This is a genomic window from Microbulbifer sp. CnH-101-G, from assembly GCF_052466775.1.
Genome location: NZ_CP174292.1, coordinates 4,480,001 through 4,537,278, shown reverse-complemented (window position 1 = coordinate 4,537,278; position 57,278 = coordinate 4,480,001). Strand labels below are relative to the sequence as shown.

The 57,278-nt window shown below is 52.9% G+C and carries 61 protein-coding genes, 5 tRNA genes and 2 rRNA genes (2 of these 68 running past the window's edge); 9 read left to right on the top strand and 59 right to left on the bottom strand.

The window, feature by feature from the left end; genetic code table 11:
* Both ACJJID_RS20140 and ACJJID_RS20135 read right to left on the bottom strand, forming a co-directional pair.
* A protein-coding gene (locus ACJJID_RS20140) for an MFS transporter (protein ID WP_444920960.1) crosses the window boundary here: on the bottom strand, positions 1-692 show its 5' portion. It extends 490 nt beyond the left edge of the window; the window shows 692 of its 1,182 coding nt (coding positions 1-692); its start codon is at positions 690-692; the stop codon falls past the left edge of the window.
* Positions 693-782: 90 nt separating this feature from the next.
* The gene (locus ACJJID_RS20135; protein WP_444920959.1) at positions 783-2,189 is read right to left on the bottom strand and encodes a mannose-1-phosphate guanylyltransferase/mannose-6-phosphate isomerase; all 1,407 of its coding nucleotides are present in this window, start codon (positions 2,187-2,189) and stop codon (positions 783-785) included.
* A gap of 160 nt (positions 2,190-2,349) precedes the next feature.
* Between ACJJID_RS20135 and uvrA the strand changes: the two genes are divergently transcribed.
* The 6 genes from uvrA (at position 2,350) to ACJJID_RS20105 (ending at position 10,251) form a co-directional block, all read left to right on the top strand.
* A complete protein-coding gene (gene uvrA / locus ACJJID_RS20130; RefSeq protein ID WP_444920958.1) occupies positions 2,350-5,175 on the top strand; it encodes an excinuclease ABC subunit UvrA in 2,826 nt (941 codons plus the stop codon).
* An 80-nt stretch (positions 5,176-5,255) separates the two neighbouring features.
* Entirely contained in the window at positions 5,256-5,858 is a 603-nt protein-coding gene (locus ACJJID_RS20125; protein WP_444920957.1) for a hypothetical protein, read from the top strand.
* 58 nt (positions 5,859-5,916) lie between these two features.
* Entirely contained in the window at positions 5,917-6,666 is a 750-nt protein-coding gene (gene pxpA, locus ACJJID_RS20120) for a 5-oxoprolinase subunit PxpA (RefSeq protein ID WP_444920956.1), read from the top strand.
* On the top strand, positions 6,663-7,391 hold the full coding sequence (gene pxpB, locus ACJJID_RS20115) for a 5-oxoprolinase subunit PxpB (RefSeq protein WP_444920955.1): 729 nt from the start codon (positions 6,663-6,665) through the stop codon (positions 7,389-7,391). The genes pxpA and pxpB overlap by 4 nt, the downstream gene beginning before the upstream one ends.
* A gap of 14 nt (positions 7,392-7,405) precedes the next feature.
* Positions 7,406-8,383 carry a biotin-dependent carboxyltransferase family protein gene (locus ACJJID_RS20110; protein WP_444920954.1) on the top strand — a complete coding sequence of 326 codons (978 nt, stop codon included), beginning with the start codon at positions 7,406-7,408 and terminating at the stop codon, positions 8,381-8,383.
* Positions 8,384-8,796: 413 nt separating this feature from the next.
* Entirely contained in the window at positions 8,797-10,251 is a 1,455-nt protein-coding gene (locus ACJJID_RS20105; protein ID WP_444920953.1) for a pectin acetylesterase-family hydrolase, read from the top strand.
* A 64-nt stretch (positions 10,252-10,315) separates the two neighbouring features.
* Here the strand turns inward: ACJJID_RS20105 and ACJJID_RS20100 are convergent, their stop codons facing one another.
* From ACJJID_RS20100 to rpsJ, 30 genes are all read right to left on the bottom strand, one after another.
* Positions 10,316-10,951, bottom strand: coding sequence for a hypothetical protein (locus ACJJID_RS20100; protein ID WP_444920952.1), 636 nt, complete (start codon positions 10,949-10,951; stop codon positions 10,316-10,318).
* A gap of 163 nt (positions 10,952-11,114) precedes the next feature.
* Positions 11,115-11,369 (bottom strand): YeaC family protein, encoded by a 255-nt coding sequence (locus tag ACJJID_RS20095; protein ID WP_444920951.1) that lies wholly within the window; start codon positions 11,367-11,369, stop codon positions 11,115-11,117.
* A gap of 72 nt (positions 11,370-11,441) precedes the next feature.
* Complete coding sequence (gene rplQ / locus ACJJID_RS20090) at positions 11,442-11,828, bottom strand: 50S ribosomal protein L17 (protein ID WP_152451171.1); 387 nt, start codon at positions 11,826-11,828, stop codon at positions 11,442-11,444.
* A gap of 123 nt (positions 11,829-11,951) precedes the next feature.
* On the bottom strand, positions 11,952-12,956 hold the full coding sequence (locus tag ACJJID_RS20085) for a DNA-directed RNA polymerase subunit alpha (protein WP_152451169.1): 1,005 nt from the start codon (positions 12,954-12,956) through the stop codon (positions 11,952-11,954).
* A 44-nt stretch (positions 12,957-13,000) separates the two neighbouring features.
* Positions 13,001-13,621 (bottom strand): 30S ribosomal protein S4, encoded by a 621-nt coding sequence (rpsD, locus tag ACJJID_RS20080; RefSeq protein WP_152451167.1) that lies wholly within the window; start codon positions 13,619-13,621, stop codon positions 13,001-13,003.
* A 15-nt stretch (positions 13,622-13,636) separates the two neighbouring features.
* Positions 13,637-14,026, bottom strand: coding sequence for a 30S ribosomal protein S11 (rpsK, locus tag ACJJID_RS20075; RefSeq protein WP_020411406.1), 390 nt, complete (start codon positions 14,024-14,026; stop codon positions 13,637-13,639).
* A gap of 89 nt (positions 14,027-14,115) precedes the next feature.
* Complete coding sequence (gene rpsM / locus ACJJID_RS20070; protein ID WP_152451165.1) at positions 14,116-14,472, bottom strand: 30S ribosomal protein S13; 357 nt, start codon at positions 14,470-14,472, stop codon at positions 14,116-14,118.
* Between the two features lie 348 nt (positions 14,473-14,820).
* Positions 14,821-14,937: a 50S ribosomal protein L36 gene (gene rpmJ, locus ACJJID_RS20065; RefSeq protein WP_010133825.1), complete on the bottom strand. Its 117-nt coding sequence runs from the start codon at positions 14,935-14,937 to the stop codon at positions 14,821-14,823.
* Between the two features lie 41 nt (positions 14,938-14,978).
* Complete coding sequence (gene secY, locus ACJJID_RS20060; RefSeq protein ID WP_020411404.1) at positions 14,979-16,325, bottom strand: preprotein translocase subunit SecY; 1,347 nt, start codon at positions 16,323-16,325, stop codon at positions 14,979-14,981.
* A gap of 11 nt (positions 16,326-16,336) precedes the next feature.
* On the bottom strand, positions 16,337-16,771 hold the full coding sequence (rplO, locus tag ACJJID_RS20055) for a 50S ribosomal protein L15 (protein ID WP_020411403.1): 435 nt from the start codon (positions 16,769-16,771) through the stop codon (positions 16,337-16,339).
* Position 16,772: 1 nt separating this feature from the next.
* Positions 16,773-16,958, bottom strand: a complete 186-nt coding sequence (gene rpmD / locus ACJJID_RS20050) for a 50S ribosomal protein L30 (protein WP_020411402.1) — start codon at positions 16,956-16,958, stop codon at positions 16,773-16,775.
* A gap of 38 nt (positions 16,959-16,996) precedes the next feature.
* Positions 16,997-17,503, bottom strand: coding sequence for a 30S ribosomal protein S5 (gene rpsE, locus ACJJID_RS20045; protein ID WP_152451163.1), 507 nt, complete (start codon positions 17,501-17,503; stop codon positions 16,997-16,999).
* Positions 17,504-17,513: 10 nt separating this feature from the next.
* A complete protein-coding gene (gene rplR, locus ACJJID_RS20040; protein ID WP_152451161.1) occupies positions 17,514-17,864 on the bottom strand; it encodes a 50S ribosomal protein L18 in 351 nt (116 codons plus the stop codon).
* A gap of 13 nt (positions 17,865-17,877) precedes the next feature.
* A complete protein-coding gene (rplF, locus tag ACJJID_RS20035) occupies positions 17,878-18,411 on the bottom strand; it encodes a 50S ribosomal protein L6 (protein WP_152451159.1) in 534 nt (177 codons plus the stop codon).
* Positions 18,412-18,423: 12 nt separating this feature from the next.
* Positions 18,424-18,816 (bottom strand): 30S ribosomal protein S8, encoded by a 393-nt coding sequence (rpsH, locus tag ACJJID_RS20030; RefSeq protein WP_152451157.1) that lies wholly within the window; start codon positions 18,814-18,816, stop codon positions 18,424-18,426.
* Between the two features lie 40 nt (positions 18,817-18,856).
* A complete protein-coding gene (rpsN, locus tag ACJJID_RS20025; protein ID WP_152451155.1) occupies positions 18,857-19,162 on the bottom strand; it encodes a 30S ribosomal protein S14 in 306 nt (101 codons plus the stop codon).
* A 9-nt stretch (positions 19,163-19,171) separates the two neighbouring features.
* Positions 19,172-19,711, bottom strand: a complete 540-nt coding sequence (gene rplE / locus ACJJID_RS20020) for a 50S ribosomal protein L5 (protein ID WP_152451153.1) — start codon at positions 19,709-19,711, stop codon at positions 19,172-19,174.
* 31 nt (positions 19,712-19,742) lie between these two features.
* Positions 19,743-20,054 (bottom strand): 50S ribosomal protein L24, encoded by a 312-nt coding sequence (rplX, locus tag ACJJID_RS20015; protein ID WP_152451151.1) that lies wholly within the window; start codon positions 20,052-20,054, stop codon positions 19,743-19,745.
* 20 nt (positions 20,055-20,074) lie between these two features.
* On the bottom strand, positions 20,075-20,443 hold the full coding sequence (rplN, locus tag ACJJID_RS20010) for a 50S ribosomal protein L14 (protein WP_020411394.1): 369 nt from the start codon (positions 20,441-20,443) through the stop codon (positions 20,075-20,077).
* A 46-nt stretch (positions 20,444-20,489) separates the two neighbouring features.
* On the bottom strand, positions 20,490-20,753 hold the full coding sequence (gene rpsQ / locus ACJJID_RS20005) for a 30S ribosomal protein S17 (protein WP_152451149.1): 264 nt from the start codon (positions 20,751-20,753) through the stop codon (positions 20,490-20,492).
* A gap of 2 nt (positions 20,754-20,755) precedes the next feature.
* Complete coding sequence (rpmC, locus tag ACJJID_RS20000; RefSeq protein WP_020411392.1) at positions 20,756-20,947, bottom strand: 50S ribosomal protein L29; 192 nt, start codon at positions 20,945-20,947, stop codon at positions 20,756-20,758.
* Entirely contained in the window at positions 20,947-21,360 is a 414-nt protein-coding gene (rplP, locus tag ACJJID_RS19995) for a 50S ribosomal protein L16 (RefSeq protein WP_020411391.1), read from the bottom strand. The genes rpmC and rplP overlap by 1 nt, the downstream gene beginning before the upstream one ends.
* Positions 21,361-21,371: 11 nt before the next feature.
* The gene (rpsC, locus tag ACJJID_RS19990) at positions 21,372-22,052 is read right to left on the bottom strand and encodes a 30S ribosomal protein S3 (protein WP_152451147.1); all 681 of its coding nucleotides are present in this window, start codon (positions 22,050-22,052) and stop codon (positions 21,372-21,374) included.
* A 19-nt stretch (positions 22,053-22,071) separates the two neighbouring features.
* Positions 22,072-22,404, bottom strand: coding sequence for a 50S ribosomal protein L22 (gene rplV, locus ACJJID_RS19985; RefSeq protein WP_020411389.1), 333 nt, complete (start codon positions 22,402-22,404; stop codon positions 22,072-22,074).
* A 15-nt stretch (positions 22,405-22,419) separates the two neighbouring features.
* A complete protein-coding gene (gene rpsS / locus ACJJID_RS19980) occupies positions 22,420-22,698 on the bottom strand; it encodes a 30S ribosomal protein S19 (RefSeq protein ID WP_020411388.1) in 279 nt (92 codons plus the stop codon).
* A 37-nt stretch (positions 22,699-22,735) separates the two neighbouring features.
* A complete protein-coding gene (gene rplB / locus ACJJID_RS19975) occupies positions 22,736-23,560 on the bottom strand; it encodes a 50S ribosomal protein L2 (protein ID WP_152451145.1) in 825 nt (274 codons plus the stop codon).
* 14 nt (positions 23,561-23,574) lie between these two features.
* Positions 23,575-23,871 carry a 50S ribosomal protein L23 gene (gene rplW / locus ACJJID_RS19970; RefSeq protein ID WP_152451143.1) on the bottom strand — a complete coding sequence of 99 codons (297 nt, stop codon included), beginning with the start codon at positions 23,869-23,871 and terminating at the stop codon, positions 23,575-23,577.
* A complete protein-coding gene (rplD, locus tag ACJJID_RS19965; protein WP_152451141.1) occupies positions 23,868-24,482 on the bottom strand; it encodes a 50S ribosomal protein L4 in 615 nt (204 codons plus the stop codon). The genes rplW and rplD overlap by 4 nt, the downstream gene beginning before the upstream one ends.
* A gap of 18 nt (positions 24,483-24,500) precedes the next feature.
* Positions 24,501-25,136 carry a 50S ribosomal protein L3 gene (gene rplC, locus ACJJID_RS19960; RefSeq protein ID WP_152451138.1) on the bottom strand — a complete coding sequence of 212 codons (636 nt, stop codon included), beginning with the start codon at positions 25,134-25,136 and terminating at the stop codon, positions 24,501-24,503.
* 111 nt (positions 25,137-25,247) lie between these two features.
* The gene (gene rpsJ, locus ACJJID_RS19955; RefSeq protein ID WP_010133849.1) at positions 25,248-25,559 is read right to left on the bottom strand and encodes a 30S ribosomal protein S10; all 312 of its coding nucleotides are present in this window, start codon (positions 25,557-25,559) and stop codon (positions 25,248-25,250) included.
* 175 nt (positions 25,560-25,734) lie between these two features.
* Between rpsJ and ACJJID_RS19950 the strand changes: the two genes are divergently transcribed.
* Together ACJJID_RS19950 and ACJJID_RS19945 are read left to right on the top strand one after the other, a co-directional pair.
* On the top strand, positions 25,735-26,211 hold the full coding sequence (locus ACJJID_RS19950) for an aminoacyl-tRNA deacylase (RefSeq protein WP_152451136.1): 477 nt from the start codon (positions 25,735-25,737) through the stop codon (positions 26,209-26,211).
* 275 nt (positions 26,212-26,486) lie between these two features.
* The gene (locus ACJJID_RS19945; protein WP_444920950.1) at positions 26,487-26,774 is read left to right on the top strand and encodes a hypothetical protein; all 288 of its coding nucleotides are present in this window, start codon (positions 26,487-26,489) and stop codon (positions 26,772-26,774) included.
* A gap of 14 nt (positions 26,775-26,788) precedes the next feature.
* Here ACJJID_RS19945 and tuf (ACJJID_RS19940) read toward each other — a convergent pair whose 3' ends face one another.
* The 25 genes from tuf (ACJJID_RS19940) to ACJJID_RS19820 form a co-directional block, all read right to left on the bottom strand.
* Positions 26,789-27,982: an elongation factor Tu gene (gene tuf, locus ACJJID_RS19940; protein WP_444920948.1), complete on the bottom strand. Its 1,194-nt coding sequence runs from the start codon at positions 27,980-27,982 to the stop codon at positions 26,789-26,791.
* Positions 27,983-28,064: 82 nt separating this feature from the next.
* The gene (gene fusA / locus ACJJID_RS19935; protein ID WP_444920949.1) at positions 28,065-30,170 is read right to left on the bottom strand and encodes an elongation factor G; all 2,106 of its coding nucleotides are present in this window, start codon (positions 30,168-30,170) and stop codon (positions 28,065-28,067) included.
* A 90-nt stretch (positions 30,171-30,260) separates the two neighbouring features.
* Positions 30,261-30,731, bottom strand: a complete 471-nt coding sequence (gene rpsG / locus ACJJID_RS19930; protein ID WP_152451131.1) for a 30S ribosomal protein S7 — start codon at positions 30,729-30,731, stop codon at positions 30,261-30,263.
* Positions 30,732-30,841: 110 nt separating this feature from the next.
* On the bottom strand, positions 30,842-31,216 hold the full coding sequence (rpsL, locus tag ACJJID_RS19925; RefSeq protein ID WP_067150990.1) for a 30S ribosomal protein S12: 375 nt from the start codon (positions 31,214-31,216) through the stop codon (positions 30,842-30,844).
* A 249-nt stretch (positions 31,217-31,465) separates the two neighbouring features.
* The gene (rpoC, locus tag ACJJID_RS19920) at positions 31,466-35,695 is read right to left on the bottom strand and encodes a DNA-directed RNA polymerase subunit beta' (protein WP_152451129.1); all 4,230 of its coding nucleotides are present in this window, start codon (positions 35,693-35,695) and stop codon (positions 31,466-31,468) included.
* A 130-nt stretch (positions 35,696-35,825) separates the two neighbouring features.
* Positions 35,826-39,899 carry a DNA-directed RNA polymerase subunit beta gene (rpoB, locus tag ACJJID_RS19915; RefSeq protein WP_152451126.1) on the bottom strand — a complete coding sequence of 1,358 codons (4,074 nt, stop codon included), beginning with the start codon at positions 39,897-39,899 and terminating at the stop codon, positions 35,826-35,828.
* 295 nt (positions 39,900-40,194) lie between these two features.
* On the bottom strand, positions 40,195-40,560 hold the full coding sequence (rplL, locus tag ACJJID_RS19910) for a 50S ribosomal protein L7/L12 (protein WP_152451123.1): 366 nt from the start codon (positions 40,558-40,560) through the stop codon (positions 40,195-40,197).
* A gap of 77 nt (positions 40,561-40,637) precedes the next feature.
* The gene (gene rplJ, locus ACJJID_RS19905) at positions 40,638-41,132 is read right to left on the bottom strand and encodes a 50S ribosomal protein L10 (protein ID WP_020411124.1); all 495 of its coding nucleotides are present in this window, start codon (positions 41,130-41,132) and stop codon (positions 40,638-40,640) included.
* A 279-nt stretch (positions 41,133-41,411) separates the two neighbouring features.
* Positions 41,412-42,107, bottom strand: coding sequence for a 50S ribosomal protein L1 (gene rplA, locus ACJJID_RS19900; RefSeq protein WP_152451120.1), 696 nt, complete (start codon positions 42,105-42,107; stop codon positions 41,412-41,414).
* Positions 42,108-42,539, bottom strand: coding sequence for a 50S ribosomal protein L11 (gene rplK, locus ACJJID_RS19895; RefSeq protein WP_152451118.1), 432 nt, complete (start codon positions 42,537-42,539; stop codon positions 42,108-42,110).
* A gap of 154 nt (positions 42,540-42,693) precedes the next feature.
* Positions 42,694-43,227: a transcription termination/antitermination protein NusG gene (gene nusG / locus ACJJID_RS19890; protein ID WP_152451116.1), complete on the bottom strand. Its 534-nt coding sequence runs from the start codon at positions 43,225-43,227 to the stop codon at positions 42,694-42,696.
* Positions 43,228-43,237: 10 nt separating this feature from the next.
* Positions 43,238-43,606, bottom strand: coding sequence for a preprotein translocase subunit SecE (gene secE, locus ACJJID_RS19885; protein ID WP_152451114.1), 369 nt, complete (start codon positions 43,604-43,606; stop codon positions 43,238-43,240).
* A gap of 116 nt (positions 43,607-43,722) precedes the next feature.
* A tRNA-Trp gene (locus ACJJID_RS19880) sits at positions 43,723-43,798 on the bottom strand.
* 101 nt (positions 43,799-43,899) lie between these two features.
* Positions 43,900-45,093, bottom strand: a complete 1,194-nt coding sequence (tuf, locus tag ACJJID_RS19875; protein ID WP_444920948.1) for an elongation factor Tu — start codon at positions 45,091-45,093, stop codon at positions 43,900-43,902.
* 131 nt (positions 45,094-45,224) lie between these two features.
* Positions 45,225-45,299: transfer RNA gene (locus ACJJID_RS19870), tRNA-Thr, on the bottom strand.
* Between the two features lie 69 nt (positions 45,300-45,368).
* Positions 45,369-45,442, bottom strand: a tRNA-Gly gene (locus tag ACJJID_RS19865).
* Positions 45,443-45,502: 60 nt separating this feature from the next.
* Positions 45,503-45,586, bottom strand: a tRNA-Tyr gene (locus tag ACJJID_RS19860).
* Between the two features lie 111 nt (positions 45,587-45,697).
* A tRNA-Thr gene (locus tag ACJJID_RS19855) sits at positions 45,698-45,773 on the bottom strand.
* Positions 45,774-45,967: 194 nt separating this feature from the next.
* Positions 45,968-46,657 (bottom strand): SPOR domain-containing protein, encoded by a 690-nt coding sequence (locus ACJJID_RS19850; RefSeq protein ID WP_444920947.1) that lies wholly within the window; start codon positions 46,655-46,657, stop codon positions 45,968-45,970.
* Between the two features lie 17 nt (positions 46,658-46,674).
* Positions 46,675-47,412, bottom strand: coding sequence for a type III pantothenate kinase (locus ACJJID_RS19845; protein ID WP_444920946.1), 738 nt, complete (start codon positions 47,410-47,412; stop codon positions 46,675-46,677).
* A complete protein-coding gene (gene birA / locus ACJJID_RS19840; RefSeq protein WP_444920944.1) occupies positions 47,409-48,410 on the bottom strand; it encodes a bifunctional biotin--[acetyl-CoA-carboxylase] ligase/biotin operon repressor BirA in 1,002 nt (333 codons plus the stop codon). Before birA ends, ACJJID_RS19845 begins: the two co-directional genes overlap by 4 nt.
* Before the next feature lie 5 nt (positions 48,411-48,415).
* A complete protein-coding gene (gene alr / locus ACJJID_RS19835; RefSeq protein WP_444920943.1) occupies positions 48,416-49,528 on the bottom strand; it encodes an alanine racemase in 1,113 nt (370 codons plus the stop codon).
* Between the two features lie 25 nt (positions 49,529-49,553).
* Positions 49,554-50,747 carry an ABC transporter permease gene (locus ACJJID_RS19830; protein WP_444920942.1) on the bottom strand — a complete coding sequence of 398 codons (1,194 nt, stop codon included), beginning with the start codon at positions 50,745-50,747 and terminating at the stop codon, positions 49,554-49,556.
* Positions 50,744-51,496 (bottom strand): ABC transporter ATP-binding protein, encoded by a 753-nt coding sequence (locus tag ACJJID_RS19825; protein WP_444920941.1) that lies wholly within the window; start codon positions 51,494-51,496, stop codon positions 50,744-50,746. Before ACJJID_RS19825 ends, ACJJID_RS19830 begins: the two co-directional genes overlap by 4 nt.
* Positions 51,493-52,806: an alpha/beta hydrolase gene (locus ACJJID_RS19820; RefSeq protein WP_444920940.1), complete on the bottom strand. Its 1,314-nt coding sequence runs from the start codon at positions 52,804-52,806 to the stop codon at positions 51,493-51,495. Before ACJJID_RS19820 ends, ACJJID_RS19825 begins: the two co-directional genes overlap by 4 nt.
* Before the next feature lie 300 nt (positions 52,807-53,106).
* On the opposite strand from ACJJID_RS19820, the gene ACJJID_RS19815 reads away from it, so the two are divergent.
* Entirely contained in the window at positions 53,107-54,069 is a 963-nt protein-coding gene (locus ACJJID_RS19815) for a hypothetical protein (protein WP_444920939.1), read from the top strand.
* A gap of 798 nt (positions 54,070-54,867) precedes the next feature.
* Here ACJJID_RS19815 and rrf read toward each other — a convergent pair.
* Positions 54,868-54,983: ribosomal RNA gene (rrf, locus tag ACJJID_RS19810) — 5S ribosomal RNA — on the bottom strand.
* Positions 54,984-55,187: 204 nt separating this feature from the next.
* Positions 55,188-57,278, bottom strand: a 23S ribosomal RNA gene (locus ACJJID_RS19805) (it continues 791 nt past the right edge of the window).

Genomic DNA, 57,278 nt, shown 5'->3' with positions numbered 1-57,278 from the left:
AGTACCAGTGGCAAGGCCACAAACAGTGCCGTCAGTAGCAAGTGGGAAAAGAAGGCCCCGCTGACCAGGCGCCAAGTCAAGCCACTACCCAGAACCTTGCGGAAACCGCCCTTAAATACTGCTGGGCGCTTTGCCACTTGAGGTGTCGGCACCACTCTCCATACCAGCAACATGCCTAACACGGCCAGTGCTGCTGTCAGCCAGAAAATAGCCGGTAGTCCGCCAGCACCCGCGAGTGCCGGGCCCAGTATTACCGCCAGCATAAAGGCCACACCGATCGAAGCCCCGATCACAGCCATGGCGATGCCGCGCTTCTCATCCCGGGTCAAATCAGCCACCAATGCCATTACAGCGGCAGCGATCGCTCCACACCCCTGTAACACACGGCCAACAATCAGCCCATATACGGAGTCCGTCTGTGCAGCGACGATACTACCGAGGGCAAATAGCGCCAAACCGGTATAAATCACGGGTTTGCGGCCCCAGCGATCGGATAAGAGCCCCAACGGAATCTGCAATAAAGCCTGGCTCAAGCCATAGGCGCCCATGGCCAACCCCAGTAGCATCGGGGTGCTATCGCGATAGCCCTCACCGTATACCGTGAGTACCGGCAGCACCATAAACAGGCCGAGCATGCGAAAGACATAAAGGGAAGCCAGCCCACCCAGGGCCCGGCGCTCAATGGAATTCATGCAGCTCCCGGAACAGCGTCAAATTGGGCGCGCATTGTACAGCGAGCGAGCGCTGGGCTGTAGTGGAAGCTGTACAACTTTCGCGGAGATCTAACCGCGGCCATAGTCGTCATCGAAGCGGACTATATCGTCCTCGCCCAGGTAACTGCCGGATTGCACCTCGATCAGCTCCAACGGAATAGTGCCGGGATTTTCCAATCGGTGCGTCACCCCCAGGGGGATATAGGTGGACTGATTCTCGGTAACCAGCAACTCTTCATCACCGCGGGTCACCCGCGCGGTGCCACGCACCACAATCCAGTGCTCGGCGCGGTGGTGGTGCATCTGCAGAGAAAGCTGTTGTCCGGGTTTAACCACGATGCGCTTTACCTGAAAACGCGGGCCCGCATCGATAGAGTCGTAGTAGCCCCAAGGTCTATACACCTTGCGGTGCCGCTGGGCCTCGCTGCGACCGGAGCGCTTGAGACTCCCCACCAGTTTCTTCACCTCCTGAACCCGCTGCTTGTCAGCAATTAGCAGGGCGTCGTCGGTATCTACCACCACCAGGTCCTCTACACCGAGCAAACTGACCAGGCGACTCTCCGCACGCACCAGGCAACCGCTGCTGTCTTCCTGCAAGACATCTCCTTGCAGCAGATTGTCGTCGCCATCCCGCTCGGCCAGCTCCCACAACCCCAGCCAGGAGCCCACATCACTCCAGCCAGCATCCATAGGTACTACAGCCGCCGACTCCGTAGGCTCCATGACCGCATAATCCACAGATTCATCGGCGCAAGCGGCGAAAGCCTCTCTATCCACCCGGGTAAAGTCCAGGTCTCGAGCCGCCTGCTCGTAGGCCGTGCGACAGGCAGTGAGAATATCCTCGCGATGCTGGCCCAGCTCCTCCAGATAGCGGGAGGCGCGGAACAGAAACATACCGCTGTTCCAGGAATAACCGCCATCGGCCAGGTAGGACTCGGCGGTATCGGCATCTGGCTTCTCGACAAACTCTGCCACCGACCATGCACCAGTGGAAAGCGCCTCTCCGCGGCGGATATAGCCGTAACCGGTCTCTGCCCGAGTCGGAACAATGCCAAAAGTGACTAAATGTCCCTGCTCTGCCAGTGCCCGAGCCGGCTGTAGCGCCTCCTGAAAAGCCGCCACATCAGCCACCGCATGGTCAGCTGGCAGCACCAGCAGCAAAGGGTCCTCACCGGACTCAAGCGCCGCCAAGGCTGCCAGAGCAATAGCCGGTGCCGTATTGCGCGCGCAGGGCTCCAGTAAAATAGACTGGGCACCATGACCAATCTCGCGCAGCTGCTCCGCAGCGGCGAAGCGATGTTCCTCATTGCACACTAAAATCGGAGCCTGTAGCTGTGCCACGCCCTCCAACCGCCTTGCGGTAGCCTGCAACATAGTTTCTTCACCTGTTAGCGGCAAAAACTGCTTAGGGTAGGTTTCGCGAGAGAGTGGCCACAGGCGCGAACCGGTGCCACCACAGAGAATTACAGGGATCATCAGCGCTATCTGTTCATCGGTTGGTTTTTTGCGGCAGACGATTTTGGCACATTGAGTGGCGAGTTTATACTCGACTGTTTTCCCGGCACCGCAGTTGTGATCGCCCTGCGCGGAGCAAGTCCGTGGCCCGGCCCAGTATTAGCAGCAATATAGGTAGAGCGTGGACACGATTTATGTGAGGGGTGCTCGCACCCACAACCTGAAAAATATTGATCTCGACATCCCCCGCGACAAGCTGATCGTGATCACCGGACTATCGGGTTCCGGCAAATCCTCCCTGGCCTTCGACACCCTGTACGCCGAGGGCCAGCGACGCTATGTGGAGTCTCTCTCCACCTATGCACGGCAATTCCTATCAATGATGGAAAAGCCGGATGTAGATACTGTCGAGGGACTGTCACCGGCGATTTCCATTGAGCAGAAGTCCACCTCCCACAACCCGCGCTCCACCGTGGGTACCATTACCGAGATTTACGACTACCTCAGACTGCTGTTCGCCCGTGTCGGTGAGCCGCGCTGCCCGGAACACGACGAGCCTCTGCAAGCCCAGACGGTCAGCCAGATGGTGGATCAGGTACTAACCCTGCCGGAAGGCACTAAGCTGATGCTGCTAGCACCGGTCGTTCGCGACCGCAAGGGCGAGCACCAGCATGTATTCGAACAGCTGCGTCGCGACGGCTTTGTGCGCGCACGTATCGATGGGGTTATCTGCGATTTGGACGATACCCCCAAATTGGACAAGCGCCGCAAACACACGGTCGAAGTGGTGGTAGACCGCTTCAAGGTGCGCGATGACCTGCAGTTACGCCTGGCAGAATCCTTCGAGACCGCTTTGAATCTCACCGATGGAATCGCCTCCGTCAGCTTTATGGATGGCGACCAGGAAGACCGCCTTTTTTCTGCCCGCCACGCCTGCCCTGTCTGTGACTATTCATTGGATGAACTGGAACCGCGTCTGTTTTCCTTCAACAATCCGGCCGGTGCCTGCCCCAGTTGCGACGGTCTGGGGGTTAAACAGTTCTTTGACGAAGATAAAGTGATTCTCGACCCGGAGAGCAGTATTTCCGAGGGCGCTATTCGCGGCTGGGACAGGCGCAATATCTACTACTACCATATGCTCGACTCTCTGGCCGAGCACTACGACTTCGACCTGGACAAACCCTGGAAAAAACTGCGTAAAACTCACCGCAAAGTCATTTTACAGGGCAGTGGCGATGAGGAGATTGACTTTAGCTATGTGAATGATCGCGGTGATGTCACCGTGCGACAGCACACCTTCGAAGGCATTATCCCCAACTTCCAGCGCCGCTACCGGGACACAGAATCCCAGTCTGTCCGCGAAGAACTGGCCAAATATCTGAGCACGCAAAGGTGCCCCGAATGTCACGGCACCCGCCTACGCCGCGAAGCCCGCCATGTCTTTGTGGACAACCGCACCCTGGCACAGATTACTGAACTGCCCGTCGGCGATGCTTTCAATTATTTTGATCACGAGCTGAGCTTCAAAGGCGCACAAAAGGAAATTGCCGATAAAATTCTTAAAGAGCTTCGCGATCGCTTCCGCTTCCTGGTGGATGTGGGCCTCAACTACCTGACCCTGAACCGCAGCGCAGAGACCCTATCCGGCGGTGAAGCGCAACGGATTCGCCTGGCCAGCCAGATCGGTGCCGGCCTGGTGGGTGTGATGTATATCCTCGATGAGCCCTCTATTGGCCTACACCAACGGGACAACGAACGCCTACTCAACACTCTTACCCACCTGCGCGATATCGGTAATACCGTGATTGTCGTAGAGCACGATGAAGACGCCATCCGCAGCGCCGACTTTATTGTCGATATCGGCCCCGGCGCCGGTGTTCATGGTGGCGAAGTCGTCGCGGCCGGCACCGCCGATAAAATTGCCAAGTGCAAAAAGTCCCTCACCGGACAGTACCTGTCGGGCAAAAAGAAAATTGCCGTACCGGAAGAGCGCTACATCCCAGATCCGGATTATATGTTGCGCCTCGAAGGTGCCAGCGGCAATAATTTGCAAAACGTGAACCTGGAAATACCCGTGGGGCTGTTTACCTGTGTCACCGGTGTCTCCGGCTCAGGTAAATCCACCCTAATCAATACCACCCTCTACCCTCTTGCAGCCACAGCCCTAAATAAAGCCACCACCTTGAAGGCCTCCCCTTATAAGGCCGTCCACGGATTGGAGCATTTCGACAAGTGTGTGGATATAGACCAGAGCCCTATTGGACGCACTCCAAGGTCCAATCCCGCCACTTACACCGGTATTTTCACTCCGATTCGAGATCTGTTTGCCGGTACTCAGGAAGCGCGCTCACGTGGTTACAAACCTGGGCGTTTTAGCTTTAACGTAAAAGGCGGTCGCTGCGAAGCCTGTCAGGGCGACGGTGTAATCAAGGTGGAGATGCACTTCCTTCCGGATATCTATGTACCTTGCGATACCTGTCATGGTAAACGCTATAACCGTGAAACCCTGGAAGTTCACTATAAGGGTAAGAATATCCACGAAGTATTGGAAATGACGGTGGAAGATGCGCGGGAGTTTTTTGATCCCGTGCCTGCGATCGCTAAAAAATTACAAACACTCATTGATGTCGGCCTCTCCTATATCAAGCTGGGCCAGGCTGCCACGACGCTCTCCGGCGGTGAAGCCCAGCGAGTAAAGCTCTCCCGCGAGCTATCCAAGCGCGATACTGGCCAAACCCTCTATATCCTCGACGAACCCACTACCGGCCTGCACTTTGCCGATATCCAATTGTTACTGGATGTCTTACATCGCTTACGCGATCACGGCAATACCATCGTGGTTATCGAACACAATTTAGATGTGATCAAAACAGCCGATTGGATCGTGGACCTGGGTCCGGAAGGCGGTTCTGGCGGCGGACAAATTATTGCAGCGGGAACTCCCGAGGAAGTGGCAGAAATGAAAGTTTCCCATACCGGTCATTTCCTAAAACCGATGCTTGGCTGATCAATACTACGGAGCTGGATCGCAGTCTGGCTCCTATAGTAATTAAATCACCGAATACATGCCGCGACGGAACGTGGGAAATGATAAAAAAATTGGATCAAGAAAAGTTAAACTTAATTATTGCACTATGCGCAATGATGGTTTCCCTTGCCTCCTTCTATGCAACTTATTTGCAGGCAGAAGCAGCAAATAAACAAGTCAAAATAATGACCATGCCTGTAATTCAATTTACACAGAGTAATTACGACCTTGAGGATGACAAACCATCAATTTATTTTGAACTTTACAATGTGGGGGCAAGCCCAGCCCTGCTGAAGAGTTTCAGCATCAACTATGAGCAAACTACCTACCATACCGCCAGGGAATTCCTGAATGCTTGCTGCCAACAGGAATATCAAGAGCTCACAAAAAAACTGGCAAATGATGGCGACGCCGCCAGCCTAGACAAAGGAAATATACTTACCTCAACTTTATCCAACAGCTTAATACCAGCGAACTCCAAGCGACGAATATTTGCATTATTTTATGGTGAACGATCTTACGATCTCTGGAAAAAACTAGACAAAGAAAGAAGAAAAGTATCAGTCGACTTCTGCTTCTGCTCACCCTTGGGTGGGTGCTATCGTTCAGAGAGTGAGGGAACCTCTACGGAGGTTGAAGCATGCACTACCAACCGCATTTAGACACTTTTCATTAGATAGAACTCTAAACAGAGTTTTCTCTAATCGTGAGCTGCGACGAATGAAAATCGATATCAACTGTGACCTAGGCGAAGGATCTGATTTAATCAGCTGCGAGAGGGATGCGCAAATTATGCCCTTCATCTCCCGCTGCAATATCGCCTGCGGTGGCCATGCTGGCAACCTGGAGATTATGCGCCTCTCTATTCGCAACGCACAGCAATATAAGTTAAAAATAGGGGCCCACCCCAGTTATCCAGATCGGGAAAACTTTGGAAGAAAATCTGTCCCAATCTCGCCAAATCAATTACTCGACTCTTTATACGCTCAGATCAATCAACTTCAAACCCTTGCTATTGCAGCAGGAACGCAGCTCGATCATATTAAGTTGCACGGCGCTCTATATAACGATGCCGAAGCAGACCAGTTACTGGCCCAAATAATTATCTCCCTACTCTCTAAGGAATATCCCTCACTGAAAATTATCGGCCTGGCCAATGGCGCCATGGAAGCCGCCGCAGCCGAAAAAAATCGTATTTTTTACCGGGAGGGTTTTATGGACAGGCAATACATCAATAAAGAAAAGCTAGCGCCACGTGATTTGCCTGGATCAGTTCTAAACAACATTGATCACTGCCTCGAAAGAGCTGTCGCATTGGCAAAAGGCACAGGCATTACAAGCTATCATGGCAGACCACTAAAATTTTCAGTCGACACTATTTGTTTACATAGTGATAATCCAGCAGCACTGCGTATCGCAGAGAGGCTTGTCAATCACTTGCAGCTCCATGGATTGAGCATATATTCGTGACACTCCCCGAAAAAGACTTCCCCAAAAAGTTAGATTTTAATGTGTCTATTAATGGGGATAGTGCCCTCGATATTCGCTTTAGCGCGGAACCTAGTGCAAATCTTAGTCGCTATATTATTGGGCTAAGACAGTATATCCTCAAGCATGGCCCAAATGGACTTACCGACCTAATTCCCTCATATCAATGCCTAACAATAATTTTTGTTCCTACTTTATTTGATAACGAATCGCTTTCTCAGGAAGTTCATCGGTTAACCCGAAGCTTCCTAGAAAACCCAGAGAAAATCAAAAGAAAGCCTCGCACAATTCGTATTCCTGTTTGCTATGAATCCACTTTTGCTCCCGATATGACTGTATTGAGCAAATACACAGACTTATCACCCGAGGAGATCATTCAGTTACATACTGCAAGCCCCTATCTCGTGCACATGCTGGGTTTTTCACCCGGTTTTTTGTATCTAGGCGGCCTTGATCCCCGACTACATTGTCCTCGCAAAGACAAGCCGAGAGCGAGTATTCCTGCCGGAGCGGTTGGAATTGGTGGGAGTCAAACCGGAATTTATCCACAAGCTACACCGGGGGGATGGCAGATTATCGGACAAACCCCCATCCAGCTATTTCAACCTTATAGTGAATCTCCTTTTATTGCTGCTCCTTTGGACATTGTCGAATTCTACCCTATCAGTGAATTTGAGTTCGCCATCATTAGCCAACACCACGATTAATAAATTAGACATTTATGAGCATCTATTTTATTCGAGCCGGACTACAAACCAGCATTCAGGACTGTGGCCGGCCTGGCTTGATGCACTACGGAATTCCTCAAGGGGGCGCAGCAGACCTCTTATCGATGAAGCTTGCTAACTTACTATTAGGCAACATTCTAAATAACCCAGTACTGGAAATAACTTTAACGGGTCCACTTATTAAGTTCGATTGTGATGTTTCGATAGCCATTACAGGCGCGCAATTCAAAGTTCTGTTAAACAACAATCCCATTGAAAGCTATAAAGTTATCCAAATTAAAAGTGGGGATATTCTAGAGTTTTCCCATTTAATGAGCGGTGCTCGGGCATATATAGGTTTATCCGCCACAATCTCTGCACCTCAAATTCTAAATAGTGTATCCACCCATTTAATCAGCGGCTTTGGCGGACATAAAAACGGCGCAATTAAGCAGGGAGAGAGGGTCCATTTAGAAAATACCCGCATAGCAAAAGAAGCACACTTGGAAAGAGAGTTTATCCCAAACTATCGACTACGCCCCTTAATAAGAGTCGTCCATGGATCAGAGAGTCAGCGATTTACCCAATCTGCATTGGACAATTTTTTTTCTACCACTTTTCAAGTATCCGCTCAGAGTAACCGCATGGGAATTCGCCTATCACCATCGATAATGTCAGACTCTGAGAGACTGAAAGATATCTCAGGGGAAATGGTTTCTTCCGGACTTTATCCCGGAAGTATTCAGATACCAAACAATGGCGAGCCGATTATTTCATTTATAGAAGGGCAAACCATCGGCGGTTACCCTCGACTGGCTCATGTTATTCGGGCCGACCTCCATAGATTAGGGCAACTCAAAGCCCAGGATAAAATCAATTTTCAGCTGGTTACTCAGACGCAGGCAAGGAAAATCTTACAGGTAAAAAATAAATTTTTAGGAAAGCTACTAAACACGATGAAATCAGAGACCAGAGAAACATTTACTCTTTGAAGATGGAGCTTTAAACAAATAATAAAATAAATTCAAATTACTGAATAACGACAACCCCGCATCTCTTTTAATTACCTCCCCCTAATTAAAAAACCACAATCTTTAGAGCATTTCGGCATCAATATCATCGCTCCAAAACAAACATCAATGGGCATAGTAAATTTAATGGAATATTTTCAATGACTCCCCCTAGACTGAACAGTCCCAGCTGACCATCTGGTTCTACCACTACTTCAGCTAGACCGAAGGATCATTATTAACTAGTCTTTTTGAGTTTTACCTAAATAGCGATTTGGACGAGTGTCCAACTTAACTGACCCACAGCCATAGGACTGACTTCTATTCCCATACTTGGCGTCTTTAATGCGGCCTAGTCCAGAGAGAAAACACCAATTACCTAAAGGGGATTAATAATGATAAAAATTCTCCGTGGTTTACTAACGGCATTTATTGCCTGCTCACTTCTTATCACCTCCTATGCGCAAGCCGAGCCGGGAGATTACAATTTTTGGACCACTCTAAAGCACCTTTTTGACCCTCCTAATGCTGATGAGCCGGTCACCCCTCAGCAGGCTCAGGGCATGTACCCTCTGACCATGCACGACCCTGGTTTTAACGATGATTTCAATCCGAAAGATTTTAATACTTGGCAAAAAGTAGATGTTCCTGCCAGCACTGGCGCCATGTGCGGAAATGGTTCTCCCTATAAATTTTTCGTTTATCGAGTGCCCGATACCAGCAATACCATTTTTTATTTTGAAGGTGGCGGCGCCTGTTGGGACTACGAGAGCTGCTCCGGCCAGGCCGGCATCCGCGGCGCACGAAATCCTAATGGTATCCCCGATGATTATCTCAGTAACGTACACCTCTTAGATTTCACAAACTTCGATAATCTCACTACCGCGGGTGTCTCTCCCCTTATTTATACCCACCACCCCTACAACCAGTACAAAACGGGCGAGTGGAACATGGTTTACGTTCCCTACTGTACTGGTGATATTTATGTAGGCGATAAAACCGAGGTATATAAGGATAAGAGTGGTCAGAACTCGGACCTAATTTGGCATCATAACGGCTTGCGCAATGTGCAGGCAGTAACCTCCTGGGTAAAAAATAATTTACAGAAACCCAAGCAAATGCTTGCCGCTGGTTGTAGTGCAGGCAGCGTAGGGGCTCTGTTAAATTACACGAAACTTCGTGAGGATATGAATGTCGACTATGGCTATTTGATAGATGATTCCGGCCCGCTTTACAACGCGCCTTTTGACAGTGATAACAACACTCAGTATCCGTCATTACCGTTACACAACGAAGTGCTTCGCTCCTGGACCACTTACACAACTGATGGAGATCCCACTGAAGAGAACCCCATTAATGCGATAAAGTCGTTTACTCCAGGATTTGATAGCAATCAGCTGGCTTCGATATACCGCGCACTATCGGATAAATTTCCCATGGATCGCCTGGGTATTACACACTTTCTGGCGGACGGTAATTTTTCTTCATACTCCTATGAGCGCTTCTACGAAGATATTTACAACGACCCAGATGCCAACTCTCGTTTAAATAAACTACGCGAACGCTGGCAAAAGGACACCCATGAAAATCTAATACCACTCTTGGATCAAACCAGTAATTGGGGCTACTACTTCCCAATGTTTCGCAACCTAAACGAAAGCCACTGCACCACGATTATTGACCTTAAATACGGCGAAATCGCCGAGCATGGACTGGAATTAAAGGATTTTTTGAACAATATCGTGAACCACAACGGTGGCGGCATGATCCGCGCCTATGAGACCGACAAAGTCTCCGACTTTGAAAACAACAGTAATTGGTTCTATGACCTTATTGGCCTGTTTATGTAACTCGGATCAGACGTAGAGCAGTGCTGCTGCTGAAAGTACTAAAAGTAGCAGCACTGTTTATTGATTAGCTACCGTAAACCGTTTCCCGAGCTTCCTGTAGGCGCTGGCGCAAATATTCGTGTTTATTCATCCCATTGGGAAAAGAAGTCATTTGCTGAACCTCTTCCACAATAGAGCGCTCCAAATCTTTATAGGTTGAAAAACCTGGCACCTGGGTATGTGGGTCGTAGCGGCTGATGACCGACTGAGCCTTCTCCCGATAGAGGTTAAATAATTCTTCTGCGCGCTGTTTGAAATCAGCCTCGTTCAGGCTATTTTTCTCCAGCCAGGCCAGTTTCATTGACAATGCTTCATAGCCGGTCACCCGGTTTTCATTCTCTACCTTCTCAATAGCGTCCCAAGCCTCTGAACTGGACAAATTCCCAAGATCCGCAAAATACTCTTTTATTTCCTGCTTTAGCTGCTCTCGATCTAGGTAGGCTTTAACCCGTGGATGATCCAAGAGTTCCGCCATCTCAGTACTCTCTAACTCTGACCAGAGTATTTTTTCAGAGATATCCTGCGCTAATTGATTGTTTTCCGTTAAAGGCTGTACGAACTGCCGAACTTTCGCCACACTTTTTTTGACATCAATATCGTAATGATCGATGCCCACAACGGCTAGGCTTACTGCACCGGCAAGCAATATCAGTTTTTTCATATTCAGTTACCGAGCAAATTTGAATTTATATGTCGTTATATCGATAACTATATAAGCAGAGAAAATCGAGGGGATGAATGGGAAGGGCGTCCCAGCTGAAGAGATATACGCCAATATCTGTCAAACAGCTGGAAAGTGAATAAAAAGAATCAACTGAGGAGAATTAAACCCAGCTCAAAGGCTGTTCATCGCTCTTCTTGGCGGAACAGGGATCATTTGAAGTCTTGGGTGCGACATAGCCCACCTGCTGCTCTTTAGGCAGATTACGAGTCTCCCAGTTGGCAACAGCCTCGGCACAGAGACTGCGCTGCTCTGCGGTAATAGCAACACCATTGGGCCATTTGCCCAGCTCAATAGCTCGTCGCAGACTGGCGACAATTTGTGGGTTCAGATTATTTAACAACTGCTCAAAAGACATACAAAATTCTCCCGTATGTACAAAAAAGGCCGGTCATAGACCGGCCTTCCGTAGCAAAATTGCTAGCGCAACTTATGCTTCAGCAGCTTCGTCTTCAACTTGTGGACGATCCACCAGTTCAACGTAAGCCATCGGTGCTTTATCACCTGCGCGGAAACCACATTTCAGGATACGGATATATCCACCTGGACGGGCTTCGTAACGGGGACCCAGCTCATCGAACAGCTTGCGCACAGCATCCTTATCACGGATACGGGCAAAAGCCAGACGACGGTTGGCAACACTGTCCTTCTTAGCCAGGGTAATCAGCGGCTCGGCAACGCGACGCAGCTCCTTGGCTTTTGGCAATGTAGTTTTGATCAGTTCGTGCTCTACCAGAGAAGCGGTCATGTTCTTGAACATGGCCTTGCGGTGAGCGCTGGTACGGCTGAATTTACGGCCACTATAGCGATGACGCATGACTCAATTCCTTACGACCACAGTTGCTGTCTCAGCAGGTCGTTCTGGAGCGGTGTCGCGTTAAGCCGTGGCACCGCTCGGGTTCTTTCTACTAGTCACGGCGTCGCCGCGACTACCAAATGCTTACAGGGGGCTTAATTTGCTATCGCCTTTAAGGCTGGCCGGTGGCCAGTTTTCGAGACGCATACCCAGGGACAAACCACGGGAAGCCAGTACGTCCTTGATTTCAGTCAGAGACTTCTTACCAAGATTCGGGGTCTTAAGCAGCTCCACTTCGGTGCGCTGAATCAGGTCACCGATGTAGTAGATGTTTTCCGCTTTCAGACAGTTAGCCGAACGTACTGTCAGCTCCAGGTCGTCAACTGGGCGTAGCAATACCGGATCAACTTCAGGCTCTTCTGCCTTCGGTTGTGCGTCCTTCTCACCTTCCAGGTCCACAAATACTGCCAGCTGCTGCTGCAGAATAGTGGCTGCACGGCGAATAGCTTCTTCGGGGTCCAGAGTACCGTTGGTCTCCAGGTCCAGAACCAGCTTGTCCAGATCGGTACGCTGCTCTACACGCGCACTTTCTACGCTGTAAGAAACGCGGCGAACCGGGCTGTAAGATGCGTCCAGTTGCAGACGGCCAATCGCGCGGCTTTCCTCTTCCTCGTCACGGCGTGCGTCGGCGGGCTGATAGCCACGGCCACGCGCAACAGTGAGGCGCAGGTTGAGTTCTACATCACCAGTGATATTGGCGATCACGTGCTCAGGATTCACAATCTCGATATCGTGATCTACCTGGATATCTCCAGCAGTCACCGCACCCGGGCCCTTTTTGCTCAGGCTCAATACAGCCTGATCCTTGCCGTGCATAACAACCGCGATTTCTTTCAGGTTGAGCAGGATTTCAATAACATCTTCCTGCACACCTTCAATCGCGCTGTACTCGTGCTCGACACCGTCGATTTCTACTTCGGTGACGGCGCAGCCCGGCATGGAGGACAGCAGGATGCGACGCAGCGCATTGCCAAGAGTGTGGCCAAAGCCACGCTCCAGGGGCTCCAGAACCACTTTGGCGTGATTCTGATTGTACTCGGTGACGTCAATACGACGCGGTGTCAAAAACTCGTTGACAGCAGTCTGCATAGCCATACCTGTTTACAGTTGCATTCCTTAAAGTGAACTAATTGTTACTTGGAGTACAGTTCCACAATAAGGTTTTCGTTGATCTCTGCCGGCAGATCGACACGATCTGGAATGCGCTTGAAAGTGCCTTCCAGCTTGCTCGCGTTTACGTCTACCCACTCGACATCGCCACGCTGGGCAGCGAGGGAAACGGAATTCTGGATACGCAGCTGCTTCTTGGCTTTTTCACGTACAGCAATTACATCGCCTTCTTTAACTTGGTAAGAAGGAATGTTTACAGTAGTGCCATTTACCAGAATCGCCTTGTGGGAAACCAGCTGACGCGCTTCAGAGCGAGTTGAGCCGAAGCCCATGCGGTAAACCACGTTGTCCAGGCGCTTTTCCAGGAGTTGCAGCAGGTTTTCACCAGTTGCGCCTTTCAGGCGAGCCGCTTCCTTATAGTAGTTGCGGAACTGCTTTTCCAGTACGCCGTAGATACGACGAACTTTTTGCTTCTCGCGCAGCTGGATGCCGTAGTCGGACAGACGGCCGCGACCAGCGCCATGCTGACCGGGCTTGGATTCTGCGCGACATTTGGAGTCGTGCGGACGTACACCACTCTTCAGCTGCAGGTCAGTCCCTTCACGACGGGACAGTTTACATTTTGGTCCAATATAACGTGCCATTCTATCAGCCCCCTCTTACACGCGACGTTTCTTGGGCGGACGACATCCGTTATGCGGGATTGGCGTCACGTCGGTGATGTTGGTGATTTTGTAGCCGCAGTTGTTCAGTGCGCGAACAGCGGATTCGCGACCGGGGCCAGGGCCCTTCACTTCTACGTCGAGGTTTTTCAGGCCGTACTCCTGAGCTGCAGTACCTGCGCGCTCAGCGGCAACCTGGGCTGCAAACGGGGTGCTCTTACGTGAGCCACGGAAGCCAGATCCACCTGCGGTGGCCCAGCTGAGGGTATTACCCTGGCGATCAGTGATCGTCACGATCGTGTTGTTGAACGATGCGTGGATGTGGGCAATACCGTCGACAACGGTCTTTTTGACCTTTTTGCGAACAGTAGTTTTTGGCTTAGCCATACCAGTATCCTAAATCCTGTATCAAATCCCCTCGGCTAATCGCCGGGCGGGGCTTGTTAAACCGCGATTTCGCGCCTTGATAATCAGGCTTACTTGCGAATCGGCTTGCGCGGACCCTTACGGGTACGAGCATTGGTCTTGGTGCGCTGACCACGCAGCGGCAAGCTGCGACGGTGACGCAGACCGCGATAGCAACCCAGGTCCATCAAACGCTTGATGTTCATGGATACTTCACGGCGCAGGTCGCCTTCTACGGTAAGTTTTGCAACTTCACCGCGGATGGTTTCGATCTGCTCTTCAGACAGGTCGCGGATTTTGGTGGATTCAGCGATACCAACCGCTGCCAAAATAGACTTAGCCGTAGTAAGACCGACCCCATAAATGTGGGTCAGGGAGATCACGGCGTGCTTGTGGTCTGGTACATTGACACCAGCAATACGTGCCATAGAGGCGTACTCCACGTATTGGGAGTCACTGCTTTATATTAAGTATGTGACTCTACTTTGATTTCGGCGCTGACAGCGACTAAAAAACCGACGGCGCCACCAAAAAGGCGCGCAAGAATAGCTTTTCAGACACCAAATTGCAATAGCCCACGCCCACCACGGCCTCCCGCAGCGGATGTGGACGACAGTCAACGCCCCCTATTGGAGGCCCACCCTTTGGACTGACCTCCCACCACAAAGAAATTCCTTATGGTGCTGCCACTTGTTACGGGGCTGCAACAAGTGACGAATTTTTCCAGCTTCTACAGAGGCGCCCACTGGACGCTCTCTGTAAGGGGCTGGCCCCTATTAGCCTTGACGCTGCTTGTGACGTGGCTCAGCGCTGCAGATTACCCGCAGAACGCCTTTGCGACGTACGATTTTGCAGTTACGGCAGATCTTTTTTACAGAAGCGCGTACTTTCATGACCTTACCTCAATTCAATCAAACTGCGAGCAGGTGACGCACTAGCGACGACCGTAGCTTTGCAGGTTCGCTTTTTTCATCAAGCCTTCGTACTGGTGCGACAGCAGATGCGATTGTACCTGCGCCATAAAGTCCATCACCACTACTACAACGATCAGTAGTGAGGTACCCCCCAGATAGAAGGGAACGTTAAACCCAACTACCAGGAACTGCGGCAGCAGGGATACCAGTGCGATATACACAGCACCTACCAGGGTGAGTCGGGTCAGCACGCTGTCGATATAGCGGGCTGTCTGCTCACCTGGACGAATACCAGGTACATAGGCACCAGACTTCTTCAGGTTATCTGCAACTTCATTCGGGTTGAACATCAACGCCGTATAGAAGAAACAGAAGAAACCAATCAGCAGTGCGAACAGAATAATGTTCAGCGGCTGACCCGGCCCCAGCTGCAATGCCATCCACTGCAGGATCTGGGCACCAACACCCTCACCACCCTGGCCAAACCACTGTGCCAGCGTCGCTGGGAACAGCAGAATACTGCTGGCGAAGATCACCGGAATAACACCGGCCATGTTCACCTTCAGAGGCAGGTGGCTCGCCTGCGCAGCGGGTGCTGCAGAGTAACGACCGGCCTGACGCCTGGCGTGGTTGATGGTAATTCGGCGCTGACCGCGCTCCATCACCACCACAAAGAACACCACAGCTAGAGCGATAACACCGATGATCAGCAGCATAAGAATATGCAACTCACCCTGGCGGGCCTGCTCAAATGCCTGGCCGATGGCGCCGGGCAAGCCTGCCACGATACCGGCAAAAATCAGCATAGAAATCCCGTTGCCCACTCCGCGCTCAGTGATCTGCTCACCGAGCCACATCATGAATACGGCACCGGTCACCAGTGACGTTACCGCCACAAAGTAAAAACCAAACGCAGGCTCAGATGAGTAAGCCAGGTTCTGCCCTGCCAACCCGAAAGTCATGCCGATACCCTGAATCAGGGCCAACACTACCGTCAGGTAACGGGTGTACTGGTTGATCTTACGCCTTCCGGCCTCCCCTTCCTTCTTCAGAGCTTCCAGAGAGGGAGTCACCGCACTCATCAACTGCATGATGATGGATGCGGAGATATAGGGCATGATGCCCAGAGCCAGAATACTCATCCTTTCCAGGGCGCCGCCTGAGAACATGTTAAACAGGCCAAGGATGGTTCCCTGATTCTGATTAAACAGGTTTGACAGCTTTTCCGGATCAATGCCGGGCACCGGAATGTGTGTTCCCAGCCGATAAACTAGTATCGCTAGAAACAGAAAACGAAGGCGAGCCCAAAGCTCGCCCAATCCCTTGCTGTTGCCCAGGGGATTTCCACCGGATCCTGGTCGTGCCATTGGCGCCTCGATTAGTCTTCTATTTTACCGCCAGCAGCTTCGATAGCCGCCTTTGCACCTTTGGTCACTCCCAGACCCTTTACGGTAACAGCTTTAGTCAGCTCACCTGAGAGGAACACTTTGGCGCGTTTAATGTGGCTGCCGATGATATCGGCATTCTTAAGCGCTGCCAAATCGATTACGTCACTTTCTACCTTGGCCAGCTCTGCCAGACGTACTTCTGCGGTGAAGCGAGAAACACGAGCGGTAAAACCGTACTTAGGCAGACGCTTCTGCAAAGGCATCTGACCGCCTTCGAAGCCCGGACGAACGCTGCCGCCGGAACGCGCTTTTTGACCTTTGTGGCCGCGGCCACCGGTCTTACCTAAACCACTACCAATACCACGGCCAACGCGCTTAGCGCTGTGCTTGTGGCCTTGTGCGGGAGACAGGTCATTCAAACGCATGTTATTCCCCCTCAACCTTAACCAGGTAGTTTACTTTATTGATCATGCCGCGCACGGAAGGAGTATCTTCCACTTCCACTGTGTGGCCGATGCGGCGCAGGCCCAGACCCGCAACGCACGCCTGATGACTTTTCAGGCGTCCGTTGATGCTTTTGGTCTGGGTGACTTTAATGGTCTTCTTAGCCATGGTCTTAACCCACCAATAACCTTAAATCCGAGCTGTGATTAGCCCAGAATCTCTTCGACTGATTTACCGCGCTTGGCTGCAACATCTCCCGGGCTCTGCATTTGATCCAGAGCTTTAAAAGTTGCACGCACTACGTTCACCGGGTTGGTGGAGCCGTAGCACTTAGCCAATACGTTGTGTACACCGGCCATTTCCAGTACGGAGCGCATGGCACCGCCGGCAATTACACCGGTACCCTGGGAAGCGGGCTGCATGTAAACCTTGGAACCACCGTGACGACCATTGGTAGCGTACTGGATGGTATCACCATTCAGTTCTACCTGGATCATGTTGCGGCGTGCAGCTTCCATCGCTTTCTGAATCGCAACAGGCACTTCACGCGCCTTGCCACGACCAAAACCGATACGGCCATTGCCGTCGCCAACTACGGTCAGTGCGGTAAAGGCGAAGATACGACCACCTTTAACAGTCTTGGCAACGCGATTAACCTGGACCAGCTTTTCCTGCAGGCCTTCGTCGTTGCTTTTGTCTTTCTCTCTAGCCATAACTCAACCCTTAGAATTTCAGACCGGCTTCGCGGGCAGCGTCAGCCAAAGCCTTAATACGGCCATGGTACTTGAAGCCACTGCGATCGAAGGCAACTTCTTCAACACCAGCGGCTTTCGCGCGCTCAGCGATCAGTTTGCCAACCGCGGAAGCGGCATCGGCGTTACCGGTTTTACCTTCGCGCAGGTCCTTGTCCAGGGTAGAGGCGGAAGCCAATACCGAGTTGCCTTCGGCAGACAGGATCTGTGCGTAAATGTGACGCGGTGTGCGGTTCACGGTGAGGCGAACGGCGCCCAGCTCACGGATCTTAGCGCGGGCACGACGTGCACGACGCAAGCGAGATGCTTTCTTAACGTTCATATCTATGCCCTATTTACTTCTTCTTGGCCTCTTTGCGATACACGCGCTCATCGGCATAACGGACACCCTTACCTTTGTAGGGCTCCGGCGGACGGAACGCACGGATCTCAGCGGCCACTTGGCCCAACAGCTGTTTATTGCTGCTCTTGAGTACGATTTCAGTCTGGGATGGTGTTTCCGCAGTCACACCTTCCGGCAACTGATAATCGATCGGATGGGAGAAGCCCAGGGTCAGGTTAACCGTTTTACCGGCGGCTTTCGCACGATAACCTACACCCAGCAACTGCAACTTCTTCTCGAAGCCAGCGCTTACGCCTATCACCATGTTGTTAACCAGTGCACGGGTGGTACCCGCAAGAGCTCTGGCTTGCTTGGAGTTATTGCGCGCGGCAAAAGTCAGCTGGCTGTCAGCCTGGCCAACTTCTACATCACCGTGAATAACCATATCCAGGTTACCGCTACCGCCTTTAACAGCGATGTTTTGACCTTTCAGGTCAACGGTAACACCTGCGGGGATAACTACCGGACTATTTGCTACTCGAGACATTGCGACCCCCGCTTAGAATACGGTGCAAAGCACTTCACCACCGACACCGGCCTGACGCGCAGCGCGATCAGTCATCACACCATTGGAGGTGGAAACGATCGCGATACCCAGACCACCGCGTACGGTTGGCAGAGCTTTTTTACCAGTGTAAGCGCGCAAACCCGGACGGGAAACGCGGTTCAGCTCGGCGATAACCGGTTTACCCTGGAAGTATTTCAGGGCAATGGTCAACTCCGGCTTACTACCTTCGCTTACATTCAAATCAGTAACATAACCTTCGTCTTTCAGGACTTTGGCTACAGCTACTTTCAGTTTGGATGAAGGCATGGTGACTTCCGCTTTTCCGCGTGCCAGGGCATTGCGGATGCGAGTCAGCATATCTGCCAACGGATCTTGCATACTCATTTTATGAGACTCCTCAAATCTGCCTTAAACCAGCTGGTAATTACCAGCTGGACTTCACGAGGCCAGGAACATCACCACGCATAGCGGCTTCACGCAATTTGTTACGGCACAGGCCGAACTTGCGGTAAACGGCGTGGGGGCGACCAGTGATACGACAGCGACGTTGCTGACGTACCGGGCTTGCATCGCGCGGCATTTTTTGCAGCTTGAGTTGAGCCTCCCACTGCTCCTCTTCGGAAGCAGTGGCACTGGCGATGATCGCCTTCAGCTCTTGACGCTTTTCAGCGTACTTAGCTGCGGTTCGAGCGCGCTTGTTTTCACGCGCAATCATGGATTTCTTCGCCATGGAATCCTCTTATCCCTTGAAAGGGAAGTTGAACGCTTTCAGCAGCGCGCGACCTTGATCGTCGCTTGCAGCTGTAGTGGTAATACAAATATCCAGACCGCGGAGCTTGTCTACTTTGTCGTAGTCAATTTCCGGGAAGATGATTTGCTCGGTCACGCCCATAGAGAAGTTACCGCGGCCGTCGAACTGCTTCGGGCTAATGCCACGGAAGTCACGGATACGCGGAATCGCGATGTCTACCAAACGCTCCAGGAACTCATACATGCGCTCACCGCGCAGAGTTACCTTGCAGCCGATCGGCCAACCGTCGCGAATCTTAAAGCCCGCAATAGACTTGCGCGCTTTAGTAACGATGGGCTTTTGACCAGTAATTGCTGTCATATCGTTGACAGCGTGCTCCAGCACCTTTTTATCACCAATCGCTTCACCAACACCCATGTTGATGGTGATCTTGGTGATGCGCGGCACTGCCATCACATTCTCGAGACCCAGCTCTTCTTTAAGCTTGGGCGCGAGTTCCTTAGTGTAGAGCTCTTTAAGCTTTGCCATGATCTACCAACCTGCTTTTGCGTCAAGAGCCTTAGATGGCTTCGCCGCTGGATTTGAAGACGCGAATCTTAGTGCCGTCTTCCAGTACTTTAAAGCCCACCCGGTCAGCCTTCTGGGTGTTAGGGTTGAAGATGGCTACGTTGGAAGCTTGAATAGCAGCTTCTTTCTCAACGATGCCACCAGCAATGCCCAGCTGGGGATTTGGCTTTTGGTGTTTCTTGATCATCTGTATGCCGGAAACAATCAGGCGGCCGTCGTTCAGTACTTTACGTACTGAACCACGTTTGCCCTTGTCGCGACCGGCGATAACGATCACTTCATCGTCACGCTTGATCTTGCGCATAACTCTTCTCCGCTCGAGGCTTAGATAACTTCGGGGGCGAGCGAGATGATCTTCATGAACTTCTCACCGCGCAGTTCGCGAGTTACCGGACCAAAAATACGGGTGCCAACCGGCGCCAATTGCTGGTTCAGCAGTACCGCTGCGTTATCGTCAAATTTAATCAGGGAACCGTCGTTACGGCGCACACCTTTTTTGGTGCGAACCACAACAGCGTTCATTACCTGACCTTTCTTTACTTTACCGCGGGGAATGGCTTCCTTAACGGTTACCTTGATAATGTCGCCCACGCCGGCATAACGACGATGGGAGCCGCCCAGCACCTTGATGCACATGACGCGGCGAGCCCCACTGTTGTCAGCTACTTCTAAGTAGGATTCCGCTTGAATCATTGTCTCTCTCCGAAACCTTTCAATTCGGCAGTCAATGCGCTAGGGGTTATACCTTCGCCGCACGCTCTACAATTTTCTGCAAGGACCAGGACTTGCTCTTGGACAGCGGACGAGATTCCTCGATGGTTACAACATCACCGATGTTGCAATCATTGTTCTCGTCATGTGCCTTGAGCTTGGTGGACTTGCTCACAATTTTGCCGTAGATCGGGTGCTTAACACGGCGCTCGATCAAAACGGTGATGGTTTTATCCATCTTGTCACTCACAACCTTACCGGTCAGAGTACGCTTCAGTTTTGCTTCAGCCATGATTAGTTACCTGCCTTCTCGGTCAACACAGTCTTTATGCGAGCAATGTCGCGACGAGTCTGCTTCAGCAGATGAGTCTGAGCCAGCTGACCGGTGGACTTTTGCATACGAAGCTTAAATTGAGCTTCGAGCTGGTTCAGCAGTTCCTGGTTCAGCTCTTCAACTGACTTTTCGCGTAGATCTGCAGTCTTCATTACATCACCGAACGCTTAACGAAAGTTGTTTTTACAGGCAGCTTGGCCGCAGCAAGTGCGAAAGCCTCACGAGCCAGCTCTTCGGACACACCCTCCATTTCATAGAGGACTTTGCCCGGCTGGATCTGAGCTACCCAGTATTCAACGCCACCTTTACCTTTACCCATACGGACTTCGAGGGGCTTATTGGTAATTGGCTTGTCCGGAAACACGCGAATCCAGATTTTACCGCCACGTTTAACGTGACGAGTCATTGCGCGACGAGCCGCTTCGATCTGGCGCGCAGTAATGCGACCGCGACCGATGGCCTTGAGGCCAAACTCGCCAAAGCTCACTTTAGAGCCGCGCTGAGAAAGACCGCGGTTGCGACCCTTCTGTACCTTGCGGAATTTTGTACGCTTTGGTTGCAGCATCTGCGTACCCCTTATTTAGCAGCTTTCTTGCGGGTCTTAGCCGGCTTCTCATCGGGCATTTCGTCACCGATGACTTCGCCTTTAAAGATCCACACCTTGATACCGATGATGCCGTAGGTAGTCATCGCTTCAGCAGTGGCGTAGTCGATGTTGGCACGCAGGGTGTGCAGAGGCACACGACCTTCGCGGTACCATTCGGTACGTGCGATTTCCGCACCACCGAGACGACCACTTACCTGAATCTTGATACCTTCAGCGCCCTGACGCATAGCGTTCTGTACGGCACGCTTCATAGCGCGACGGAACATAACGCGGCGTTCCAGCTGCTGGGCAACGTTCTGGCCAACCAGAGCGGCGTCCATATCAGGCTTGCGCACTTCTTCGATGTCGATGTGCACAGGTACGCCCATCTGCGCACTTACGTCGTTGCGCAGACGTTCTACGTCTTCACCTTTTTTACCGATCACGATGCCCGGACGCGCAGTGTGAATAGTCACACGAGCGGTGTTCGCCGGACGTTCGATCTCGATGCGGCTCACGGAAGCGTGGGCCAGTTTTTTGCGAATGTATTCGCGAACTTTCAGATCCGTGTACAGCTTGTCTGCGTACTCGTCGCTGCCGGCATACCAAACAGAGGTATGCTTTTTAACGATACCCAGACGAATGCCGGTAGGATGTACTTTTTGTCCCATGGTTTTCTCGCCTGCTCTCTTATTTCTCGGCCACTTTCACAGTGATGTGACAAGTACGCTTAAGAATGCGATCTGCACGACCTTTCGCACGCGGTTTAATGCGCTTCATGGTCATACCTTCGTCCACAAAAATTGTGGAAACTTTCAGCTCGTCAACGTCAGCACCTTCGTTGTGCTCGGCGTTGGCAATGGCCGACTCCAGTACTTTCTTAACGATCGCCGCACCCTTTTTATTGCTAAATGCAAGAATATCCAGGGCTTCTTCAACGCCTTTGCCGCGAACCTGATCAGCTACCAGTCGCGCCTTTTGCGCCGATAGACGTGCGCCGCGTAATTTTGCTGCTACTTCCATCTTTTTAACCTCGGCTTAGCGCTTCTTCGCTTTCTTGTCCGCAGCGTGACCGCGGTAAGTGCGGGTAGCAGCGAACTCGCCCAGTTTATGGCCAACCATTTCTTCGTTAACCAAAACGGGCACGTGTTGACGACCGTTGTGCACGGCAATCGTCAGTCCAACCATTTCCGGCATAATCATGGAACGGCGGGACCAGGTTTTAATCGGCCGACGATCGTTTGCTTCAATCGCCGCCTCCACCTTCTTGATCAAGTGAAGATCAATAAAGGGACCTTTCTTTAATGAGCGTGGCACTGTCGATTCCTCTCTAGCTGCTCAGACACCGCGCGGCTTATTTGCCGCGGCGACGTACTATCATCTTATCGGTGCGCTTGTTCTTGCGCGTTTTCTTACCCTTGGTCGGAACGCCCCACGGAGTAACCGGGTGACGACCACCAGAGGTACGGCCTTCACCACCACCGTGCGGGTGATCTACCGGGTTCATCGCCACACCGCGAACGGTAGGACGAACACCGCGCCAGCGAGCAGCACCGGCTTTACCCAGCTTGCGCAGGCTGTGCTCGGAGTTGCTTACTTCGCCCAGTGTCGCGCGGCACTCAGAGAGAACCTTGCGCATTTCGCCGGAACGCAGACGAATAGTCGCGTACTGGCCTTCACGGGCTACCAGCTGTACAGAAGCACCAGCGGAGCGAGCCAGCTGAGCACCTTTACCAGGCTTCAGCTCGATACCGTGAATTACAGAACCCACCGGAACGTTGCGCAGAGGCAGGGTGTTGCCCACAGCAATCGGTGCGGCATCGCCGGACTGAATGGTGGCGCCAGCCTTGAGGCCTTTCGGTGCGATAATGTAACGACGCTCACCATCCGCGTAACAAACCAGAGCAATATGTGCGCTGCGGTTGGGATCGTACTCCAGGCGCTCAACTTTAGCCGGAATACCGTCTTTGTTGCGCTTGAAGTCGATTACACGGTAGTGCTGCTTGTGACCACCACCGATATGACGAGTGGTGATACGACCGTTGTTGTTACGGCCACCGCTTTTGCTCTTGCTCTCTAAAAGAGGAGCGTAAGGAGCACCCTTGTGCAGGTCGGGGTTAACAACCTTAACCAGGTGACGACGGCCGGCGGAGGTCGGTTTTGTTTTTACAATTGCCATTGTAACAGTCCCCTTTACTCAGCAGCTTCAAAGTTGATGTCGCTGCCTTCGGCCAGGCGAACGTAGGCTTTTTTCCAATCGCTGCGACGGCCCATGCCGTAGCGGGTGCGCTTGGTTTTGCCTTTTACGTTCACGGTGCGAACCTGTTCAACAGAAACGTTAAACAGTTTTTCAACCGCGGCCTTGATCTCAGCTTTTTCGGCATCGGTGGAAACCTTGAAAACTACCTGGTTGGCACTATCGGCCAGCACAGCAGCTTTTTCGGAAATTACCGGGCCCAGCAGTACTTTGTAGAGTCGCTCTTGGTTCATCCCAGCACCTCTTCAATTTTCTTGAGTGCAGAAACGGTAACCACGACCTTATCAAAGCGAATCAGGCTTACTGGGTCGATCGCCTGCACATCACGGATATCGATTTTGTGCAAGTTGCGAGCGGCCAGGTACAGGTTTTCGCTAACCTCTTCAGTCACGATCAGCGCTTCAGCGAGATCGAACTGAGCCAATTTGCTTACCAGTTGCTTGGTCTTGGGTGCGTCCACGTCGAAGGACTCAACCACTACCAGGCGCTCCTGACGAGCCAGCTCAGACAGGATGCAGCGCAGTGCAGCGCGGTACATCTTCTTGTTCAGCTTAACGCTGTGATCGCGCGGATCAGCGGCGAAAGTTACACCACCGGAACGCCACAGCGGGCTACGGATAGTACCGGCACGCGCGCGGCCAGTACCCTTTTGGCGCCAGGGCTTTTTACCGCCACCGGAAACATCAGAACGATTCTTCTGCGCCTTGGTACCCTGACGAGCGCCAGCCATATAGGCGACAACTGCCTGGTGTACCAGATCTTGGTTGAACTCACGTCCGAAAGTCACTTCAGAGACAGCTACTGTGCCTTTAGCGCCTTCGGGAGTAGCGATATTCAGTTCCATATCTAATTCCCCTCAGACTTAGGCTTTTACTGCCGGACGAACGATAACGTTGCCACCGGGAGCACCGGGAACAGCGCCTTTAACCAGCAGCAGGTTGCGTTCGGCATCAACACGAACTACTTCCAGGTTCTGCACGGTCACACGCTCAGCACCCATGTGTCCGGCCATTTTCTTGCCTTTCCATACGCGGCCAGGAGTCTGGCACTGACCGATAGAACCGGGAGCGCGGTGAGACAGAGAGTTACCGTGAGTTGCGTCCTGAGTGCGGAAATTCCAGCGCTTAACGCCACCCTGGAAACCTTTACCCTTGGAAGTGCCGGTTACGTCAATCTTCTGGCCAGCTTCAAAGCTGCTAACAGTGATTTCAGAACCGATTTCGAAAGTCTCTTCAGAACCGTCAGTGCGCAGTTCGAAAAGATTAGTGCCAGCCTCTACATTGGCTTTGGCGAAGTGGCCCGCTTCGGGCTTGGAGACACGGGAAGCCTTACGGGTACCCACTGCTACTTGAACAGCGGTATAGCCATCGGTTTCCACGGTTTTCACTTGGGTGACGCGATTCGGAGCAACCTCAACAACGGTTACCGGAATGGATACGCCATCTTCAGTGAAGATGCGAGTCATGCCGCTCTTGCGGCCGACAATACCTATAGTCATCTTATTAACCTCTCAGTGCACGGGGCTTTAACCCACTGCGGCCGCCCAGTTTCAGAGCGTTACACTACCCAGACCTTTTTCGCCTGGGGTTCGGTAGTTAGTTAAAAGTGTTTAGCCGAGACTAATTTGGACCTCAACACCGGCCGCCAGATCGAGCTTCATCAGCGCGTCGACGGTTTTCTCGGTAGGCTCAACGATGTCCAGCAAACGCTTGTGAGTACGGATCTCATACTGGTCGCGAGCGTCTTTGTTAACGTGCGGGGAAATCAGTACGGTGTACTTCTCTTTGCGAGTCGGCAGCGGGATTGGACCGCGAACTTGCGCGCCAGTGCGCTTAGCCGTCTCTACGATCTCCTGGGTAGACGCGTCGATCAGCTTGTGGTCGAACGCCTTCAGGCGAATTCGGATACGTTGACCCTGCATGGAATCAAACTCCAACTTATGAACTAAAGAACGTCCTTTCTCGCAGCCCCGAGGGCGGGCGAAAAGGAGCGCGAATTCTACGAGCCACGCAAGAGGCTGTCAACTGTACAGCCTGATCAAATTTCAATCTGCTCAAACTACAATGAAGTACCTTAAGTAAAACGAGGGTACAGCCGTGACTATTGCCGCAAGATTGAGTCAATACTTGAACGACCAATCGGTCGATTACCATCTGATACAGCATCCCCACACAAGTACCAGCCGTGAGAGCGCGCACTCTGCGCATGTGCGCGAAGACCAAGTAGCCAAAGCCATACTCTTGAGGGACAAAGAAGGCTTTGTCATGGTGGTTATCCCCGCTAGCAGCAGCCTAGACTTGCGTGCCGTACACATGGAAACCGGCCGCAATGGCCTGGAGATGGTCGCAGAGAATGAACTGGGGTCAGTTTTCCCCGACTGCGAACTGGGCGCCCTCCCCCCCATTGGACAGGCTTATGGCATTACTACTCTGCTAGACAGCGGGCTCAGCCGCTGTGAAACGATATTTTTTGAGGCCGGAGATCACGAAGAATTGGTGGAAATGAATGGTCCACAATTCAATAAACTGTTTGCCGGGTGCCGAAGTGCAGACCTCAGCAAAGACTGGCCATAACAGTTTTGTGCTCTAAATAGCTCCTTTACAGCAAAGGAGTACCCATTAAGCAAGATGACCCTGTGGTGCAGATCAAATTGAGCACCACAGGGCTTTAATTGGTAGACAGCTCACCTTCACGCACTATCGAATTCATCAATGAGCCCCTAGCAAATCCACAGGGTGCGCATCTGAAGCAGTGCCACCCCCTACAGACACCTACGCAAGGCTTACTGGAAAGAGCGACCAGCTGACTCACAGCGGGCTACAGAGCGCCTCTAGAGGATTTAGCGCACTTGCGATCTAAACAATACAGCCCTGCACTTTACCCAACACAAACTAAGGCAGCGCGATTCAATATCGCCACCGTAAAAACACACCCAATGAATTTTCACCGTGAAACTCTTATAGACCTAAGAGCCAGCCTTAACTTTTTTACAATTGGAAAAGGTTTAGGGATAGCGCTGAGCTTGGACAGAAAGCCACTGCGCGGAGCGACCAAAGAGAAAAGAGAAAAGAGAAAAGAGAAAAGAGAAACTTTAAACAAAAAAACCGCAGCGCGTCCGCTGCGGTTTTTTATTTAGATCAAGAGTAGCGATTACTCAATGATCTTAGCAACAACGCCCGCACCTACGGTACGACCACCTTCGCGGATAGCGAAGCGCAGGCCGTCTTCCATGGCGATCGGAGCGATCAGGGTAACAACCATTTGAATGTTGTCGCCCGGCATTACCATTTCAGTGCCTTCCGGCAGCTCTACCGCACCAGTTACGTCGGTAGTACGGAAGTAGAACTGAGGACGGTAGCCTTTAAAGAACGGGGTGTGACGACCACCTTCGTCCTTGGACAGGATGTACACTTCCGCTTCGAACTTGGTGTGCGGAGTGATGGAGCCCGGCTTAGCCAGTACCTGACCACGCTCAACTTCGTCACGCTTGGTGCCACGCAGCAGCGCACCGATGTTCTCACCAGCACGACCTTCGTCGAGCAGCTTGCGGAACATTTCAACACCAGTACAGGTGGTGGTGGTGGTTTCGCGGATACCAACGATCTCAACTTCGTCGCCAGTGTTGATTACACCACGCTCTACACGACCGGTAACAACAGTACCACGGCCAGAGATAGAGAATACGTCTTCGATCGGCATCAGGAACGGCAGGTCTACCGCACGCTCCGGCTCAGGGATGTACTCGTCCAGAGTTTCTACCAGCTTCTTAACAGCGGTAGTACCCATTTCGTTGTCGTCTTCGCCGTTCAGGGCCATCAGAGCAGAACCAACGATGATCGGAGTGTCGTCACCCGGGAACTCGTACTGGTCGAGAAGTTCGCGAACTTCCATTTCTACCAGTTCGAGCAGCTCTTCGTCGTCTACCATGTCCGCTTTGTTCAGGAATACCACGATGTAAGGTACACCTACCTGACGGGACAGCAGGATGTGCTCACGAGTCTGCGGCATGGGGCCGTCAGCTGCGGAACATACCAGGATAGCGCCGTCCATCTGAGCAGCACCGGTGATCATGTTCTTAACGTAGTCGGCGTGTCCGGGGCAGTCTACGTGCGCGTAGTGGCGAGTCGGGGACTCGTACTCAACGTGAGAGGTAGCGATGGTGATACCGCGCTCACGCTCTTCCGGAGCATTGTCGATACCGTCGAAAGCAACGGCAGCACCACCCCAAACCTCGGCACATACGCGAGTCAGAGCAGCAGTCAGGGTGGTTTTACCGTGGTCAACGTGACCGATGGTGCCCACGTTCACGTGGGGCTTGGAACGTTCAAATTTTTCTTTTGCCATCTTAGATGTCCTCTAGCTAAAAGTTTGCCAAAGGAACCCCCGGTTTATTTTATTTCCGGGGACCCTTTTGAGCAGAAGTTAATTAGGCTTTGTTCTTGGCGATGATCTCATCGGCAACGTTTTTCGGCGCTTCGGCGTACTTCAGGAACTCCATGGTGTAGGTAGCACGGCCCTGAGTTGCAGAACGCAGATCGGTTGCGTAACCGAACATCTCTGCCAGAGGCACCTCTGCGTTTACAACCTTACCAGCGGGGTTGTCTTCCATACCCTGGATCAGGCCGCGACGACGGTTGAGGTCGCCGACCACGTCACCCATGTTCTCTTCGGGAGTAACCACTTCCACCTTCATCATCGGCTCGAGCAGTACCGCACCGCCCACGGAGGACAGTTTCTTGGTTGCCATGGAACCGGCGATTTTAAACGCCATTTCACTGGAGTCCACATCGTGGTAGGAACCGTCGTACAGAGTCGCTTTCAGGCCCAGCAGCGGGTAGCCAGCCAGAACACCGTTTTGCATCTGCTCTTCGATACCTTTTGATACCGCTGGGATATATTCCTTAGGCACTGCACCGCCAACGATCTCGTTAACGAATTCCAAGCCTTCCGCAGACTCGTCTTCGGCGGGCTCGAATTTCACCCAAACGTGACCGAACTGACCGCGACCACCGGACTGACGAACGAACTTGCCTTCGATCTCAGAAGTGTTACGGATCGCTTCGCGGTAGGCCACCTGAGGCTTACCGATGTTCGCTTCAACGTTGAACTCGCGACGCATACGGTCGACGATGATGTCCAGGTGCAGCTCACCCATACCAGAGATAATGGTCTGGCCAGTTTCTTCGTCGGTCTTCACGCGGAAAGACGGGTCTTCCTGGGCCAGCTTGCCGAGGGCAATACCCATTTTTTCCTGGTCCGGCTTGGACTTGGGCTCAACCGCTACGGAGATTACCGGCTCCGGGAATTCCATGCGCTCGAGGACGATCTTGGCGTTTTCGGCACACAGAGTGTCACCAGTAGTCACGTCTTTCAGACCGATCGCAGCGGCGATGTCACCCGCCAGTACTTCTTTAATCTCTTTACGATCGTTGGAGTGCATCTGCACCATACGACCAACGCGCTCTTTCTTCATTTTTACGGAGTTGTATACCGCAGTACCGCTCTCCAACTTACCGGAGTAAACGCGGAAGAAAGTCAGAGTACCAACGAAGGGGTCAGTAGCAATTTTGAACGCCAGAGCGGCGAAAGGAGCGTCATCGTCGGCTTCGCGAGTCTCAACGGTTTCACCGTCTTCCAGAGTACCTTCGATCGCCTTTACTTCAGTCGGCGCCGGCAGGTATTCGATAACCGCGTCCAGCATGGCCTGCACGCCCTTGTTCTTGAACGCAGAGCCGCCCAGAACCGGTACGATTTCATTGGCCAGGGTACGCTGACGGATCGCTGCCTTGATCTCTTCTTCGGTCAGCTCACCCTCTTCCAGGTACTTTTCCATCAGCTCTTCGCTGGCTTCAGCGGCCGCCTCTACCAGGTACTCGCGCATTTCGTCGCACTCGTCCTGCAGCTCAGCGGGGATGTCAGCGTAGTCGAAGGTCATACCCTGGTCGGCTTCATTCCACAGAATGGCCTTCATTTTCACCAGGTCAACAACACCTTTGAACTCGTCCTCGGCACCGATGGTCATTTGCAGCGGTACGGCGTTCGCGTTCAGGCGGTCTTTCAGCTGGCTCACAACGTTGCGGAAGTTCGCACCGGCGCGGTCCATTTTGTTCACGAATACCATGCGCGGTACGTGGTATTTGTTGGCCTGGCGCCAAACGGTTTCAGTTTGCGGCTGAACACCAGAGGAACCACACAGTACAACAACCGCGCCGTCGAGTACGCGTAGGGAGCGCTCTACTTCAATGGTGAAGTCAACGTGTCCAGGGGTGTCGATGATGTTAACGCGGTGCTGATCGAACTGCTGCTGCATGCCAGCCCAGAAACAGGTGGTTGCAGCGGAGGTGATGGTAATACCACGCTCCTGCTCCTGCTCCATCCAGTCCATGGTTGCGGCGCCTTCGTGCACCTCACCAATTTTGTGGGACAGACCAGTGTAGAAAAGTACGCGCTCAGTAGTGGTGGTTTTACCGGCGTCTACGTGGGCACAGATACCGATGTTACGGTAGCGTGCGATAGGCGTTTTACGTGCCACAGTTGTATCCTCGATATAACGGCAAAAGGCAGCCTGGAAATTTCCGTGCTGCCTTTCGGTATTAATTTCCGATGTTGGTAATCATCAGACTTAGAAGCGGTAGTGAGAGAACGCCTTGTTGGCTTCCGCCATGCGGTGTACATCTTCACGCTTCTTGACCGCGCCGCCCTTGTTCTGAGCTGCATCGATCATTTCATTGGCCAGGCGCTGAGCCATAGACTTCTCGCCGCGTTTGCGGGAGAACTCTACCAGCCAACGCATTGCCAGAGCCGTACGGCGCGAGGGGCGCACTTCTACAGGCACCTGATAGGTCGCACCACCAACACGGCGGGATTTAACTTCCACCATAGGCGCGATGTTTTCCAAAGACTCTTCGAATACTTCGATCGGGTCTTTGTTCAATTTTTCAGAAATAGTCTCAAGGGCACCGTATACGATACGCTCTGCTACTGATTTCTTGCCGCTGATCATGACGTGGTTCATGAACTTGGCCAGGGTGACGTTCCCGAACTTGGGGTCGGGTAGTACTTCGCGCTTGGCGACTACTCGTCTTCTCGGCATGGGTATTGCCTCTCTTCAGGGTTATTCTGAGACGCCGCCGTAAAACCTTACAATCCGGCGAGCTCAGCCTTACTCCGGTTGGAAACCGAAACGCAAATCGTTAAAGGAGATTAACCTTTAGGACGCTTGGCGCCGTACTTAGAACGGCCCTGCTTGCGGTCGTTTACGCCGGCACAGTCAAGTGCACCGCGTACAGTGTGGTAGCGCACACCCGGCAGGTCTTTTACACGACCGCCGCGAATCAGTACCACGCTGTGCTCCTGCAGGTTGTGGCCTTCACCACCGATGTACGAAGTTACTTCGTAACCGTTGGTCAGACGCACACGGCAAACCTTGCGCAGTGCGGAGTTCGGCTTTTTCGGTGTAGTGGTGTACACACGAGTGCAAACTCCACGACGCTGCGGGCTAGCCTGCAGAGCGGGAACGTCGCTTTTTTCGACTTTGCGTTTTCTCGGCTTACGAACCAACTGGTTGATCGTTGCCATTAAAAATCACTCCAAAAATAAAATGCCCCCACCTCTAAAAGTGAGGGCCTGTCGTCTGTGTGTAGCGCCGACCCAGAGGTCGAACGAAACACCCCACATCAGCGGGGGCCGCATTCTATAAGCGACAACCCGCCTAGTCAATCGGCGACAGAAGTAAGTGCTTACATCACAGACAGTCGCCAATATCAGATCGGGCACCGAAGTGCCCCGACCTACCCCACTCCATCATCGGATGGAGTGGAATACGCCTTATTCGCCAGAGGACTTGAGGGCCTCGGTCAGTGCCGCTTCTACCTCTGCTGCGGAAGGACCTTCGCCGAAGGTTTCTTCCAGCTGCAGATTGCGCTTGCGCTTGCGCTCTGCGTGGTAGGCCAGACCGGTACCGGCCGGAATCAGGCGGCCAACAACCACGTTCTCTTTCAGGCCGCGCAGGCTGTCTTCCTTGCCGGTTACCGCCGCTTCGGTCAGAACGCGGGTGGTCTCCTGGAATGAAGCCGCAGACAGGAAAGATTCGGTGGCCAGAGACGCCTTGGTGATACCCAGCAGCAGGCGCTCGAACTGTGCGGGCTGCTTGCCTTCGGCGCGCAGCTGCTCGTTCTCTTCGATCACGCGCTGGTATTCCACCTGGTCGCCTTTAATGAAGCCGGAATCGCCCATTTCGAGGATTTCCACCTTGCGCAACATCTGGCGCACGATGGTCTCGATGTGCTTATCGTTAATGCCTACACCCTGGAGACGGTAAACTTCCTGAATCTCGTTAGTGATGTAGCGCGCCAGTTCTTCAACGCCTTTCAGGCGCAGAATATCGTGCGGGTTGGACGGGCCATCGGAAATAACCTCGCCCTTCTCTACAGTTTCACCTTCGAACACAGTCAGCTGGCGGTGCTTAGGAATCAGAACCTCGTAGTGGTCCTTACCGTTGGCCAGCGGCTTGCCGTCGCGCGGAGTGATCTGCAGACGCACCTTGCCTTTAGTCTCTTTACCAAAGGAAACGGTACCGGAGATCTCCGCCAGGATGGACGGTTCTTTCGGCTTACGCGCTTCAAACAGGTCGGCAACACGTGGCAGACCACCGGTGATGTCCTTGGTACCGCCGGATTCCTGCGGAATACGTGCGATAACGTCGCCCACGTTCACCTTGTCGCCATTTTTCAGGCTGAGGATCGCGCGCGCTGGCAGTGCGTAGTGCGCAGGCGCATTACTGTTAGCCAAGGTCAGCTCTTCACCATTCTCATCAACCAGGGTCACTGCTGGACGCAGGTCTTTACCCGCAGAGGGACGCTCGGCCGGATCGATAATCTCGATTGAGGACAAACCGGTAATTTCATCGGTCTGCTTGCGGATGGAGAGGCCCTCTTCCATGCCGGACAGTTTCACCCAGCCGGCAACTTCAGTAATGATTGGGTGGGTGTGCGGATCCCACTTGGCCACGATCTGGCCACCATCTACCGAACTCCCCTCGTTGACGCTGATCACAGCACCGTAAGGCAGCTTGTAGCGCTCGCGCTCGCGGCCGGCGCTATCGGCAATCGCCAATTCACCGGAACGGGAAACCGCTACCAGGTTGCCAGCTTCGGTCTTAACGGTCTTCACATTGTGCAGACGTACGGTACCGCCCAGCTTCACCTGGATGCTGTCTGCGGCAGAAGCACGGCTCGCAGCACCACCGATGTGGAAGGTACGCATGGTCAGCTGGGTGCCCGGCTCACCGATGGACTGTGCGGCAACAACGCCCACAGATTCACCCGGGTTGGCGCGGTGGCCACGGGCCAGGTCACGGCCGTAACACTGGGCACAGATACCATGCGCAGTGGTACAGGTGATCGGGGAGCGAACCAGAACCTCATCGATGCCCATGGCTTCGATGCGCTCTACCCACTTCTCGTCGATCATGGTGCCAGCGGAAACGGCGATTTCGTCACTGCCGGGCTTCAATACATCGCGAGCCACAACACGGCCGAGGATACGGTCACCGAGAGATTCGATAACGTCACCGCCCTCGATCACCGGCGCCATGGTCAGGCCGTCGTCGGTGCCACAATCCAGCTCGGTAATTACCACATCCTGAGCAACGTCTACCAGACGGCGGGTCAGGTAACCGGAGTTCGCGGTTTTCAGTGCGGTATCCGCCAGACCTTTACGAGCACCGTGGGTCGAGATGAAGTACTGCTGTACGGTCAGACCTTCACGGAAGTTCGCGGTAATGGCGTTCTCGATAATGGAGCCGTCTGGACGGGCCATCAGACCACGCATACCAGCGAGCTGACGAATCTGTGCTTCGGAGCCCCGTGCACCGGAGTCTGCATACATGAAAACAGAGTTGAAAGAGTCCTGCTTGGTCTCTTTGCCCTCTCGGTCAATCACGGGCTCTTTCTTAATACCCGCCATCATCGCCTGGGTCACCTTATCGTTGGTACGGGACCAAACATCGATGACCTTGTTGTATTTTTCACCGGCGGTTACCAGACCGGAGGCGAACTGGCTTTCGATTTCTTTTACTTCCGCTTCCGCGGATTCGATCAACTGAGCTTTTTCAGCCGGGATTTCGAAGTCGTTCACACCAATGGAGGAACCGGACTTGGTGGAGAAATCAAAACCGGTGTACATCAGCTGGTCGGCGAAGATAACGGTCGCCTTCAGGCCCACCTTACGGTAGCACTCGTTCAGTACACGGGAGATGGACTTCTTCTTCATCGGCTGGTTAACCAGCGAGAACGGCAGGCCTTCCGGTACGATATTCCACAGCAGCGCGCGGCCAACAGTGGTGTCCTGTACAGAGATGGTTTCGTGCTTCTCACCATCTTCACCGACGATATTTTCGCGGATACGCACCTTAACCCTCGCCTGCAGGCCAACCTGCTTGGCGTAGAAGGCGCGGCTCACTTCTTTGATATCGGAGAAGAACATGCCCTCGCCTTTATCGTTCACGCGCTCGCGGGTCATCCAGTACAGACCCAGTACCACGTCCTGGGACGGTACGATGATCGGCTCACCGTTGGCTGGCGACAGGATGTTGTTGGTGGACATCATCAGCGCGCGGGATTCCAGCTGCGCCTCGATAGTCAAGGGTACGTGTACCGCCATCTGGTCGCCGTCAAAGTCGGCGTTATAGGCCGCACAAACCAGCGGGTGCAGCTGGATCGCTTTACCTTCAATCAGTACCGGCTCGAACGCCTGAATACCCAGACGGTGCAGGGTCGGTGCACGGTTGAGCAGTACCGGGTGCTCGCGGATCACCTCGTCGAGAATATCCCAAACGATAGCCTCTTCGCGCTCCACCATTTTCTTGGCGGCTTTGATGGTAGTGGCCAGGCCGCGAGTTTCGAGCTTGCCGAAAATAAACGGTTTGAACAGCTCCAGAGCCATTTTCTTGGGCAGACCACACTGGTGCAGGCGCAGGGTCGGGCCAACCACGATCACGGAACGACCGGAGTAGTCCACACGCTTACCCAGCAGGTTCTGACGGAAGCGGCCCTGCTTACCTTTAATCATGTCCGCCAGGGACTTCAGCGGGCGCTTGTTGGAGCCGGTGATGGCGCGGCCGCGGCGGCCGTTATCCAGCAGTGCGTCGACAGATTCCTGCAGCATGCGCTTTTCGTTGCGCACGATAATATCTGGCGCGTTCAGCTCGAGCAGGCGCTTCAGGCGGTTGTTACGGTTGATCACGCGACGGTAGAGGTCGTTCAGATCGGAGGTCGCAAAACGGCCACCATCCAGCGGTACCAGCGGACGCAGATCCGGCGGCAGAACCGGCAGAGCCTTCATCACCATCCACTCCGGGTTGTTGCCGGACTTGTAGAAGGCTTCCAGCAGCTTCAGGCGCTTGGACAGTTTCTTGATCTTGGTTTCGGAATTGGTCGCCGGAATCTCTTCGCGCAGACGCTGGATTTCCGCTGGCAGCTCGATATCTGCCATCAATTCCTGGATTGCCTCGGCACCCATTTTCGCTTCGAACTCATCGGCGAACTCTTCCATCGCCTCAAAGTACTGCTCATCGTTCAGCAGCTGACCGCGCTCCAGGGTGGTCATGCCGGGCTCGGTGACCACGTAGGACTCAAAGTACAACACGCGCTCGATATCGCGCAGGGTCATATCCAGCAGCAGACCGATACGGGATGGCAGAGATTTCAGGAACCAGATGTGTGCAACCGGGCTGGCCAGTTCGATGTGGCCCATACGCTCGCGGCGCACCTTGGCTTTGGTGACTTCAACACCGCACTTCTCACAGATAATGCCGCGGTGCTTCATGCGCTTGTACTTACCGCACAGGCACTCGTAGTCCTTGACCGGACCGAAGATCTTGGCGCAGAACAGACCTTCGCGCTCGGGCTTGAAGGTACGGTAGTTGATGGTCTCCGGCTTCTTCACTTCGCCGTAGGACCAGGAGCGGATCATGTCCGGCGAAGCCAGACCGATACGAATCGCATCAAACTCTTCCAGGTGCTCCTGGGACTTCACCAGATTTAATAAATCTTTCAAGGCCTTTCCTCCACTAGGGGGTAGTCAACCCGGCCGTTACGCCGGGCCGGGCGGGCCGGCAATCCCACAGCTTTGGGGTGCCGGCACTTGTCTCAATTCACCTGCGAACAGGCTTTTGCACCAATCGGTCTTACTCGTGCTCGAGCTCGAAGTTCATACCGAGAGAGCGGATTTCCTTAACCAGTACGTTGAAGGACTCCGGCATGCCGGGCTCCATACGGTGGTCGGAATCCACGATGTTTTTGTACATCTTGGTCCGCCCTTCCACGTCATCGGATTTGACCGTGAGCATTTCCTGCAGGGTGTATGCGGCGCCGTAGGCTTCCAGCGCCCACACTTCCATCTCCCCGAAACGCTGACCACCGAACTGTGCCTTACCACCCAGCGGCTGCTGGGTAACCAGGCTGTAGGAACCGGTAGAACGCGCGTGCATCTTGTCGTCTACCAGGTGGTTCAGCTTCAGCATGTACATGTAGCCCACGGTAACCGGACGCTCGAAGGCGTCACCGGTACGACCGTCGTGCAGAGTGATCTGGCCGGAATCGGGGATATCGGCGAGGCGCAGCAACTGCTTGATCTCGCTCTCATCGGCACCATCGAATACCGGGGTCGCCATGGGCACACCGCGACGCAGGTTTTGCGCCATGGTCATGACTTCCTGATCGGAGAACTGATCCAGTTCTTCCTTGCGACCGCCTGTGGAGTTGTATACCTCTTCCAGGAACCCACGCACCTTGGCGACTTCCTGCTGGTCCTTGATCATCTTGTCGATTTTTACACCAAGACCTTTCGCGGCCATACCCAGGTGCATTTCCAGAACCTGACCAACGTTCATCCGCGAGGGAACACCCAGCGGATTCAGAACGATATCGACTGGCTCACCGTTTTGGTCGTAAGGCATATCCTCAACGGGCTTGATCACGGAGATCACACCCTTGTTACCGTGGCGACCGGCCATCTTGTCACCCGGCTGGATGCGGCGTTTGATCGCCAGGTAAACCTTGACGATTTTCAGAACGCCCGGAGCCAGGTCATCGCCAGACTCCAGTTTTTTCTTCTTGTCTTCGAAGGCTTCGTCGAGCAGCTTGCGACGCTCTTTCAGCTGTGCTTCGGCCTTCTCCAGCTGCTCGTTGAGACTCTCGTCTTCCATGCGCAGCTTGAACCAGTCTTCGCGCGGCAGTCCGCCCAGTACTTCAGCGGTGAGCTCCTGGCCCTTGCTGATACCTTTACCACCGGCAGCCTTCTGGCCCTGTAGCGCTTGCTGGAGACGCTCAAAAGTCGCACCTTCAACAATGCGGTATTCCTCGTTCAGGTCCTTGCGAACCTCATCCAGCTGCGCCTTCTCGATATCGATGGAGCGCTGGTCTTTCTGCAGGCCGTCACGGGTGAACACCTGCACGTCGATCACGGTACCGCGGGTGCCACTGGGCGCGCGCAGAGAGGTGTCTTTAACGTCGGAAGCTTTTTCACCGAAGATAGCGCGCAGCAGCTTCTCTTCCGGGGTCAGCTGAGCTTCGCCTTTAGGAGTCACCTTACCGACCAGGATATCGCCGGCACCTACTTCCGCACCGATATATACAATGCCGGACTCGTCCAGCTTGTTCAGCGCAGACTCACCCACGTTGGGGATATCCGCAGTGATTTCCTCGCTGCCCAGCTTGGTGTCACGGGCGATACAGGTCAGTTCCTGAATATGGATCGTGGTGAAACGGTCTTCCTGTACAACACGCTCACTAATGAGGATGGAGTCCTCAAAGTTGTATCCGTTCCAGGGCATAAACGCGATGCGCATGTTCTGGCCCAGAGCCAGCTCACCCAGATCTACCGAAGGACCATCGGCGAGGATATCGCCGCGGGTTACGCGATCACCAGTGTTAACAATCGGACGCTGATTGATACAGGTATTTTGGTTGGAACGGATGTACTTGGTCAGGTTGTAGATATCCACACCTGCATCGCCGGCTTCAACCTCGGCGTCCGCTACACGAACTACCACGCGGCTGGAGTCGACACGCTCAATAATGCCGCCGCGCTTGGCAACCACGCACACGCCGGAGTCGCGCGCTACGGTGCGCTCCATACCGGTACCCACCAGCGGCTTTTCAGCGCGCAGGGTTGGAACCGCCTGACGTTGCATGTTCGATCCCATCAATGCGCGGTTGGCGTCATCGTGCTCAAGGAACGGGATCATCGCTGCAGCTACGGAGACCACCTGCTTGGCAGAAACATCCATATATTGAATTTCTGCCGGAGCTTTCAAAGCAAACTCGTTGTGGTGACGTACGCTCACCAGGTCGTCAACGAAGTTACCGTTGTCATCCACTGCCGCAGAGGCCTGGGCGATAACGTAGTTTGCTTCGTTGATCGCAGACAGGTACTCGATTTCGTCAGTTACCTTGCCGTCAACCACTTTGCGGTAGGCACTCTCGAGGAAGCCGTAATGGTTGGCACGGGCATAAGTTGCCAGGGAGTTGATCAGACCGATGTTCGGTCCTTCCGGCGTCTCAATCGGGCATACGCGGCCGTAGTGCGTCGGGTGTACGTCGCGCACTTCGAAGCCGGCGCGCTCGCGGGTCAGACCACCTGGGCCCAGTGCGGAAACACGACGCTTGTGGGTCACTTCCGACAGCGGGTTGTTCTGGTCCATAAACTGGGACAGCTGTGAGGAACCGAAGAACTCCTTCACCGCAGCAGCCACCGGCTTAGCATTGATCAGGTCCTGCGGCATCAGGCCTTCGGACTCCGCCATGGACAGACGCTCTTTCACTGCGCGCTCAACACGTACCAGACCAACACGGAACTGGTTCTCGGCCATTTCACCCACGGAACGCACGCGGCGGTTACCCAGGTGGTCGATATCATCGACCATACCCTGACCGTTGCGGATATCGATCAATGTTTTCAGTACATCGACGATATCTTCTTTGCTCAGGGTGCCCTGGCCAGTTTCGTCTTCACGGCCGAGGCGGCGGTTGAACTTCATACGGCCAACGGCAGACAGGTCGTAGCGCTCGTCGGTGAAGAACAGGTTTTCAAACAGGGATTCTGCAGACTCCTTGGTGGGCGGCTCGCCCGGGCGCATCATACGGTAGATCTCTACCAGCGCTTCCAGCTGGGTGCGGGAAGGCTCTGCACGCAGGGTATCGGAGATAAAGGGTCCGCGGTCCAGGTCGTTGGTATACAGCGTTTCGAACTGCTTGATATTCAGAGCACGCAGCTGCGCGATCACCTCAGCGGTAATCTCAGCATTACACTCGACTGCAATTTCACCAGTAGACTCGTCGATAATGTCGTGAGCCAGAATACGGCCAAATAGGTACTCCAACGGCGCGTCCAGCTTTTCTACGCCGGCTTTTTCCAGTTGGCGAATATGGCGCGGAGTGATACGACGCCCCTCTTCCACAATCACCTTGCCCTGGCCATCTTTGATATCAAAAGAAGCCACGTCACCGCGCAGGCGGGAGGGAATCAGTTCCAGGCTAACGCGATCTTCCTGCAGTTCGAACTTGCTGGTCTCGAAGAACATTTCCAGCATTTCCTGGGAGCTATAACCCAGAGCGCGCAGCAGAATCGTCGCTGGAAGTTTGCGGCGGCGGTCGATGCGCACGAATACCAAGTCTTTTGGATCGAATTCGAAATCCAGCCAGGAGCCACGGTAGGGGATTACGCGCGCGGCGTACAACAGCTTACCGGAGGAGTGAGTCTTGCCTTTATCGTGATCGAAGAAAACACCTGGGGAGCGGTGCAGCTGGGATACGATTACACGCTCGGTACCGTTAATCACAAAGGTACCGTTATCGGTCATGAGCGGAATCTCGCCCATGTAGACTTCCTGCTCTTTGATGTCCTTAATGGACTTATTGGCAGACTCTTTATCGTAAATAATCAGACGCACACGTACACGCAGCGGACAGGCGTAAGTCACGCCGCGCAGAGTACATTCCTTGACATCAAAGGCGGGCTTACCCAGGGTATAGCTCACGTACTCCAGGGCGGCATTTCCGGAATAGCTGACAATCGGAAATACGGATTTAAACGCCGCCTGCAGGCCAACGTCCAAGCGGTCGTCGGGGCGCTTGTCGGCCTGTGTAAAATTGCGATATGAATCCAGCTGTATCGCAAGCAGGAAGGGCACATCCATGACCTTAGGCAGTTTGCCAAAATCCTTGCGGATACGTTTTTTCTCAGTATATGAGTAAGCCATTCAAATTCCCCAGCTTGATCAGTGACAAGACTTCGTGGGACTCCATTCGGGAGTCCCTCCGGGCGAGAAGCCTCTGAACAATACAGATTGCCTGCACTGTTCAGAAACCTCTCCGCTTGCTTTCGGGCAGCGCAACTGCGCTATGGTTAAATTGAGGTTTGCCACGGTTTTATACCGCCGGCACCGCTAAAACCTCAGTACCGCAAACGGCAAAAAGGCCGGCGGACAAAAGTCCACCAGCCTTACCGCTATCTGTCGCTTTACGCGACCGCTAGCGGGAATCGCAGTAACTGAATTACTTCAGTTCTACAGTAGCGCCAGCTTCTTCCAGCTCTTTCTTAGCTGCTTCAGCTTCGTCTTTGGTTGCGCCTTCTTTCAGCGGGCTTGGAGCGCCGTCAACCAGTGCCTTGGCTTCTTTCAGGCCCAGGCCGGTGATGCCGCGAACAACCTTGATCACGTTTACTTTCTTGTCGCCTGCAGAAGTCAGAACTACGTCGAAAGAGTCTTTCTCTTCAGCTGCTTCAGCAGCCGCCGGGCCGGCTACAACTGCTGCAGCAGCAGTTACACCGAACTTCTCTTCCATTGCTTCGATCAGTTCAACAACGTCCTTAACAGACATTTCGGCAACAGCGTTGATGATATCTTCTTTAGTCAGAGACATGAGTCATTACCTGAATTGGTTTGAGCAGTAGCTGCTCGTATTTCGTTTTGAAACCGCGATTCGCCAAAGCGAATGTATTACGCAGCTTCCTGCTCTTTTTGGTCGCGAACGGCCGCGATAGTGCGGACCAGCTTGCCAGCAGATGCTTCTTTCAATACGCTCATCAGCTTGGCGATCGCCTCGTCGTAAGTCGGCAGGCTTGCCAACAATGCGACGTCGGTGATCGCGCCTTCGAAGGCAGCACCTTTCAGTTCCAGCTTGTCATTGCCCTTGGCGAACTGGCTCAGGATGCGCGCGCCGGCACCTGGGTGTTCGTTAGAGAATGCAATGATGCTAGGACCTACGAATTTGTCAGTCAGACATTCGTAATCGGTTCCTGCCAGAGCGCGACGCGCCAGAGTATTGCGGACGACTTTTAACCAAACGCCGTTCTCGCGAGCCTCTTTGCGCAGGGCAGTCATGTCATTTACGGTAACGCCGCGGGAATCCGCAACAACCGCAGACAGAGCACCCTCAGCAGCTTGCTGGACATCTGCGACAATCGCTTTCTTGTCTTCGAGTCCAATAGCCATAGTGTCACTCCTGGATTTGAAAAAAACCGGGCTCAACGCCCGATCCGTTCCGGTGCATAAAGCTCAAATCCAGTAAAAATACTGGTTTGGGCGACACCGTCTGCGTAGGCTCAAGCCTCTTAACGGCCAACCTGGCCGAGGCTTGGATTAAGCCAGACACGTTAAACCTCAACGTACCTGGCACCTACGGTCTTTGACGGCCCACATTTCTGCCGAAGCATCAAGTGGACCCCAAAGTTCGATTTACTGTGCGCTAACAGTGTTAGCGCACAGCTTCAATTAGATGTTCAGGGAAGACTGGTCGATAACCAGACCTGGGCCCATAGTGGTGCTCAGGGTGATCTTCTTCAGGTACACACCTTTTGCAGAAGCCGGCTTGGCTTTCTTCAGGTCTGCTACCAGAGCTTCCAGGTTTTCTTTCAGCAAGTTCGCATCGAAAGCAACTTTGCCGATACCACCGTGGATGATGCCGCCTTTGTCAGCGCGGAAACGCACCTGACCAGCTTTAGCATTTTTAACAGCGGTAGCAACGTCTGGAGTTACAGTGCCAGTCTTCGGGTTCGGCATCAGGCCGCGCGGGCCGAGGATCTGACCCAGCTGACCCACAACGCGCATCGCATCTGGAGAAGCGATCACTACGTCGAAGTCCATCTTGCCCGCTTTAACGTCGGCAGCCAGCTCGTCCATACCGATCAGGTCAGCGCCCGCTTCTTTAGCGGCATCAGCGTTTGCACCCTGGGTGAAAACAGCTACGCGAACTTCTTTACCGGTACCGTGCGGCAGAGTGGTCGCACCGCGAACAGCCTGGTCGGATTTACGTGGGTCGATACCCAGGTTTACAGAGGCGTCTACAGTCTCTGCAAACTTAACGTTGGACAGCTCTTTCAGCAGAGCTACGGCTTCTTCGATGCCGTAGGCTTTACCAGCTTCAACTTTCTCAGCGATTACGCGCTGACGCTTGCTCAATTTAGCCACTTAGAGACCCTCCACTTCGATACCGGCACTGCGTGCGGAACCGGCGATAGTGCGCACGGCCGCGTCCATATCGGATGCAGTCAGGTCGGCTTTCTTCATTTCTACGATCTCTTCGATCTGAGCGCGGGTAACCTTACCTACCTTGTCGGTATTCGGACGACCGGAACCGCTCTTGATCTTGGCAGCCTTGCGCAGCAGTACTGCAGCAGGCGGGGACTTCATGATGAAGGTGAAGGAGCGATCGCTGTATACAGAGATCACAACCGGCACCGGCAGACCCGGCTCAAGGCTTTGAGTCTGGGCGTTGAACGCCTTACAGAATTCCATGATGTTCACGCCGTGCTGACCCAGTGCAGGACCAACGGGCGGACTTGGGTTGGCCTGACCGGCCTTAACTTGCAGCTTGATATAAGCTTCTACTTTCTTAGCCATTACAGCTCTCCTCTAGATGGGTGGTAACGCCAGCCACAACTTACCTCTCGGCAGAGAGCTGGCTCCCCGCCCCAAAAAACAAAATATATTTTCCGGGGACGCGAAAACCCCCTTCCACCTTGCGGCGAAAGAGGGCAAAAAATTTACACTGGAATCAGGTCTTTTCTACCTGACTAAACTCCAGTTCAACGGGGGTGGAGCGCCCGAAGATCAATACGGCCACGCGCAGGCGGCTCTTTTCGTAGTTGACCTCTTCGACCACACCGTTGAAATCATTAAACGGACCGTCGATAACCCGAACCATTTCACCTGGTTCAAACAGGGTCTTGGGCTTGGGCTTATCGGCGGAATCGTCAATTCGATTCAGGATAGCCTGGGCCTCTCGATCGGTAATCGGGGCAGGCCTATCTGCCTTGCCACCGATAAAACCGAGCACTCGGGGGGTTTCTTTCACCAAGTGCCAGGTATCGTCATTCAGTTCCATTTCCACCAGGACATAACCCGGGAAGAACTTGCGCTCACTCTTGCGCTTTTGTCCTGCTCGCATCTCCACCACTTCTTCGGTGGGAACCAGCACTTCACCAAACAGGTGGTCCATTTCGTGTAGCTCAATACGCTCTTTCAAAGAGCTGGCGACACGCTTCTCATAGCCCGAGTAAGCCTGGACCACATACCAATGCTTTGCCATGTATCAACCTTTAGCCGATGAGTTTGGATGCCGCCCAACCTAAAGCGGAGTCCAGCGCCCAGAGAATTAGCGCCATAATCAACACAAAAACCACCACAATCACTGTCGTCTGGGTGGCCTCTTGGCGAGTCGGCCAAACCACGCGCCTGACTTCTGTTTGCGCCTCGCGCAAAAGTTGCCAGAGTGCATTACCCTTCGCAGTATTCACCGCAACAACCAGGGCAGCCAGGCAGATTGCAGTCACTGCCAGTACGCGGTAAATCAGGGGGAATTCGGCATAATAAGAATTGCCCGCTACAGCACCACCAACCAGCAGCACTATTAGCAGCCACTTCAGGCCGTCAAGACGAAAGGTTTTCGCTTCTGCTTTAGCATTCATATATGAAGCCCTTAGCGCACTATAGATAAGCCCTTAGTGCTCAAAAACACAAAAGCCCCACTGAAAAGTAGGGTCTTGCGACACCCCTAAACTTATTTCAAGTGGAGTGTTTAAAATGGCAGGCCAGGAGGGACTCGAACCCCCAACAGCCGGTTTTGGAGACCGGTGCTCTACCAATTGAACTACTGGCCTGTACAGCATGGATGCTACAGCATCCGAAGATAGAGAGAGCTACAGACAACCCTCTCATCTATTGCGCCGCCGGGGAATCCCGGCGACACGAAGATCAAAGATTACTCAATGATCTTAGCAACAACGCCCGCACCTACGGTACGACCACCTTCGCGGATAGCGAAGCGCAGGCCGTCTTCCATGGCGATCGGAGCGATCAGGGTAACAACCATTTGAATGTTGTCGCCCGGCATTACCATTTCAGTGCCTTCCGGCAGCTCTACCGCACCAGTTACGTCGGTAGTACGGAAGTAGAACTGAGGACGGTAGCCTTTAAAGAACGGGGTGTGACGACCACCTTCGTCCTTGGACAGGATGTACACTTCCGCTTCGAACTTGGTGTGCGGAGTGATGGAGCCCGGCTTAGCCAGTACCTGACCACGCTCAACTTCGTCACGCTTGGTGCCACGCAGCAGCGCACCGATGTTCTCACCAGCACGACCTTCGTCGAGCAGCTTGCGGAACATTTCAACACCAGTACAGGTGGTGGTGGTGGTTTCGCGGATACCAACGATCTCAACTTCGTCGCCAGTGTTGATTACACCACGCTCTACACGACCGGTAACAACAGTACCACGGCCAGAGATGGAGAATACGTCTTCGATCGGCATCAGGAACGGCAGGTCTACCGCACGCTCCGGCTCAGGAATGTACTCGTCCAGGGTTTCTACCAGCTTCTTAACAGCGGTAGTACCCATTTCGTTGTCGTCTTCGCCGTTCAGGGCCATCAGAGCAGAACCAACGATGATCGGAGTGTCGTCACCCGGGAACTCGTACTGGTCGAGAAGTTCGCGAACTTCCATTTCTACCAGTTCGAGCAGCTCTTCGTCGTCTACCATGTCCGCTTTGTTCAGGAATACCACGATGTAAGGTACACCTACCTGACGGGACAGCAGGATGTGCTCACGAGTCTGCGGCATGGGGCCGTCAGCTGCGGAACATACCAGGATAGCGCCGTCCATCTGAGCAGCACCGGTGATCATGTTCTTAACGTAGTCGGCGTGTCCGGGGCAGTCTACGTGCGCGTAGTGGCGAGTCGGGGACTCGTACTCAACGTGAGAGGTAGCGATGGTGATACCGCGCTCACGCTCTTCCGGAGCATTGTCGATACCGTCGAAAGCAACGGCAGCACCACCCCAAACCTCGGCACATACGCGAGTCAGAGCAGCAGTCAGGGTGGTTTTACCGTGGTCAACGTGACCGATGGTGCCCACGTTCACGTGGGGCTTGGAACGTTCAAACTTTTCTTTTGCCATTGCAGCCTCCTAATATGGATGAGCCGCTAACGACACCACCCACGTCCAGAACATGCGCATCCGACCCGGAAAAACCCCGACCCCGGACACAAACAACCGCAAGAGCTCTCACTCTTGCGGCTATTGAAAAATGGAGCTCATGGGCGGATTTGAACCGCCGACCTCACCCTTACCAAGGGTGTGCTCTACCCCTGAGCTACATGAGCAAATCACCGCCTTTCCTAGGCGACCACAAGGCTTGCCGTTTTGGAGAGCATTCCAGCCGAACCCATAATTGGAGCGGGCAGCGGGAATCGAACCCGCATCATCAGCTTGGAAGGCTGAGGTTCTACCATTGAACTATGCCCGCTTGCGGGAGCCTCCAGACGAAACTACCTGTTTCGCCGGCAACACCTTACGGTGTAAAAAATGGTGCAGGGGGGTGGATTCGAACCACCGAAGCTTTCGCGTCAGATTTACAGTCTGATCCCTTTGGCCACTCGGGAACCCCTGCCTCAATGCGGGGTGCATTCTCTACACCTTCCGCCGCGCTGTCAACATTTTTTTCTTTAAATTTCACAGACTTAGCTACAAAACTTAATGCTGGACAGCGCCGGGATAAAAATGGAGCTGGCGAGAGGAGTCGAACCCCCGACCGGCTGATTACAAGTCAGCTGCTCTACCAACTGAGCTACGCCAGCCCTATCCCGTCCATTGTCGAAGTTGAATTGTCACCCTCGTCAATGGAGGCGGGATTCTAGGGGAAGTTATCCCGACAAGCAACACCCTTTTTACAGATAAATCAGAATTTTTTGTGTCGCCTATTGCTACATGCAGCAATAAACGGCCGCGTACGATCAGCGTTTGAGGATCTAGACCTATAGCCCAACCCCTTTCAACCCGCCACCTCTGCACAGAGATTTCGACGCCGGTCCAAATCGGGGTACTCCTGCTGTAGCTGGAGCCAAAACTCGGGAGCCAAATCATCGGATGCCCCTGGTGCCAACACAATCCAGCGTTCGCTATGGGTCTGTGGCTCCTCACGGAATTGCGCGCGAATCCCTTTCTCAAGCAGCTCACTGGTCAGTGATTCAGCCCGTAAACGTTCACTAAAAATACCAAAGGAAATTCCATCCGCCAGCGCCCCCTTGGGGATCACATAGCTATCGATCCCCTGCGCCTGCAATTCACGCAAGCGGTTATAGGCTTCTCGACGGGAATTTAACGGGGGCAGAAAGACCCAATAACGCATCTGCCCCTGCATTTCCACATCTCGCAAAATGGCGTCAACCTGTAAGGCCTTTAAGCGCTGTACTATCGCCTCACCCAGGAACTCCTCTGCAAAGGGGCCAAGTAATGTACAAAGCTGTTCTGCTGAGTGCTCGGCAGGTGGCGGCGCAGAAGGCGCTGCCAGAGGAGATAGATCCTTCCGCGACATTTCACTGACCAGGGTAATACCCTGAATCTGGGCCTCCGCCCGCTTGTCGGCGATCCTTACCCTCTCTTTTTCAGCGGTTGTGGTGCTGACAAACCAAGCGAAAACGCCGAAATTCAACAGTAGTAAAGAAAGAGCTATCCAACGCATAGAGCATTATTTATTTTTCAAGGGTTACTTAATGCTAAGCCGTCCATTACCAGCTCTGGAACCAGGTGGTGCTCCCGCTGGTAAAGTGCTGACAATAGAGGGGCATCGCCGCCTGTTAGCCATAACAACGGCTCCTCCTCACAATATCCGCGCAACTCTTCCAGTGCGCGATCAATAGCTCCGAGCACCATCAACAGGAGGCCTCGGTTAATAGCCTCATCGGTGCTGCGACCGGCGCCGAGGGACTCTATTAAGGTGATATCCTGCGCACTCTTGGCCGCGTGGGTATCAAGATACAGTGAGCGCTGCATAAGGCCGATACCGGGGACTATGTAACCTCCCAAATGACACCCATTATTGTCGACCAGATCCAAAGTCACTGCGCTGCCACAGTCCACAATTAGAGCCGCCCGGCGCTCTCGATCATAAGCCGCCAGCATCGCCAGCCAGCGATCGACGCCAAGCAGGCGATGGTTGTCATAGCCACAGGCTACTCCAGCGCACTCCAGCAGAACCTGGGAAAACTCCACCTCGAGAGAGAACAACTCCTGTACATGCCCAATCAGCGTTTCCGCGACTTGCGGCCCCGCCACATTGACCACCCGCACTCTCCGGGGATCCAGCAGATCCCACCCTTCGGGCAAATGTCCCGGACGCAGATCAGCCGTTTTAAAACTGCCTCTGGAACGCACCTGCCCCTCACTCAGCAGGCGCCACTTGCCCCGGGTATTACCAATATCCAGTTCGAGAATCAAACCTGCCCCCGTAAAGAGATCTCTCCACCGTGGAAGTGTTGTATCTCTCCATCAATATTTAACTCTAATGCACCCTTTTCACTGACTCCTGCGGCAATTCCACACCAGGTTTGGGTGCCAGCCTGCAGAGTAACCTTTTGCCCGGCAAACTGATCCAGCTGCATCCAGGCTTCTCGGTAAGTCGAAAAACCTTGTTCGGCATAACTGTGTAAAAGTGGCAGTAGCTCAGCCAGGATCGCTGCGACCAATTGATTGCGTGAAATTCCAGGCTTTACCTGCTGCAAATCCGCCCAAGGCTGATCAATAGCATTGGCACTCTCATTTCGCAGACCGCTATTTAGGCCAATACCAATCACCACAGCGCAGCGATCCGTGAGATCGCCTTTTAGCTCCAGCAAAACACCGGACAACTTTCGACCTCGACACCAAACATCATTTGGCCACTTGAGGCGGACATCCGGTACCGAAAAACGCTCCAATGCCCTGGCGATGGCCACCCCCACGGCGAGACTCAACCCCTCCAGGGATTGCACACCGCCATTGAACTCCCAGCCAACAGAAAGACTGATACCCGCACCATAGGGGCTGATCCACTGGCGACCACGACGTCCGCGGCCTGCACTCTGACGCTCGGAAAGCAGCGCAACCGCATGACCCTCGCCCTTTTCCATCAGCGACAACAACTGGGTGTTAGTGGAGTCCACCTCATCAAATAGGATCAGCTCCCCCAACAACGCCCCAGCTTCCTCGCCGAGTGCCCTGTAAATACTTTCGGCAGATAAGAGCTCCAAGCCTCCAGGCAAGCGATAACCCTGCCCCTTAATGGAGTCCAGTATCAATCCATACTGTTCAAGCTTCTGCAGCTGTTTCCAAACTGCCGCGCGGCTGACCCCCAAGGCTGCGCCGAGAGCCTCACCAGAGTGCATCTCACCATCAGCCAATAATTCCAATACCGGGCGCAACGGCTCCAGCGGACTCTTCGCAATAGTATCTAGCAAGGTAATCAACTTTTTATGTAGCGACGGAAATAGCGGTGCCCTAAGCTGGTCAGTACTTCATAACCTATGGTACCAGCGTATTCAGCTACCTCATCAACAGTTAGGTCTTTGTTCAGGATCTCAATGGATTGGAGGGATTCTCGCTCTCCTTGGGAGAGCGCAGAAATATCAAACGTTGTGGAATCCATGGAAATCCGGCCAATTATCGGCAGCTGGCGGCCATAAGCCCAGCCACAACCACGCCCGCCCTGAGCCCGGATTATCCCATCGGCATAACCACCGCGGGCCACTGCCAGCCAGCTGCCCGCTGCTATCTGTTGGGTCGCTCCATAACCCACCCACTGTTCACGGCTAACATAACGCTTTTGCACGATAGGCAAGCTCAGCGACACGGCAGGGCGCATTGGGTTAGGGGTACCGGGAATCGGATTGACCCCATAAAGCGCAGAGCCCGGTCGTGCGATATCAAAGTGATAGTCCTCGCCGAGGAAAATGCCCGATGAGTTGGCAAGGCTCAGCTGAACCTCTGGGCACAGCGCGCGCAGCTTTTCCCCTGCTTCCTTGAAGCTACGCAACTGAAAATCATTTTGCGGATGCTGTGGCTCATCCGCGCACGCAAGGTGGCTCAGCAATAGACGGATATCCGCCGAGTGCAGTAACTGACTATCCTTTAGTAACTCGTCAAACTCCTCTGGAGCCATACCCAGGCGGGTCATACCTGAATCTATTTTTACCGCACAGGGGGCCTCAACCTTCGCACTGGCGCAAATATCTACCCAATTGCGAAGCTGCTCTAAAGTAAAGAGCGTCGGCATTAATCCTGCGCGAGCACACTCCAGTTCCGCACCAGCGCGTACTCCGGTCAAGATAACAATGCGAACACTATCTCCCAGCTCCTTGCGCAAGCGCTCCCCTTCTGTCTGAGTTGCCACAAAAAAGTCTCGGCAACCCTGCCTGTAAAGAGCAGGCACAACCTGGCTCATACCAAGACCATAAGCATCGGCTTTGACCACAGCGCCACAGCGGGTACCAGCTGCCAACCGCTTAGTCAGATCCAGGTAGTTGTCAGCAATGGACTGCAAATTGATACTCAACAGCCCCTCGCGAAAATCGTTCATGCCATCACAACTCTCTATTCACCAGCTAGGTTGCCCCCAGTAAGCTTTCACGTCGTAAAGCACGGGCACCTACTAATATACACAGCCCCACCAAAGAAAGGGTGACCAGGGAACCAGCTATGGCCAGGAGCGCAGAAACGGACTCCCCAGCCATTAACGCACTCAACCACTGCTGCTGCCCGATAAGCGGAGTCAGCTGCCACCAGGGAGAGTCCAACTCAATATTGAAGAGCTTTAATGCAACTAATAGTGTGACAGGTAGCGCCTGCAAAATGCTCAACTGAATCTGGGCATCCTTGAAAGAGCGGGAGCGCAACGACAACAGGATCTGCAGTACAGCGATCAGAAGCGCAAGGGGGAGCAGTATGAGACTTATCGTAATGAGCTCAAAGATCCCCGCAGAAAAGCGAACCCCAATCTCAGCCAGAGGAAGCAAGCTAAATGAAACGGTTAAAACTGCCAGTGAAAGGAGCGCACCAAACCAGCCAATACTAGTAACGGCCACAACCTTTGCCACTAGAAGTTGCCAACCACTAAAAGGCTGCTGCAACAACACCTCAATGGTCATGCGTTCACGTTCACCAGCAGAAGTGTCGATAGAGGGGGCTGCGCTGCACACCAGTAATGCCATTATCAGTAGCACGGGAACCATCAGCCCCCACATTGCCAATCCTCGACTGGAAGGCGTACTGACATCCCTCACCTCAAGTTGCCACGGGGCTAAAACCTGTGTGGCTAAACCTCGAGCCGCTAAGCGCTGTTGCACAACCAGCTGTTGAAGTTGTGCCAGATGCTGCTGTACCAATTGTGCTCCGCGCCCACCGGACTGATCCGCGCTATCCACATACAAATAAACCTTGGGAGACAACAGGCTTCGATAATCTTCTGCAAAACTTTCCTCTATTTGCAAAACCACATCATATTTACCTGTCAAAAGTGCTTGTGGAACCCCATCTTGCAATCGCTCAACATTAAGGTCCCCTCCCTGCAACTTCTCCTCTAAGAGAGGTGCATACTCTGCTCCAACAATCGCTACATTAAAGGTGGTTTCAGACATTACCTTCAAAGATAAAGCCCCGCTGCCAACCATCAGCGCGGGAAACAACAAGGTAAAACCCAGTGTGATCAGTAAAGCGCGCCGGTCTCGCCAAACTTCGTGCAACTCTTTGAGAAGTAGTACTCGCATTTGTTCGGTAAGCCTATTTTTAAAAAACATCATGCTGGCTCACCATATTTACTTCTCTCTGCCAAATTTCCGTAGGCGAGCTTTACAAAGCTATCCTCAAGATTTTCACAACCGGTTTGCCGCATAAGCTCAATTGGGGCACCACTTCCCACTATTGCACCTTCGGCCATAACCAGTACCTCATCGGAAAGTTCAAGGACTTCAGCCATGATATGGCTGGAAAATAAAATAGCCGTTCCCTCTTCACGTAATCGCAAGAGGGTTTTGCGCAGCAGGCGGGCCGCAAGCACATCCAACCCCCGGGTTGGCTCATCGAGCACTAAGTGCCTAGGTCTATGCACCAATGCTCTGGCGAGAGAAACTTTCATTCGTTCTCCCTGGGAAAACCCCTTGGTTCGGCGATTCCAAAGGCTGGATAGTTCCAGCTCATCCCTCACCGACTGTAAAGCCCTTTCCAATTCTGCCCCTGCCAATCCTTGTGCACCGGCAAAAAAGGATAAGTACTCTGCGACGGTGAGCCTCTCATAGAGCCCTTCCCTATCACCGACAATGCCGAGCTGCCGACGAACGCCTTTTGGGTTTTTATAGGGATCTAGACCACCCACAGAAACATTACCGCTATCGGCTTTCAGTAGACCCGCAATAATTCTCAGGCATGTCGTTTTTCCTGCACCGTTAGCTCCTAGTAAGGCTGTAATCCGACCATCGGGCACAGAAAATTGCAGATTGTGAAGTACAGTATTTCCAGAGAACTGCTTATTTACTCCTTCCAATATAATCACAACACTTTCTCCTTAAGCTCTTCACTTTCGGCTGTAGGAGTTATATCCGGCATGATCTCAGGCCCATAAATTCCACTCATAAAGGGTGGCCTATGGATTTTATTGACACAGGTTGTTTGCAGTTCTTCCTCTGGAGAGTCCAGAAACTCTTTGATCAATCGAGGAACACAACCTCTCATCGAATTAATATGACCGCCACTGGCAATAATTAAATGCTGTTTATTGGTCAAGTATCCAAGTTGCTTTTCCGCATATTTTGGCGGTGTGATTGGGTCGGCCTCACCGGAAATCAGCAGCACCGGATGATCGCGGAGTTGTGGCTTAGCATAGTGCCTATCGGCTACTGGCCAAACTTCACAACCACGCTCAAATATCTCTAAAAAAGCATTCCCCACAAAGGTGTTACTGGTATCCACTGAAATTTCTTCATCCGTAATACGAGATAATTCTTCCGCACAGGCTATTGAAAGCGTTAACCCAAGAGACATGCCTACTGCTGAGTCGGGAAATAGTCCGGCAATTCCGGCGAGAGGGTTGTAATTACCCAAACCCGCTTGCTGAATAGCAAAGGGTAATTGTGCAGCTGCCTCTGGAGAATAAAGCGCAGTACGTATCGTATTTTGTAAAACCCAACGAGACATTGGGTATTTCATTGTTTCTCCTGTCAGTGGATCACGGAAGTCTATTGCCATGGACTCACTCCACTGACTTAACAGATCGTCCAAAACCTTCCTCCAGTTACCGAACTCAGAACAGGTTGGATCGAACTGACAGTCTCGCATCAATATTTGAAGAGCACTTTCCGCGGCCGCCGCACTGAGAAATACCTTCGTATCAATAGGTGCTACAGCATCAAGCACTAGAGCTTTTAAACTGTTGGGATACCACTGTTGATAAAGAAGCGCAGTCCGCGTCCCCCAGGATCCCCCCCACAGAGAGATTCGATTGTGATTGAGATGCTTTCGCACCGCTTCCAGGTCCTCAACAGCTTGTCGACTGCTCAAGGAATTAGCAAAGTTAGCCTGCTGTAGATAACACTGTTCCAACTCCCTGGAGATAAGTGTTAAGTCCATCGGCGTATGCCGATCAATACCACAATTAAATGGCCGGGAAAGTCCAGTCCCTCTTCGATCTACCATGACGATTGCATGATTTTGATTAATTTTACGGAACTTATTCAGTAGAGGAACGAGATCACTCGCCGCTTGCCCTGGCCCACCGGCAAGAAGATATAAAGGTTCGCGCTCTGCCTTATCTAAAGCCGGTGAAACAAATACCGCCAATTCAACTTTACTATCTCCCTCACCCACTGGAATTTGCTCACACTGTAGTGGATGCCTCCAGCCATCTAAATAGCAATCCTGAGCACCAGACAATTCTTGCGAGACCGATACCGATGCGAATAACAGGCTACATACTGTGGCTATGCCATTTAGCGGCCTTTTAACACCAAACACGACATTATTCTCCTTAACCTATGGTGTCGATCACAGCAGTGTATCCAACTTCCTGTATCCATGTCCTATACAGCTCTCAATCGAAGAATTGCATTAGCACCCATCTGCACTCAGTGGTAAGGTTTCTGTTTTAGCTTGCCCATGACTGCACCCATGAGCTTTTCAGACCGTGAAAAACATTTAATTCGAGCCGCTTTTGCCTGGGGCCAGATCACCCAGCAGGAGGGGTATACACTTTCTGACCTGGAAATTGAAAAGTCGGTACTTTTCCGCCGCTTACTTGGCGGCCGACCTGCACTGGCTTTCCCCCCCCCACTTCGCCATGGTTTTCCCTGGTATGAGGTTATCGAGGGACGCGCCGAGCATATCGTCAGCGCCTCTGAGACATCGCCAGAGTGCAGCTTTATTGCACCCGGCTGCAAAGTCGGTGAAACCTGCATACTGATTGATGGTGCTTTCTGGCGGGTAGTTGAAACCATTTCTGAACGGGAAGAGTACATTGTCGAGTGGGGCCAATACCCCATGCAATGGCGTTTAAAAAAGCACTGGGAAGTCAATTATGAAATGACCCAGCAACTACACAGCTTTCGTAGGGACAACCCCAGTGCCAAAGTCTCTTTTGACAATTATCTTGGCCAGCGAGACTACCGGGAATTTCGCATAGATGACGATCAAACTGTCTGGCTATGTGAATGGCAGTTAAGCCGTATAAGCCTCTCTGGCTGGGTCTGGGTGGGTACCCTGCTATCTCCGAAAGAAACAGAGCTAGTTCCCGTCTATGAAGACCCTCTCGGGCCGATGATCCTTGGCGAGCCAAGCACAAATAAAGGTGCTGCCTGGCTCCGAATAGAAGAGGCCGGCAATGAGTCACGTTTTGTTAAGCTCGATGGCACATACGATTACCAATCGCTATCCTCGGCGAGTGCAACTCACCTGAAGAGTTTGTTGTATAAACTGCAGGAGAGCTTAGAAAATATCGAAGTCATGGACTGCCATGGGGACTCGCCGATTCGGCGCTTTTCTCTTCCTTCTGCTCTCGTCCCTCTCGATGAATTGAGCTTGAAGGAAATGCAATACGACCTGGTTCCTGATAATGCTTACGAACAAATGGCGTAACACAAACCTCTAAAGCCTCTTCAAAGCCCCCTGTGGGGCTTTTTATTGCCTTCTAGGTGATGCGATCAAGCCCATCCCATTTCCCCATATATCCACAGCAAATCTCTGTTTCCCCATAGTGACAATTCTATTAACAGGCTGTTACTAACAGAATCCATGGACAGACCTGTGTATAACTCCGGGATATCCACGCTCAGGCCCCTGTTTACGTGGGGCCCTTTTCAGCGGGTAAAAAAACACCAGCCATTTATCCACTTTCCACAGGCTGGCTTTACTCACAGAAAGTCTGGATAGACTTGTGCATAACTGCGGTATATCCGCGCCAGGGCCCGTGGTTGCTCAGGCTCACCAAAACGTGCAAAAAATCACCGAACTTTTTATTGATATTTCTGGTCAGTTTTTTAGTGCAATGACTTTTTTGTACTGGATATCATTTTTTCATTTCGGAGGATTTTTTTGCGGTATGTGAGATGCGGATTAAATAACGTGGCGTATTTTTCTGTATTTCTTATTTTTTGCTTGACGTAAATATTGAGAAAAATGCTTTGTTTAAAGGGCTGGAAGCCGTTCGGACTTTTTCAGAGACTTTGTATTTTTCTGGGGTTTTTGTCGAGCTGGATTTTTCGGCGGAAGTATTGCGAGTAAAAATTCGGTTGGGGTTTGAACGGAGTTTTTATTTTTCTCCAGAGCACATTTTTCTTCCAGCTCTTTTTTATTTTCTGTTTTTATTATTTTTATTAACTATTTTTTCACACATAAAAAAAGGGCCACCCAATGGGTGGCCCTTTCGGATTAGAAGCCTGACGATGACCTACTCTCACATGGGGAGACCCCACACTACCATCGGCGATGTTGCGTTTCACTTCTGAGTTCGGCAAGGGATCAGGTGGTTCCACAACTCTATTGTCGTCAGGCAAACTGGCTTGGGTTGGCGTTGGTCTTATGGGCGTTTGCCCTGCGCTGCCGTTTGACTGTTCGTTTGCCATTGCTTTTTCAGCAGTTAACAGTCAACCCAAATTAGTCGGTAAAACAATCTGTAGTAATACACCGCAAGCGATTGTATGTCTCTTGCTCACAATCCGCTAGCTTAGCTAGTCGTTAGTAACCATCTCTGTTGTATGGTCAAGCCGCACGGGCAATTAGTACTGGTTAGCTCAACGCCTCACAGCGCTTCCACACCCAGCCTATCAACGTGGTAGTCTTCCACGGCCCTTTAGGACTCTCAAGGAGTCAGGGAGATCTTATCTTGAAGGAGGCTTCCCGCTTAGATGCTTTCAGCGGTTATCCCGTCCGAACATAGCTACCCGGCAATGCCACTGGCGTGACAACCGGAACACCAGAGGTTCGTTCACTCCGGTCCTCTCGTACTAGGAGCAACTCTTCTCAAATCTCCAACGCCCACGGCAGATAGGGACCGAACTGTCTCACGACGTTCTAAACCCAGCTCGCGTACCACTTTAAATGGCGAACAGCCATACCCTTGGGACCGGCTTCAGCCCCAGGATGTGATGAGCCGACATCGAGGTGCCAAACACCGCCGTCGATGTGAACTCTTGGGCGGTATCAGCCTGTTATCCCCGGAGTACCTTTTATCCGTTGAGCGATGGCCCTTCCATACAGAACCACCGGATCACTATGACCTACTTTCGTACCTGCTCGTCATGTCTGACTCGCAGTCAAGCGCACTTATACCATTATGCTCATTGCATGATTTCCGACCATGCTGAGTGCACCTTCGTACTCCTCCGTTACTCTTTGGGAGGAGACCGCCCCAGTCAAACTACCCACCATACACTGTCCTCGATCCGGATAACGGACCAGAGTTAGAACCTCAAACATACCAGGGTGGTATTTCAAGGACGGCTCCACAGCAACTAGCGTTACTGCTTCAAAGCCTCCCACCTATCCTACACAAGTAGGCTCAAAGTTCAGTGCAAAGCTGTAGTAAAGGTTCACGGGGTCTTTCCGTCTAGCCGCGGGTACACTGCATCTTAACAGCGATTTCAATTTCACTGAGTCTCTGGTGGAGACAGCGTGGCCATCGTTACGCCATTCGTGCAGGTCGGAACTTACCCGACAAGGAATTTCGCTACCTTAGGACCGTTATAGTTACGGCCGCCGTTTACCGGGGCTTCGATCAAGAGCTTCGCCGAAGCTAACCCCATCAATTAACCTTCCGGCACCGGGCAGGCGTCACACCCTATACGTCCTCTTACGAGTTTGCAGAGTGCTATGTTTTTAATAAACAGTCGCAGCCACCTGGTCACTTCGACCGGCCTCAGCTTAGGGAGCAAGTCCCATCACCAAAACCGGCGTACCTTCTCCCGAAGTTACGGTACCATTTTGCCTAGTTCCTTCACCAGAGTTCTCTCAAGCGCCTTGGTATTCTCTACCTGACCACCTGTGTCGGTTTAGAGTACGATTCACTATTACCTGAAGCTTAGAAGTTTTTCCTGGAAGCAGGGCATCAACCACTTCACCCACTAAGTGGGCTTCGTCATCAGTTCTCAGCCTTAGGGACCCGGATTTGCCTAAGTCCCCAGCCTACAACCTTAAACATGGACAACCAATCGCCATGCTGGCCTAGCCTTCTCCGTCACTCCGTCGCAGTAATAGCGAGTACAGGAATATTAACCTGTTTCCCATCGACTACGGCTTTCGCCCTCGCCTTAGGGGTCGACTAACCCTGTCCCGATTAGCGTTGGACAGGAACCCTTGGTCTTCCGGCGGGGAGGTTTTTCACCTCCCTTGTCGTTACTCATGTCAGCATTCGCACTTGTGATACCTCCAGCAGACCTCCCGATCCACCTTCAACGGCTTACACAACGCTCCTCTACCATGCTCCTAAGAGCATCCGCAGCTTCGGTTACCAGTTTTAGCCCCGGTATATCTTCCGCGCAGGCCGACTCGACTAGTGAGCTATTACGCTTTCTTTAAAGGATGGCTGCTTCTAAGCCAACCTCCTAGCTGTCTGGGCCTTCCCACATCGTTTCCCACTTAACTGGTATTTGGGACCTTAGCTGGCGGTCTGGGTTGTTTCCCTTTCCACGACGGACGTTAGCACCCGCCGTGTGTCTCCCGCGATTGCACTCCTCGGTATTCGGAGTTTGCATGGGGTTGGTAAGTCGGGATGACCCCCTAGCCCAAACAGTGCTCTACCCCCGAGGGTGAGACGCGAGGCGCTACCTAAATAGCTTTCGAGGAGAACC

Coding starts and splice junctions, on each gene's coding strand:
- ACJJID_RS20135 (WP_444920959.1), bottom strand. CDS start 2,189: ATGATCCCTGTAATTCTCTGTGGTGGCACCGGTTCGCGCCTGTGGCCA.
- ACJJID_RS20125 (WP_444920957.1), top strand. CDS start 5,256: ATGATAAAAAAATTGGATCAAGAAAAGTTAAACTTAATTATTGCACTA.
- pxpA (WP_444920956.1), top strand. CDS start 5,917: ATGAAAATCGATATCAACTGTGACCTAGGCGAAGGATCTGATTTAATC.
- ACJJID_RS20110 (WP_444920954.1), top strand. CDS start 7,406: ATGAGCATCTATTTTATTCGAGCCGGACTACAAACCAGCATTCAGGAC.
- ACJJID_RS20105 (WP_444920953.1), top strand. CDS start 8,797: ATGATAAAAATTCTCCGTGGTTTACTAACGGCATTTATTGCCTGCTCA.
- ACJJID_RS20100 (WP_444920952.1), bottom strand. CDS start 10,951: ATGAAAAAACTGATATTGCTTGCCGGTGCAGTAAGCCTAGCCGTTGTG.
- ACJJID_RS20095 (WP_444920951.1), bottom strand. CDS start 11,369: ATGTCTTTTGAGCAGTTGTTAAATAATCTGAACCCACAAATTGTCGCC.
- rplQ (WP_152451171.1), bottom strand. CDS start 11,828: ATGCGTCATCGCTATAGTGGCCGTAAATTCAGCCGTACCAGCGCTCAC.
- ACJJID_RS20085 (WP_152451169.1), bottom strand. CDS start 12,956: ATGCAGACTGCTGTCAACGAGTTTTTGACACCGCGTCGTATTGACGTC.
- rpsD (WP_152451167.1), bottom strand. CDS start 13,621: ATGGCACGTTATATTGGACCAAAATGTAAACTGTCCCGTCGTGAAGGG.
- rpsK (WP_020411406.1), bottom strand. CDS start 14,026: ATGGCTAAGCCAAAAACTACTGTTCGCAAAAAGGTCAAAAAGACCGTT.
- rpsM (WP_152451165.1), bottom strand. CDS start 14,472: ATGGCACGTATTGCTGGTGTCAATGTACCAGACCACAAGCACGCCGTG.
- rpmJ (WP_010133825.1), bottom strand. CDS start 14,937: ATGAAAGTACGCGCTTCTGTAAAAAAGATCTGCCGTAACTGCAAAATC.
- secY (WP_020411404.1), bottom strand. CDS start 16,325: ATGGCACGACCAGGATCCGGTGGAAATCCCCTGGGCAACAGCAAGGGA.
- rplO (WP_020411403.1), bottom strand. CDS start 16,771: ATGCGTTTGAATGACCTGTCTCCCGCACAAGGCCACAAGCACAGCGCT.
- rpmD (WP_020411402.1), bottom strand. CDS start 16,958: ATGGCTAAGAAGACCATTAAAGTCACCCAGACCAAAAGCATCAACGGA.
- rpsE (WP_152451163.1), bottom strand. CDS start 17,503: ATGGCTAGAGAGAAAGACAAAAGCAACGACGAAGGCCTGCAGGAAAAG.
- rplR (WP_152451161.1), bottom strand. CDS start 17,864: ATGAACGTTAAGAAAGCATCTCGCTTGCGTCGTGCACGTCGTGCCCGC.
- rplF (WP_152451159.1), bottom strand. CDS start 18,411: ATGTCTCGAGTAGCAAATAGTCCGGTAGTTATCCCCGCAGGTGTTACC.
- rpsH (WP_152451157.1), bottom strand. CDS start 18,816: ATGAGTATGCAAGATCCGTTGGCAGATATGCTGACTCGCATCCGCAAT.
- rpsN (WP_152451155.1), bottom strand. CDS start 19,162: ATGGCGAAGAAATCCATGATTGCGCGTGAAAACAAGCGCGCTCGAACC.
- rplE (WP_152451153.1), bottom strand. CDS start 19,711: ATGGCAAAGCTTAAAGAGCTCTACACTAAGGAACTCGCGCCCAAGCTT.
- rplX (WP_152451151.1), bottom strand. CDS start 20,054: ATGCGCAAGATCAAGCGTGACGATGAAGTGATCGTTATCGCCGGTCGC.
- rplN (WP_020411394.1), bottom strand. CDS start 20,443: ATGATTCAAGCGGAATCCTACTTAGAAGTAGCTGACAACAGTGGGGCT.
- rpsQ (WP_152451149.1), bottom strand. CDS start 20,753: ATGGCTGAAGCAAAACTGAAGCGTACTCTGACCGGTAAGGTTGTGAGT.
- rpmC (WP_020411392.1), bottom strand. CDS start 20,947: ATGAAGACTGCAGATCTACGCGAAAAGTCAGTTGAAGAGCTGAACCAG.
- rplP (WP_020411391.1), bottom strand. CDS start 21,360: ATGCTGCAACCAAAGCGTACAAAATTCCGCAAGGTACAGAAGGGTCGC.
- rpsC (WP_152451147.1), bottom strand. CDS start 22,052: ATGGGACAAAAAGTACATCCTACCGGCATTCGTCTGGGTATCGTTAAA.
- rplV (WP_020411389.1), bottom strand. CDS start 22,404: ATGGAAGTAGCAGCAAAATTACGCGGCGCACGTCTATCGGCGCAAAAG.
- rplB (WP_152451145.1), bottom strand. CDS start 23,560: ATGGCAATTGTAAAAACAAAACCGACCTCCGCCGGCCGTCGTCACCTG.
- rplW (WP_152451143.1), bottom strand. CDS start 23,871: ATGAACCAAGAGCGACTCTACAAAGTACTGCTGGGCCCGGTAATTTCC.
- rplD (WP_152451141.1), bottom strand. CDS start 24,482: ATGGAACTGAATATCGCTACTCCCGAAGGCGCTAAAGGCACAGTAGCT.
- rplC (WP_152451138.1), bottom strand. CDS start 25,136: ATGACTATAGGTATTGTCGGCCGCAAGAGCGGCATGACTCGCATCTTC.
- rpsJ (WP_010133849.1), bottom strand. CDS start 25,559: ATGCAGGGTCAACGTATCCGAATTCGCCTGAAGGCGTTCGACCACAAG.
- tuf (WP_444920948.1), bottom strand. CDS start 27,982: ATGGCAAAAGAAAAATTTGAACGTTCCAAGCCCCACGTGAACGTGGGC.
- rpsG (WP_152451131.1), bottom strand. CDS start 30,731: ATGCCGAGAAGACGAGTAGTCGCCAAGCGCGAAGTACTACCCGACCCC.
- rpsL (WP_067150990.1), bottom strand. CDS start 31,216: ATGGCAACGATCAACCAGTTGGTTCGTAAGCCGAGAAAACGCAAAGTC.
- rpoB (WP_152451126.1), bottom strand. CDS start 39,899: ATGGCTTACTCATATACTGAGAAAAAACGTATCCGCAAGGATTTTGGC.
- rplL (WP_152451123.1), bottom strand. CDS start 40,560: ATGTCTCTGACTAAAGAAGATATCATCAACGCTGTTGCCGAAATGTCT.
- rplJ (WP_020411124.1), bottom strand. CDS start 41,132: ATGGCTATTGGACTCGAAGACAAGAAAGCGATTGTCGCAGATGTCCAG.
- rplK (WP_152451118.1), bottom strand. CDS start 42,539: ATGGCTAAGAAAGTAGAAGCTTATATCAAGCTGCAAGTTAAGGCCGGT.
- nusG (WP_152451116.1), bottom strand. CDS start 43,227: ATGGCAAAGCATTGGTATGTGGTCCAGGCTTACTCGGGCTATGAGAAG.
- secE (WP_152451114.1), bottom strand. CDS start 43,606: ATGAATGCTAAAGCAGAAGCGAAAACCTTTCGTCTTGACGGCCTGAAG.
- tuf (WP_444920948.1), bottom strand. CDS start 45,093: ATGGCAAAAGAAAAGTTTGAACGTTCCAAGCCCCACGTGAACGTGGGC.
- ACJJID_RS19850 (WP_444920947.1), bottom strand. CDS start 46,657: ATGCGTTGGATAGCTCTTTCTTTACTACTGTTGAATTTCGGCGTTTTC.
- alr (WP_444920943.1), bottom strand. CDS start 49,528: ATGAACGATTTTCGCGAGGGGCTGTTGAGTATCAATTTGCAGTCCATT.
- ACJJID_RS19830 (WP_444920942.1), bottom strand. CDS start 50,747: ATGATGTTTTTTAAAAATAGGCTTACCGAACAAATGCGAGTACTACTT.
- ACJJID_RS19815 (WP_444920939.1), top strand. CDS start 53,107: ATGAGCTTTTCAGACCGTGAAAAACATTTAATTCGAGCCGCTTTTGCC.